59 protein-coding genes and 6 tRNA genes (1 of these 65 running past the window's edge) are annotated in these 57671 nt (G+C 44.4%); 41 read left to right on the forward strand and 24 right to left on the reverse strand.

Annotation, left to right across the window (positions count from 1 at the left end; all coding sequences use genetic code 11):
- The first annotated feature begins 217 nt into the window (after positions 1-217).
- From IM753_RS03075 to IM753_RS03085, 3 genes are all read left to right on the forward strand, one after another.
- A complete protein-coding gene (locus tag IM753_RS03075) occupies positions 218-1504 on the forward strand; it encodes a DUF4102 domain-containing protein (RefSeq protein ID WP_194108622.1) in 1287 nt (428 codons plus the stop codon).
- An 88-nt stretch (positions 1505-1592) separates the two neighbouring features.
- Positions 1593-2981, forward strand: coding sequence for a hypothetical protein (locus IM753_RS03080; protein WP_194108623.1), 1389 nt, complete (start codon positions 1593-1595; stop codon positions 2979-2981).
- Complete coding sequence (locus IM753_RS03085) at positions 2981-17881, forward strand: PLxRFG domain-containing protein (RefSeq protein WP_194108624.1); 14901 nt, start codon at positions 2981-2983, stop codon at positions 17879-17881. Before IM753_RS03080 ends, IM753_RS03085 begins: the two co-directional genes overlap by 1 nt.
- A gap of 8 nt (positions 17882-17889) precedes the next feature.
- Here IM753_RS03085 and IM753_RS03090 read toward each other — a convergent pair whose 3' ends face one another.
- Complete coding sequence (locus IM753_RS03090) at positions 17890-18072, reverse strand: hypothetical protein (protein WP_078275341.1); 183 nt, start codon at positions 18070-18072, stop codon at positions 17890-17892.
- Positions 18073-18295: 223 nt separating this feature from the next.
- On the opposite strand from IM753_RS03090, the gene IM753_RS13210 reads away from it, so the two are divergent.
- The 18 genes from IM753_RS13210 (at position 18296) to IM753_RS03175 (ending at position 36313) form a co-directional block, all read left to right on the forward strand.
- Positions 18296-18427: a hypothetical protein gene (locus IM753_RS13210; protein ID WP_255518627.1), complete on the forward strand. Its 132-nt coding sequence runs from the start codon at positions 18296-18298 to the stop codon at positions 18425-18427.
- A gap of 115 nt (positions 18428-18542) precedes the next feature.
- Positions 18543-19193 carry a hypothetical protein gene (locus IM753_RS03095; RefSeq protein ID WP_194108625.1) on the forward strand — a complete coding sequence of 217 codons (651 nt, stop codon included), beginning with the start codon at positions 18543-18545 and terminating at the stop codon, positions 19191-19193.
- An 11-nt stretch (positions 19194-19204) separates the two neighbouring features.
- Entirely contained in the window at positions 19205-20812 is a 1608-nt protein-coding gene (locus IM753_RS03100; RefSeq protein ID WP_194108626.1) for a terminase, read from the forward strand.
- A gap of 84 nt (positions 20813-20896) precedes the next feature.
- Positions 20897-21304, forward strand: a complete 408-nt coding sequence (locus IM753_RS03105) for a hypothetical protein (RefSeq protein ID WP_194108627.1) — start codon at positions 20897-20899, stop codon at positions 21302-21304.
- A gap of 50 nt (positions 21305-21354) precedes the next feature.
- Positions 21355-21636 (forward strand): hypothetical protein, encoded by a 282-nt coding sequence (locus tag IM753_RS03110; protein WP_194108628.1) that lies wholly within the window; start codon positions 21355-21357, stop codon positions 21634-21636.
- Between the two features lie 20 nt (positions 21637-21656).
- Complete coding sequence (locus IM753_RS03115) at positions 21657-22499, forward strand: hypothetical protein (protein WP_194108629.1); 843 nt, start codon at positions 21657-21659, stop codon at positions 22497-22499.
- A gap of 20 nt (positions 22500-22519) precedes the next feature.
- A complete protein-coding gene (locus tag IM753_RS03120) occupies positions 22520-26962 on the forward strand; it encodes a hypothetical protein (RefSeq protein ID WP_194108630.1) in 4443 nt (1480 codons plus the stop codon).
- The gene (locus IM753_RS03125; RefSeq protein ID WP_194108631.1) at positions 26962-28161 is read left to right on the forward strand and encodes a hypothetical protein; all 1200 of its coding nucleotides are present in this window, start codon (positions 26962-26964) and stop codon (positions 28159-28161) included. Before IM753_RS03120 ends, IM753_RS03125 begins: the two co-directional genes overlap by 1 nt.
- Before the next feature lie 79 nt (positions 28162-28240).
- On the forward strand, positions 28241-29095 hold the full coding sequence (locus IM753_RS03130) for a hypothetical protein (RefSeq protein WP_194108632.1): 855 nt from the start codon (positions 28241-28243) through the stop codon (positions 29093-29095).
- Between the two features lie 22 nt (positions 29096-29117).
- Positions 29118-30410: a N4-gp56 family major capsid protein gene (locus IM753_RS03135; protein WP_194108633.1), complete on the forward strand. Its 1293-nt coding sequence runs from the start codon at positions 29118-29120 to the stop codon at positions 30408-30410.
- A gap of 50 nt (positions 30411-30460) precedes the next feature.
- A complete protein-coding gene (locus IM753_RS03140) occupies positions 30461-30934 on the forward strand; it encodes a hypothetical protein (RefSeq protein WP_194108634.1) in 474 nt (157 codons plus the stop codon).
- Between the two features lie 65 nt (positions 30935-30999).
- Positions 31000-31407, forward strand: a complete 408-nt coding sequence (locus IM753_RS03145; protein ID WP_194108635.1) for a hypothetical protein — start codon at positions 31000-31002, stop codon at positions 31405-31407.
- Positions 31408-31694: 287 nt separating this feature from the next.
- Positions 31695-32138, forward strand: a complete 444-nt coding sequence (locus IM753_RS12935; protein ID WP_227713060.1) for a hypothetical protein — start codon at positions 31695-31697, stop codon at positions 32136-32138.
- A gap of 15 nt (positions 32139-32153) precedes the next feature.
- The gene (locus IM753_RS03155) at positions 32154-32450 is read left to right on the forward strand and encodes a hypothetical protein (protein WP_194108636.1); all 297 of its coding nucleotides are present in this window, start codon (positions 32154-32156) and stop codon (positions 32448-32450) included.
- Positions 32447-32734 (forward strand): hypothetical protein, encoded by a 288-nt coding sequence (locus IM753_RS03160; protein WP_194108637.1) that lies wholly within the window; start codon positions 32447-32449, stop codon positions 32732-32734. The genes IM753_RS03155 and IM753_RS03160 overlap by 4 nt, the downstream gene beginning before the upstream one ends.
- A 9-nt stretch (positions 32735-32743) precedes the next feature.
- Positions 32744-33427 (forward strand): hypothetical protein, encoded by a 684-nt coding sequence (locus IM753_RS03165; protein WP_194108638.1) that lies wholly within the window; start codon positions 32744-32746, stop codon positions 33425-33427.
- 9 nt (positions 33428-33436) lie between these two features.
- The gene (locus tag IM753_RS03170; protein ID WP_194108639.1) at positions 33437-35749 is read left to right on the forward strand and encodes a hypothetical protein; all 2313 of its coding nucleotides are present in this window, start codon (positions 33437-33439) and stop codon (positions 35747-35749) included.
- Between the two features lie 15 nt (positions 35750-35764).
- Entirely contained in the window at positions 35765-36313 is a 549-nt protein-coding gene (locus IM753_RS03175; protein WP_194108640.1) for a D-Ala-D-Ala carboxypeptidase family metallohydrolase, read from the forward strand.
- Between the two features lie 93 nt (positions 36314-36406).
- On the opposite strand, the gene IM753_RS03180 is transcribed toward IM753_RS03175, so the two are convergent.
- The 17 genes from IM753_RS03180 to IM753_RS03260 all read right to left on the reverse strand — a co-directional run bounded on the left by IM753_RS03180 (position 36407) and on the right by IM753_RS03260 (position 43007).
- A complete protein-coding gene (locus IM753_RS03180; protein WP_194108641.1) occupies positions 36407-36847 on the reverse strand; it encodes a hypothetical protein in 441 nt (146 codons plus the stop codon).
- 68 nt (positions 36848-36915) lie between these two features.
- Positions 36916-37368, reverse strand: coding sequence for a hypothetical protein (locus tag IM753_RS03185; protein ID WP_194108642.1), 453 nt, complete (start codon positions 37366-37368; stop codon positions 36916-36918).
- A gap of 3 nt (positions 37369-37371) precedes the next feature.
- A complete protein-coding gene (locus IM753_RS03190) occupies positions 37372-37569 on the reverse strand; it encodes a hypothetical protein (RefSeq protein WP_194108643.1) in 198 nt (65 codons plus the stop codon).
- Positions 37569-38018: a DNA-directed RNA polymerase subunit alpha C-terminal domain-containing protein gene (locus IM753_RS03195; RefSeq protein ID WP_227713061.1), complete on the reverse strand. Its 450-nt coding sequence runs from the start codon at positions 38016-38018 to the stop codon at positions 37569-37571. Before IM753_RS03195 ends, IM753_RS03190 begins: the two co-directional genes overlap by 1 nt.
- 4 nt (positions 38019-38022) lie before the next feature.
- A complete protein-coding gene (locus IM753_RS03200) occupies positions 38023-38289 on the reverse strand; it encodes a DUF3310 domain-containing protein (protein WP_194108645.1) in 267 nt (88 codons plus the stop codon).
- Positions 38290-38291: 2 nt separating this feature from the next.
- Positions 38292-38690 (reverse strand): hypothetical protein, encoded by a 399-nt coding sequence (locus tag IM753_RS03205; RefSeq protein ID WP_194108646.1) that lies wholly within the window; start codon positions 38688-38690, stop codon positions 38292-38294.
- Complete coding sequence (locus tag IM753_RS03210) at positions 38687-38842, reverse strand: hypothetical protein (RefSeq protein WP_194108647.1); 156 nt, start codon at positions 38840-38842, stop codon at positions 38687-38689. Before IM753_RS03210 ends, IM753_RS03205 begins: the two co-directional genes overlap by 4 nt.
- A complete protein-coding gene (locus IM753_RS03215) occupies positions 38839-39135 on the reverse strand; it encodes a hypothetical protein (protein ID WP_194108648.1) in 297 nt (98 codons plus the stop codon). Before IM753_RS03215 ends, IM753_RS03210 begins: the two co-directional genes overlap by 4 nt.
- Complete coding sequence (locus IM753_RS03220; protein WP_194108649.1) at positions 39132-39680, reverse strand: hypothetical protein; 549 nt, start codon at positions 39678-39680, stop codon at positions 39132-39134. The genes IM753_RS03215 and IM753_RS03220 overlap by 4 nt, the downstream gene beginning before the upstream one ends.
- Positions 39677-39967 carry a hypothetical protein gene (locus IM753_RS03225; protein WP_194108650.1) on the reverse strand — a complete coding sequence of 97 codons (291 nt, stop codon included), beginning with the start codon at positions 39965-39967 and terminating at the stop codon, positions 39677-39679. The genes IM753_RS03220 and IM753_RS03225 overlap by 4 nt, the downstream gene beginning before the upstream one ends.
- Positions 39968-39988: 21 nt before the next feature.
- A complete protein-coding gene (locus IM753_RS03230) occupies positions 39989-40267 on the reverse strand; it encodes a hypothetical protein (protein ID WP_194108651.1) in 279 nt (92 codons plus the stop codon).
- On the reverse strand, positions 40264-40656 hold the full coding sequence (locus IM753_RS03235) for a VRR-NUC domain-containing protein (RefSeq protein WP_194108652.1): 393 nt from the start codon (positions 40654-40656) through the stop codon (positions 40264-40266). Before IM753_RS03235 ends, IM753_RS03230 begins: the two co-directional genes overlap by 4 nt.
- Positions 40653-41267 carry a hypothetical protein gene (locus IM753_RS03240; RefSeq protein ID WP_194108653.1) on the reverse strand — a complete coding sequence of 205 codons (615 nt, stop codon included), beginning with the start codon at positions 41265-41267 and terminating at the stop codon, positions 40653-40655. Before IM753_RS03240 ends, IM753_RS03235 begins: the two co-directional genes overlap by 4 nt.
- Positions 41264-42133 carry a helix-turn-helix domain-containing protein gene (locus IM753_RS03245; RefSeq protein ID WP_194108654.1) on the reverse strand — a complete coding sequence of 290 codons (870 nt, stop codon included), beginning with the start codon at positions 42131-42133 and terminating at the stop codon, positions 41264-41266. Before IM753_RS03245 ends, IM753_RS03240 begins: the two co-directional genes overlap by 4 nt.
- Positions 42130-42447, reverse strand: coding sequence for a hypothetical protein (locus IM753_RS03250; RefSeq protein WP_194108655.1), 318 nt, complete (start codon positions 42445-42447; stop codon positions 42130-42132). Before IM753_RS03250 ends, IM753_RS03245 begins: the two co-directional genes overlap by 4 nt.
- A complete protein-coding gene (locus tag IM753_RS03255; protein ID WP_194108656.1) occupies positions 42444-42767 on the reverse strand; it encodes a hypothetical protein in 324 nt (107 codons plus the stop codon). The genes IM753_RS03250 and IM753_RS03255 overlap by 4 nt, the downstream gene beginning before the upstream one ends.
- Before the next feature lie 30 nt (positions 42768-42797).
- On the reverse strand, positions 42798-43007 hold the full coding sequence (locus IM753_RS03260; protein WP_194108657.1) for a hypothetical protein: 210 nt from the start codon (positions 43005-43007) through the stop codon (positions 42798-42800).
- Positions 43008-43158: 151 nt separating this feature from the next.
- Between IM753_RS03260 and IM753_RS03265 the strand changes: the two genes are divergently transcribed.
- The 10 genes from IM753_RS03265 to IM753_RS03310 all read left to right on the forward strand — a co-directional run bounded on the left by IM753_RS03265 (position 43159) and on the right by IM753_RS03310 (position 53167).
- The gene (locus IM753_RS03265) at positions 43159-43854 is read left to right on the forward strand and encodes a S24 family peptidase (RefSeq protein WP_194108658.1); all 696 of its coding nucleotides are present in this window, start codon (positions 43159-43161) and stop codon (positions 43852-43854) included.
- A gap of 10 nt (positions 43855-43864) precedes the next feature.
- On the forward strand, positions 43865-44125 hold the full coding sequence (locus tag IM753_RS03270) for a hypothetical protein (protein ID WP_194108659.1): 261 nt from the start codon (positions 43865-43867) through the stop codon (positions 44123-44125).
- Positions 44126-44141: 16 nt separating this feature from the next.
- Positions 44142-45482 carry a hypothetical protein gene (locus IM753_RS03275; protein WP_194108660.1) on the forward strand — a complete coding sequence of 447 codons (1341 nt, stop codon included), beginning with the start codon at positions 44142-44144 and terminating at the stop codon, positions 45480-45482.
- A gap of 11 nt (positions 45483-45493) precedes the next feature.
- A complete protein-coding gene (locus IM753_RS03280) occupies positions 45494-45850 on the forward strand; it encodes a hypothetical protein (RefSeq protein WP_194108661.1) in 357 nt (118 codons plus the stop codon).
- Positions 45851-46016: 166 nt separating this feature from the next.
- On the forward strand, positions 46017-46517 hold the full coding sequence (locus IM753_RS03285; RefSeq protein ID WP_194108662.1) for a hypothetical protein: 501 nt from the start codon (positions 46017-46019) through the stop codon (positions 46515-46517).
- 1 nt (position 46518) lies between these two features.
- The gene (locus IM753_RS03290) at positions 46519-49116 is read left to right on the forward strand and encodes a hypothetical protein (protein ID WP_194108663.1); all 2598 of its coding nucleotides are present in this window, start codon (positions 46519-46521) and stop codon (positions 49114-49116) included.
- Positions 49109-50320 (forward strand): hypothetical protein, encoded by a 1212-nt coding sequence (locus tag IM753_RS03295; protein ID WP_194108664.1) that lies wholly within the window; start codon positions 49109-49111, stop codon positions 50318-50320. Before IM753_RS03290 ends, IM753_RS03295 begins: the two co-directional genes overlap by 8 nt.
- Positions 50320-52431: a hypothetical protein gene (locus IM753_RS03300; protein WP_194108665.1), complete on the forward strand. Its 2112-nt coding sequence runs from the start codon at positions 50320-50322 to the stop codon at positions 52429-52431. Before IM753_RS03295 ends, IM753_RS03300 begins: the two co-directional genes overlap by 1 nt.
- A gap of 63 nt (positions 52432-52494) precedes the next feature.
- Positions 52495-52872: a hypothetical protein gene (locus tag IM753_RS03305; protein WP_194108666.1), complete on the forward strand. Its 378-nt coding sequence runs from the start codon at positions 52495-52497 to the stop codon at positions 52870-52872.
- On the forward strand, positions 52865-53167 hold the full coding sequence (locus IM753_RS03310; protein WP_194108667.1) for a hypothetical protein: 303 nt from the start codon (positions 52865-52867) through the stop codon (positions 53165-53167). Before IM753_RS03305 ends, IM753_RS03310 begins: the two co-directional genes overlap by 8 nt.
- Before the next feature lie 75 nt (positions 53168-53242).
- Here IM753_RS03310 and IM753_RS03315 read toward each other — a convergent pair.
- From IM753_RS03315 to IM753_RS03340, 6 genes are all read right to left on the reverse strand, one after another.
- Positions 53243-53317 (reverse strand) — tRNA-Cys (locus tag IM753_RS03315).
- A 5-nt stretch (positions 53318-53322) separates the two neighbouring features.
- Positions 53323-53396: transfer RNA gene (locus tag IM753_RS03320), tRNA-Ile, on the reverse strand.
- 1 nt (position 53397) lies between these two features.
- Positions 53398-53473, reverse strand: a tRNA-Thr gene (locus IM753_RS03325).
- Position 53474: 1 nt separating this feature from the next.
- Positions 53475-53561: transfer RNA gene (locus tag IM753_RS03330), tRNA-Tyr, on the reverse strand.
- A 212-nt stretch (positions 53562-53773) separates the two neighbouring features.
- Positions 53774-53857 (reverse strand) — tRNA-OTHER (locus IM753_RS03335).
- Positions 53858-53865: 8 nt separating this feature from the next.
- Positions 53866-53938 (reverse strand) — tRNA-Met (locus tag IM753_RS03340).
- Between the two features lie 291 nt (positions 53939-54229).
- On the opposite strand from IM753_RS03340, the gene IM753_RS03345 reads away from it, so the two are divergent.
- The 10 genes from IM753_RS03345 to IM753_RS03390 form a co-directional block, all read left to right on the forward strand.
- Positions 54230-54550 carry a hypothetical protein gene (locus IM753_RS03345; RefSeq protein ID WP_194108668.1) on the forward strand — a complete coding sequence of 107 codons (321 nt, stop codon included), beginning with the start codon at positions 54230-54232 and terminating at the stop codon, positions 54548-54550.
- Positions 54551-54559: 9 nt separating this feature from the next.
- Positions 54560-54748 carry a hypothetical protein gene (locus IM753_RS03350; protein WP_194108669.1) on the forward strand — a complete coding sequence of 63 codons (189 nt, stop codon included), beginning with the start codon at positions 54560-54562 and terminating at the stop codon, positions 54746-54748.
- Positions 54745-54930: a hypothetical protein gene (locus tag IM753_RS03355; RefSeq protein WP_194108670.1), complete on the forward strand. Its 186-nt coding sequence runs from the start codon at positions 54745-54747 to the stop codon at positions 54928-54930. Before IM753_RS03350 ends, IM753_RS03355 begins: the two co-directional genes overlap by 4 nt.
- Positions 54920-55054 (forward strand): hypothetical protein, encoded by a 135-nt coding sequence (locus tag IM753_RS13215; RefSeq protein WP_255518628.1) that lies wholly within the window; start codon positions 54920-54922, stop codon positions 55052-55054. Before IM753_RS03355 ends, IM753_RS13215 begins: the two co-directional genes overlap by 11 nt.
- 28 nt (positions 55055-55082) lie before the next feature.
- Positions 55083-55589: a siphovirus Gp157 family protein gene (locus tag IM753_RS03360; RefSeq protein ID WP_194108671.1), complete on the forward strand. Its 507-nt coding sequence runs from the start codon at positions 55083-55085 to the stop codon at positions 55587-55589.
- A gap of 10 nt (positions 55590-55599) precedes the next feature.
- Entirely contained in the window at positions 55600-56226 is a 627-nt protein-coding gene (locus tag IM753_RS03365; protein ID WP_227713062.1) for a hypothetical protein, read from the forward strand.
- A gap of 51 nt (positions 56227-56277) precedes the next feature.
- Positions 56278-56670: a zinc-finger-containing protein gene (locus IM753_RS03370; RefSeq protein WP_194108672.1), complete on the forward strand. Its 393-nt coding sequence runs from the start codon at positions 56278-56280 to the stop codon at positions 56668-56670.
- Complete coding sequence (locus IM753_RS03375) at positions 56654-56875, forward strand: hypothetical protein (protein WP_194108673.1); 222 nt, start codon at positions 56654-56656, stop codon at positions 56873-56875. Before IM753_RS03370 ends, IM753_RS03375 begins: the two co-directional genes overlap by 17 nt.
- A gap of 3 nt (positions 56876-56878) precedes the next feature.
- Entirely contained in the window at positions 56879-57166 is a 288-nt protein-coding gene (locus IM753_RS03380) for a hypothetical protein (protein ID WP_062498419.1), read from the forward strand.
- 267 nt (positions 57167-57433) lie between these two features.
- Positions 57434-57671, forward strand: partial view of a single-stranded DNA-binding protein gene (locus tag IM753_RS03390; protein WP_194108675.1) — the start only. It continues 272 nt past the right edge of the window; the window shows 238 of its 510 coding nt (coding positions 1-238); it begins with the start codon at positions 57434-57436; its stop codon lies off the right edge, out of view.

Raw genomic sequence — 57671 nt, forward strand, 5'->3', positions numbered from 1 at the left:
TTTAATATGGTAGGCCCAGCAGGACTTGAACCTGCGACCAAAGGATTATGAGTACCGTAAAAATAATATCATTGGGTTTACCGCAGTATCATTTGATTTATATTTATGTAAACAAAATCAATCATTTAACGATTTATTTACAAAAAAGGTATCATTTAGTTTATGGCAATTTACATCATATTTGGTTATTATATGGTTATTATTTTGGAGAATAACCATGAAAACCAAACTTACCACCGCAAAGATTGATCGCTTAGAACCGTCCGATAAGCAATACCTTGTTTGGGATGAAAAATACACAGGACTTGGCGTGTTGGTATCGCCAAAGGGCAGTAAATCGTTTGTTTATCAAGGGCGTGTTGGTGGCAAGCAAAAACGAGTCACGCTTGGCAAATATCCACTCATGAGCTATCAAGATGCGATTGATAAAGCAAGCGAGATTAGCAAACAGATGACCGCAGGTATTGACCCTAACCGCCAAAAATCCAAACAACTCGCCAAAAACGATGAGTACGAACAAGCCAAAGTCCGCCAAAGTATCACATTTGGGCAAGCCTTTACAGATTATTTTAACACAAAAAAGGACAACTGGTCGGACAACTACATAATAGACCATGTCAAATCTGCCAGTCCGCACCTATCGGACAAACAGGGCAAAGATGGCTGTTTGGCATACATTTGGCACACGCCATTGTCCGACTTAACCCCTGAATTTGTGGAAAGCTGGATAAATCACGAAAACAAAACACGCAAAACACGCATGGCGATTGCTTACCGAATTTATCGAGCCTTTTGTAATTGGGCAAATGAGCGACAAGCCTATACAGGAATTATCCCTGATAAGTCTGCCACTGCCAAAATTGTATCAAGCACCGTGGCAAAAACAGGCAGACACAAGCACAGTCTGCAACGCACCCAATTGCCCCTATGGTTTAAAACGGTCAATACAATTAGTGATGTCCACGCCACCGCCTTAATCTGTATGCTGTTAAATGGTTCACGCCCCAATGAAATGTTATCCTTGATGTGGCGTGATGTGGATTTTGAGTGGAAGACCATTACCATCATTGATAAAGTTGACCAGTGGGAGCGTATCATTCCGCTTACGCCCTACACCGAATATCTCATCAAGCAACTGCCCAGGCATGGCGATTATGTCTTTATGACGAGTAAAACAGACACGCATACCGAGATTGGTAAACCCTATCGCAATGCCATCAGACAGGCAGGACTGCCAAGCCTGCCGCCCAAAGCCATGCGAAAATCGTTTAGCAACTTGTCCGAGTGGGTCAGCGTGCCTTATGGCATTGTTAAGCAAATCATGGGACATAGACCGAGTGCGACAGATGAAAAACACTACAAAGACCGCCCCATTGACCTGCTAAGGCACTGGCATATTATCATTGAGCAGTTTATTTTGTATGAAGCGGGCGTGGATTTGACCGTGGTTTATCCAAAGTTTGATGAGACTGTATTAAAGAGATATGTGGTTGGTGAGCAGTAAAAAAATAGCCGTTAATGACGGCTATTTTTTTTATCTAGTGAATTGACAAACAGCTACCCCCCACAAGGTTTTTGAAAATCATGCAAGCATGGCACAATGGGTTTATTTTAACCGATTGGGGTGTATGATGGACGCTGATGTCATGAATAAAAAGAAATTAGACGAGTTAAGCTATCAAGAGCAAGCAAGACTGTCTAATGAAAATGCCAAAAAGAAAATGGCACAAAATTGGGATAATGCTAGGCAGTCATTTAGCAATACCATGAGAAATTCTTGGCAGAGCTTTCAAGAGGGGGCGAGAACACCCACAGGGGACGCTCAAAATAACTTGCATTTGGTGGGAAAAAGTGCTGATACGCCAACACCCCCTAGTGCCACGCCCCCAGCCACAAATCAAACCCCAACCAACGAACAAATCGATGACGGCTATGAGCTTAAAAAAATAAACCCACCACGCCAAACTTCATATCATTTTGACTATGGCAATAAACCTGCAAGCCAACAACCACAACAGCCCCAAGCAACAATACCAACAGGGGGCATGCCAAGCCATAACCAAAGCTATACCGACCTTGTCAAAAAAGTACAAGAAGCACAGCAACAAGCCCTAGATAAACCCCAAGAAAATCTAGGACTAAGAACCCACGCCCCTGTCAGAAGCTGGGAGAATGAAGCCCAAAGAAAAGAGTTATTGAGACAAGCAACAACCGTTCATAAAGGGGCTCATGGTCTAACCGCCAATCAGTTGCGACTGGCTCATGAACTGACTAACGATGACATCAAAATGGAGCAAGAACGCCATTTACAACAAAACAATCTCAATCATCAACTGCTACAAACACAGCTACAACAAGAAGGGCAAAACGCCCGCACCCTAGCAGGCGAACAAGGAGCAAATGCTCGTGCCGTGATGAATGAGCAGGGGCAAAATAACCGCTTTAATACAAACTTTGGGCTAGATATGGCACGGTTTAATCAAGATACAGCAAATAAACAGCATGAGTTTGGACTGCGTGGCATGGAGCTAAATGCCAAACTCAAATCCCAAAGCTATGATGATGCCGTCAAGCAAGAGCTAAATAGCCTATATCATAACTATGGCTTGGCTCAAACCGATGAAGAAAAACAAGCCCTGTACGACAAACTTGGGTTCTTAACGGGTAAAGGCGGACAAAAAACCAATCCTAAAGACTATCTGATGACTGTTAGTGGTGGCGAGAGTAAGGCGTTTGGCAGTGATAATATTGTCAAAAACCCAGACCGCATTATCGATACTCGCACCATGCAAGTAGTAGATGTCGGACAAGCTGACGCAAGTAAATTTAATATCAATGACCCCAATCACCAAGCTCATGTCATGGAGCTGGTTAAGAAAGAAACCAGTGTTGAGGGTAGAAAAAAATTACTCATGGAGCAAATGGGGCTAAGTGAAGAAGAAGCCCAAATCGCCATTCAAAATGCTATGGGAGCTAAATAATGACCACGAAAAAAGACCAAGAAACCAAAGAGCAAGAAAAGCCAGTAACACAGGCAGACATTGACCGCCAAAACCGCATTAACTTCGCCACGCAAGCCTTATCACAAGACGGCTATAATCGTGGTCTGGGCGGATTTTTAAAAGACACAACCTTATCTGCCCTAAGTGGGGCGGTGTCAGCACCCCAAATGGCGGTTGGTCTGCTAGACATTCCCACAGGTGGACGTGTCGGTAAGTTCCTAGAAAATGAGGACGGTATGATAGGGTTTCGTCCGAGTGAGGCTCGCCAAATCATTGGTGACTGGAAATCTGACGAAAGCAAAATGCAAATGGCACAGTATCGTAATGCTGACGGTATCATGGCAAAAGCAGGAAAGGTGTTATCTAATCCTACTATGCTGACAGATGCAGTAACTGAGAGCTTGCCAACCATGCTTGCAGGGGGTGTTATCGGTCGTGGCGTAGGGTTAGCCCATAAAGGCTTGTCCGCCCTTAGTCGTGGTGCAATTGGCGAAGGTGTGGCAATGGCGGGCTTGTCTGCTTCTGAAAACCGAGCTGAGAGCGAAAATGGGCTACTGACAAATAAGCAAATCTTGGGGTCTATCGGAACGGGTGTCGCTGGCTCGGCTTTTGGCTATGCAGGGGGTAGGCTTGCTCAAAGACTGGGTGTTGATGATATTGATACGGCAATGGTGCGTGGGTCGTTGGCAGATGATACCGCTCGCAAACTAAGTCAGGAGCAAATAGATACCAAGCTTTTGGCAGGAGAAATAGGCAATGGCACAACCAATCGTGCGGTCGGTGGCTTAAAAGGCTTAGTCAAAGGGGCAGTGTTAGAGGGCTTTACCGAAGAGTTGCCACAAACCATGAGTGAAACTGCCATTAATAACTGGGCAAATGACCGTCCGCTCATGAAAGACATGGTAAACAATGCCGTACTTGCCACGTTGTCAGGCATGGCGATGGGTTCACCAACAGGGGCAATATCGGGGGTTAATAACGCCAAGAATAATCAGGCGTTACAACAAAGACTTGAACAGTTGCAACAAGCACAGCAAAACAGCATAGCCCAAGAAGCCCCTGCTAACCTGCCAACGGTGGCAGGCAATGATGGGTATTATGACTTATCTGATATTGACACAGCACCGACTACCCCTATCGGTTTTCATGAAGATGTGGCAACCTCATCAGTTAATGAGTATACCTACTCATTGCCAAGTGATATGGGACAAACGATTGGCACTCGCTCCATGCCAGATGATGTGCCTGATGTGGCAAATGACCCAAATTATCCACTACCTAACGCCCAAAGTGGACAAAATCCCCAAAGTCAGGAAGTGCCAACAAACCTACCTGATGTGGCAAATGATGAACAGCCAACACCACAAAATACACCCCTTGCTGATGTCAATCCCCAAACATTTGCCAATCCCCAAAACTTTGACAGTTGGCTAAATCAAGATGAATTTGTCAATCAGTACAAGGCACAGCAGGAGTTAAAAGCCCAAAAACCGTCCGAACGAATGGGGCTAGACCCCAATCAAGGCTCGCTGACCCGTTCGGCGGTTGTGGCGGTGGACAGTGGGGCAGCACAGGCGATAAACCCACAGGCAGGTGTGGTGGCAGGTGCTACACAAGCCCAAGCCCAAGAAGGTACGCTTGCTCGTGCGTCCATGCAATCAGAACCGCTATCGGCATATCAAACCCAGCTCCAAGAGCGGACAGCACAGCAAGAAGTGCAAGCCCAAGAAGCCAAAGCGGTGTTTGCCAATGCCCCAAAACTCATCGGCAAACAAAACTACATCCAAAACCAAAACGAACGCTTGCCCACACAAATCATGGCGGTAGAAGCAGACAGTCTCATGCCCAGCGTGGATAACACCACAAACCAAGCCCGAGACAGAAGTCGCACCGCCAGTCGTGTGCAGGTGGATAACATCGCTAATAACCTAGACCCCATGCAATTGACCGACAGCACGGTCATGGGGCATGGCTCGCCAACCATTAGCGATGATGGCACAATCATCGCAGGTAATGGGCGGACAATGGCAATCAAACAAGCCTACTTGCAAGGCAAGGCGGACGAATACCGCCAAATGCTCATGGAGCGTGCAGACGAGTACGGACTGGATAAAACTGCCCTAGCAGGTATGAAAAATCCTGTATTGGTCAAAAGTGTGGGTAATGTGGGAGCAGATAAGCTAAGACAGCTCGCCCTAAACTCTAACGAGACAGGCACGATGACCCAATCAGCCTTTGAGAACGCAAGGGCGGACGTGGAGCGTGTGGCAAATATCAATCTAAACCAGCTAAAAGCCGATGAGCGGGGCGATATCAACACGTCAAGCAATCGCCATATCATCAATGAGTTTGTCAGTCAGTTCCCCATTGAGCAACAAAACGCCATGCGAACTTCTAATGGCGTGCTATCCAAGCAAGGGCTTGAACGTTTTGAAAATGCCCTACTGCTATCTGCCTATGGCGACAACCCAACCACGCAAGCAATCTTAGAAAGTACGGATGAAGAAGTTAGAAATGCAGTCAAGGCAATCGTGGCAACCGCCCCAACAGTGGCAAAAACCAAACAGGGTATACAAGACGGCATGACCCCCAATGATGACATTGCCAGCGACATTACCGAAGCCTTGTCTATGCTTGCCAAACTCAGACGAGAAGGGGTCAAACCGTCCGACTATCTGGCACAGACAAATCTGTTTGGCGATGAGTTAAGCCCCGCAGGGCAAAGACTGCTTGCCTTTATGGATGCCAACATCAAAAGCGTGGTAAAAATTCGTCAGCTTTTGTACAAATATTATGATAATCTATCACAAGAGAACCTAAAACAAGATGATATGTTTGGCAAAGAGACCCAAACCAAACAATCACGCCTAAACCAAGCCTTACAGGAGCTAGGACATGACCAATTCGTCCAACCAACCACAGCAACCACAGCAACAGCAGAACAAGCCAGACCCACTAGCCAAGCTAGTCAAGTCAATGAGCGACCCGAAAAAAGCGTCAGCGATGAACAAAGCATTGGACGAGATGATGGGCGAGTAACTGATAGTCAGACCGCCAAAAGCAAAACAAAACAAAAACCTAAAAACGCCCTAGACGCTAACAAAGACAAGCGGGTCAAAAAAGCCCAAGAAAAAGCGGACACCCAGCTGAGACAGGATTGGGGCGTATCGATGATTGGTAATTTCGAAACCACTGATGAGTTTCCTGCTGATTTTTCAAAGGAAAATAGCGACCCAGTCAAAGAAGCTTTTTTAAAAGACAGTGAAGATTACCTAAAAATCGTCCAGTATTTGCTCGAAGGTCAAGGTTATTCTTTATACAACGGCAAAAATGGCAAGCCCGAAAAAATCAACATCAACCATGATGATGTTACGCTCATTATGCATAAAGAGCGTGTGAACATCTATGTAAAAATATCAGCAAGCCCTATATTTACTGGCGAATACGGCGAGAAAAAACACCCGCAAAATGTCCATATTTTATACCGTGTGAGCAAAGGAGATTACAGCAATCGACTCAGTGCAGGTAGCAACAATTTTAATCAAGCCACTTTGACGGCAGGCGAGCTTGCCCAAAAATTGGATGAATTGGTACAAAGAGAGATTTTCCGTGACAAGGTAGATTTCACCAAGTCTATTAATGACAATGCTATCAAAAACTTAACCAATGAACAAGCCCAAGCAGTTTTGGATATGTTTAATGGCAAAGAAGTGGACAAATCGGTGTTTGGCAGCCAAACACAAAATAACACCACTCTTTCCCAAGCCAACAACCAAACAAGCACGCCTGCCACACCACAGAACGCAGAACAGGCACAAGATGACGGTGATGTTGTCTCAAAACTGGGGTTAGACAGAGCATTATTTGAAAAATTAAAAACCCATCGTCAGCAAGGGGGCGATTGGAATGAATTTAATTTGATGAATGATTTGAGAAAATCAGCCAACACAGAAAAAGTCACTGCCGAATACAAAAAGAATTATAACAAAGAGCCTAGAAAAATAGACTTGATGGCATTTTTGACACAGCAAATCAAAAATGCCATTGACAATCCAAGTCAAACGACGGATAATCCAGAAGCATCTAGCCAGCAACAGGAGCAACAAAATGCTATCACAAACCGAGCTCAAAGCCCATCTGACAGAATACTGGCAGACACACCGTCCGACAGCGTGGCAACAGATGACACCAGAGAGACAGCAAGCCTTCATTCAAAGTCTGATGAACCGAGTGCAAGACGAGACACAAATCAATCAACAAATGGCGATGACAGCCAGCGAAGCACAGGCGTACTCTCTGATGGAGCTAAAACAGGCGTTTCCGAGCGAGTAGAAACGCAAAAAAATAACCAGTCATCAGCTGATGTTGATGATGGTATTGCCACGCCTGCAAAACAAGAACAAACCACAACGCAAGCCCTAGACAACGCCCTATCCACCACCAATGCCCCTACCTTCGCCCTATCTGATGAGATGGTACAAACAGGCTCGGTCAAACAAAAGCTAGAAACCAACATTGCCATCATTGAGCTTTTACAAGCCCTAAAAGCCGATAACAGACAGCCCACCAATGATGAAAAGGCACTCATGGCAAAATATACAGGCTTTGGTGGGCTTACTGACGCTTTTCCCGACAGTCAAGGCAACTATAAAAAAGGCTTTGAAACATTGGGGGAAAAACTTAAAAATCTGTTAAGCCGTGATGAGTACGACAACGCCCGTGCCAGCTCTACATCGGCATTCTTTACCCCACCTAATGTTATCAATGCAATGTGGGACATTGCACAAAGACTGGGCTATAATGGTGGTGTGGTGCTTGAACCGTCCGCAGGGATTGGGGCATTCATCGGACACGCCCCCAAAAACCTACCCCAAAACATCATCGGTGCAGAGATTGACCCCACCACCCACGCCATTACAGGCTATCTCTACCCACACGCCAACATCTTTAACCAAGGTTATGAAACCTTGTCTTTGCCTGATAACAGCGTGGATTTGGCAATCGGCAATCCCCCTTATGGCGGTGTTCGCCTAAATTTCAAAGACAAGCCCCACCTATCAGGCAAAACCATTGCCAACAGCTTTATGCAAGGCACACTAGAACAGGTCAAACCGAGTGGCTTATCGGTCATGGTGGTGTCATCGTCCTTTATGGATAGCACAGACGCTAGTACAAGAAAGGCAATGGCACAGCTTGGCGAGCTTGTCGGGGCGGTACGCTTGCCCAACACCACCTTTGATGAAGCAGGGACGGCGGTGGTGGCGGACATTCTTGTCTTTAAAAAGCACGATGAAGCAACCCTGCAAGCCTACAAAGATGGCACAAATAATACCTATCCGTCTTGGGTGCAAAGTGGTAAACGCCAAAATGATGACGGCACAGAAGTCAATTTTAACCCTTATTTTGATGATAAAATTGCAGGCGAGTTTGAATTTGGCACCGGCGAAGGTGGGCGAGCGGTCTATACCGTCAAAGAGACAGGCGGTATTGAAAAAGCCCTAGATAGCTTTGTTAAATCCTTTGAAAAAGTCAAGTCCACACGCACTGTCAAAGAAATCCAAACCGAAATTGACACCGCCAACAAAGCGATGATTGAGAGCCTAACCTTACACTCAAATGGACAATCCGAAGGTTATATCGGTCGTGAAAATGGTGTATTGGTACAAGTCATTGAACGCACAGATGGCAACGCAACAAGCCTAACTAAACGCCCACTACTACCGTCTAGTGTGTGGTCGGACAGCTATTCCCAAGATTTGGACGGTCGCTGGTATCGCCTAGAAGATGTCAAAGACAAAAACGGCAAGGCGATCAAAGAAAAAGACAAAGACGGCAAAACCCTACGCACCAACAAAAAACAAAAAGTCTATTATGACGAAAAAGACATTTCTCCCCAATCCAAACTGGGTGATCGTGGCATGAATGTCATCAGCAGGGCTCTAGAAATTCAAGGCTTGATTGAAAATCAGCTCCGCTTAGAACAAGGTGGGGCAAGTGATACAGACATTGAGAATAACAGGAAAGAGCTAAACCGTGCTTATGATGAGTTTGTCAAAAAATTTGGCTATCTAAACAACGCCAATAACGCCAAGTACATTGACAAACTGCCAAAAGCCAACTTTATCCTAGCCCTAGAAATAGGCTATAAAAAAGAAGTGGCGATTGGTACAGGCAAAAACAAAGAGATTAACGAGCCTGAAAAGGCAGGTAAGGCGGACATCTTATCCAAGCGAGTGCTTGAACCCAAAGCCCAAAAAACCAAAGCTGATAGTCCCCAAGATGCCCTAAGTTTATCGCTGGCTTATCGTGGCTATGTGGATTTGGATTTAATGCAGGATTTGACAGGGCAGACTAAGGAGCAATTAACCAACACCCTAAGCAAGACAGGCGAGCTGTTTTTTGACCCACAAAGTGAAAGTTGGGTCATCAAAGATGAGTACCTAAGCGGTAACATCCGCCAAAAGCTAAACACCGCCAAAGAGCATAACCTTACCCAAAATGTGACGAAGCTTGAAAAAGTCTTGCCAAAGGACGTTGAGATTGAAAATATCTCTATTCGTCTGGGTATGAACTGGTTGCCTGAACAAATTTATGGCGATTTTGCCAAACAGCTATTAGGCAATCCTAATGCGTATGTGGAGTATGAGCCAATCACGCACACTTATAGCGTGGTCGGTAGTGCCAGTCATACTGCCATCAATGAGTTTGGGGCGGGCGGTAAAAATCCTGAATGGATTTTGGATAAAATCCTAAATAACAAGCAAATCCGTGTAACCCGAACTGTTGATAAACAAACCATACTCATGGTAGATGAGACGGCAGAAGCCAATGACATGGCAAAAACAATCAAGGGCGAGTTTGAAAACTTCATCTACTCACACCCTGATATTGCCAACATTGCCAAGCTTTATAATGAGAAGCATAATGCGGTCGTGGGGCGTAAATATGATGGCTCGCACCTAGAATTGTCGGGTAAAGTGCCTGACAACGTCATCAAACTAAGAACGCACCAAAAAAATGCGGTATGGCGTGGTGTTACCACCAATGCGGTGCTATACGACCATGCGGTCGGCTCTGGCAAGACCTTTACGGGCATTGCTCGGGCGATGGAGCGTAAAAGATTAGGGCTATCCAAAAAGCCTGTCTTGGTTGTGCCTAATCACATGGTGGGGCAATTTGCTCAGGACATCTACCGCCTATATCCGTCTGCCAATGTGCTTGCGGCAGGAACAAAAGACTTTGCCAAACGCAACCGAAAGCGTCTATTTGGGCAGATTGCCACAGGCGATTATGACATCATTGTCTTGCCCCATTCGTCTTTTGAGTTCATGAAGTTGTCTGCTGACCGTCAAAAGATTATGCTAGAACAAGAGCGTGATAAAATCATGAATGCCATTCGTGCCATGAAAGCCGAGCAAGGCAAGCGTGAGAGTGTCAAACAGCTAGAACAAGCCAAAAAGAACCTAGATACCAAACTGGAAAAACTTGCCAAAACCAAACGCCATGACAGCGAGTTTAGTTTTGAGCAAATGGGTATTGATGACATCACGGTGGACGAAGCTCATGAGTTCAAAAACCTATTTTTTACCACAAAAATGCAAGGGGTTAAAGGTTTGGGCAATCCTGCTGGCTCAAACAAGGCGATGGATTTGTGGTTAAAAACCCAGTATTTGCACCAAACAAATGGTAGCGTGGCGTTTATGACAGGCACGCCCATATCAAACAGTGCTGCCGAAATGCACGCCATGATGCGATACTTAATGCCCGACACCTTGGCAGAAATGGGGCTAGATAACTTTGACGCCTGGGCGAACACCTATGCGGAGAATGTCGCCAAATTTGAAGCAACCGAATCAGGACAGCTCAAACTTGCCACCCGTTTTGCCCGTGAATGGCAGAACATGGGCAGTCTTATGAACCTATGGCAAACGGCAACAGACAGCGTTACCAATGAAGACATTAAGGCAACCTACAAGGCAGAAACAGGGCAAGAGTTCCCCTTGCCACAGGTGGACGGTGGCACAAGAAAAAGCGTGGTGGTCAAGCCAACCGCCCAACAAGAGCAGATTTTGCAGATGATTTTGGCGGGGTTTGCCAAGATTGAAGCCAAAGAGTTGGATAAAGAAGAAGCGGACAAACTTCGCTTACAGCTTATGGATTTGGCAACCAAAAACGCCCTAGACCCACGCACCATTAACCCAAGCCTTGATGCTGGCGGAAAGATTGGTGCAGTGGTGGATAATGTGGTGGACACTTACCACAAATGGAGCGATGATAAGGGTACGCAAATCATCTTTTTAGACCGCTCAATCCCCAAAAGTCGTGGCGATGACAAGAAAATCGCTGAATATGAAGCTCTACTACAACGCCGTGAAAACGCCATACAAACTGACAATGACGAGGAGTTACTCAAAGCCAATGACTTGTTAGATAAATATGATGAAAACGAAATGGCGGAGCTCATTACCGCCAAAAATGGTGGATTTACGGCTTATGATGAGATTAAAAAGGGCTTGATTGCCCGTGGCATACCTGCCGATGAGATTGCCTTTATCCAAGAAGCTGAAAGCGATGATGATAAAACCGCTTTGTTTGATCAAGTCAATGCAGGGCGTGTGCGTGTCATCATTGGGTCAAGCCAACGCATGGGGGCAGGAACGAACATTCAAAAACGTCTGGTGGCATTGCACCACGTGGACGCACCGTGGAAACCGTCCGACATTGAACAGCGTGAAGGGCGGATTATCAGACAGGGTAATGAGCTGTACGAAAAATACGGTCATGATAACTTTACCGTCTCTATCAATGCCTATGTTACCGAAAAAACGGCAGATGCCAAGCGTTGGGACACGATGAGTGCCAAACTAGGTACGATTAACGCCATTCGTCATTATAATGGCGAACATACCCTAGATTTCCAAGAAGATGATGATAATTCATCATTCCAAGAGATTGCTGCCCTTGCCACAGGCAATCCCCTAATGCGTGAGCGTGTGGAGCTGACCGCCCAAAAAGAACAGCTAGACCGTGCCAAACTCAATCATCAAAAACGAGATGCTGGCAATCGCACCAAACTCACCCAAGCCCAAAAAAATGCCAACGCCCTGCCTAAGCAGATAGAAGCCTATACCAAGGCAAAAGCCCAATATGACGAGCTATTGCCACAGGCACAGGCACAGTTTGACAAAACAGGCATCACGATTGACGACAAGCGGTTTACCGACCGTAAAAGTGCCAATGACTATATCAATGACAAAGCCAAACAAGCCACAGACAACGGTAAAAAGGCAAGCTATGTCATCGATGGCGAGAGCGTTGCCAGTCTATCAGGGGCAACCGAGAAAATCCGCCAATCACAGATAGCCAAAAAAGGCACAACCCCAACACTCATCACAACAGACGGCAAAACGTCTGCTATCGTGAGTGAGGCGGTAACTGACAAGGTCATCAATCAGGTTAATAAGCACAATAACGAGACCGCCATTGCTCAAATCATGGGCTTTAATGTGCTAAGTTATGATACAGGGTCAAACACCCTTTTAACCTTAGAGACCCAAGACGGCTATGAGATAGCCAACACCACCCTAGATCACTTCGCCACTCGTGAGAAAGTGGAGAATGCCTTTGGACGGTTGGTGGGTAGTTTGGGGCAAAATGTCAATAATTCCTTACAAAATGTTCAAAATCAATTAAAAATCGCCAATGACACCATAGAGCAACTGCAAGACAAAACAGGCTTGCCCTTTGATAAAGAGCAGGAACTCAAAGACGTAAGCGACCGCTTAAATGATGTGCAAGCTCAACTGTCCGATGATGACAGCGAAAATCAATTTAAGGACGATGCTAAATTTGCTGACTTAAAAGCCTTGTTAGGCAGTCGCACCCTACAAAATGGACAATCTGCCACGCCATTTGTGCCAACGGCTAATTATGAAACCGGTAATAAGGCAAGTGCAAACCAAGCACTGTCACAAGCGGATTTTGATGAACTAAGAACCATACAAAAGGACATGTTGTCTGTGCTAGACAGCTTGCCAGAGTCTGACCCTAAAAAAGACCAATACACCAATGAAGTCTATGCCCTAGACCGCAGCGATGAACAGCCCGCCAAAGATGCCAGAAATAAACTCATGAAAGACATTGCTACTTATGAGCTGGTGGTAAGAAAAGCAGGCGAGCTATCAGACGGCTTGGGAGCATTGGGTTATACCGTCAAGGCGGATAAGGTCGAGCAGACAGATGACAGCTATACCACGAACATAACCGCCACCAAAGACGATAGGGTGCTAGACATTCGTATCAATAGAATGATCAATGAACACCGAGCCAATGACCCGACAAGAAATGGCGTGTTTGTCAATGACAATGGGTTAAATTATTCATTTAGCATTAATGAACTTGCCATTAGTCAAGGTATTGATAACTATCATGAGTATAAAACCAATGGTAAGCATTTTGGCGATAACCGCCCACAGCTAACCTATGCAAAAGGCACGACATGGCAAGAGCAAATGCGAACCGAGCTGGCACGACTGTTTGACGATGACCCACGCCTGAGCGGGTTTGTGGAAATGGCGAATAATCCAAAGCTGGCAAGCTCCTACAAAAACGAAATCCGCCTAGCCTTAACGCACTATGCAGACAGACAAGCCGAAAAGGGCAATGCCCTATTGCCCCATGAAGTAGAAAGCGGTATCGCCAATAGACGCCATGAGCGTCAAGTCAAGGCAGACCGCCCCTATTTTGGTAAAGACCGACCCAAATTTGACATTGGTGAGAAAGCAAAAGACACCAAACAAGAGATAGCAGGGCAACTGGCACGCTTGTTTGATGATGACCCAAAATTGTCAGAGTTCACCGATGAAGCGAACAAGGCAACCAGTCCTTTGAAACTAGCGATGATACTAAACGCCATTAAAGACCATGTCAGTCGCATGGTCATGGACGGCAAAGCCTTGTTTATGGGCGAAGTGCTACAACGCCAAAATGCAGATTATCACGCAGGTAAGCTCAAATTTAGCAAACAAGGCGGACGTTATGGCACAACCGCCCAAGACGTGCTGGACGTGTTAAATAACCGTTTTGGCAAAGACACCATTAAAAAACTGCTAAATAACGATAGCCTAAAAATCATCAGTCTGGCCGAAGCCAAAGCCCAATTTGGTAATATCCCTGATGATGTGGACGGCTTTTATACCGATGGCACAGCTTATCTTATCCATGACAACATACACACCGATATGATTGTGCCAACGTTCTTGCATGAGCTTGGCGGACATGGCGGACTACAAACGCTGATGAGCGAGCGAGCCTATCAGAGCCTACTAAATGAGTTTCATGACATGGTGGCAAGGGGCGATGAGACTGCCAAACAAGCCAAAGCCCTAGCCGATAGGCACTCACGCACACAGGCAGAAGCCGACAGCGAGTATTTGGCATACATGATTACCCTAGCGGGTCGCAACAACTCATCAAAGGCAAAGAGCCTAATGAACCGTGTCATCATGGCGGTTAAGACGTTCTTAAAAAATACCTTTGGTATCAGTCTTGCCTTAACGCCTAATGACATTCTTGCCTTGTCTGAAAAAATGGTCAGAGACAGGGCAAATGGACAAGTGGGTAATGGGATTGATGATGTTTGGTATAGTAAGCCCACGCCCCAAACTGAAATCGATGACGTTCAAAAAATATATAAAAACACAGACGAGTGGTTAAAAGCACCCAACGGCGAACCAACTCGTTTAACTAAAAAGCAATGGCTACAAGTGCGTACACCGAGCTTTAAAGCATGGTTTGGTGATTGGGAAAATGACCCTGATAATGCCAGTAAGGTGCTTGATGAAAATGGCGAGCCACTTGTGGTTTACCATGGCACGAAACGTACAAATCGTTTTTATGCTTTTGAGAATAATTCACATGGTTTGCATTTTGGGACAAAAGAACAGGCAAAAGCAAGAAACTCAGGCAGACTAATACAGGCATTTCTAAATATTCGTAATATTGAGTGGGTGGAAGACCAAGGTGTGCATTGGAGTTTTGATGTTAAGTATGCTCCGCAGAGAGGTATTGACGGTTTTATTTATGAAAATGAAGTTGAGGGTAGCGGAGATAGTTTTGTGGCATTCTACCCAAATCAAATCAAATCCGCTACTGATAATATCGGTACATTTGACTCAAATGATGATATTAGATTTAGCCGTATGGCGGACATGGCGGATTTTTATGACAAAAATCAAGACAAAGCCAAAGAAGTGCTGGGTAAGTTGGGCGGTGTGGTTAATGACTTTATCAACAATCCCAAGTCATTTGTTAAATCTGCCAAACAAGGCGTGGGCGGTAAAGCTCAAGACCATTTGGGTAAGTTTTTGCAGTTTTTAGGCAGACGGCAACTGGTGGACTTGTTCGCCAAAAAACTAGACGGCTTAAAGGCATATAGCGACCGTGTGGCACAAATGGACGCTGACAGTAACGAAAATGCGTTTAGAGCCGATAAATTGGCGGTCAAATGGGGTAAGCTAAAAGACGAGCAAGCCCTAGCCGAGCTTATGCACGATGTTACCCAAAAAGGCATAGACCCAAGCCGTTCCTACCAAACAGGCGATAAGGCACAATACCAACGCTTAAAACGAGCGTATGACAAGCTCACGGACGATGCCAAAGCGGTGTACGAACAGGCAAGAGATGATTACCAAGACTACTACAAAAACCTGCACGAAGCCATGACAGGGCGGATTAAACGCAATGCCAAATTATCCAATGAACGCAAACAAACGTTACTGGACGAGCTAGATAAGCAATATCAAGCCACGCAAAAGGTGTTTTTCCCGCTCACGCGTTTTGGTGATTATGTGGTGGTGGTCAAAGACACGGACGGTAATGTGGTCAATGTCGCTCGTGCCGAAACCAAAGCAAAAGCAGACGAGATAAGACGTGGGCTTATCCGTGATAATCCTAATCATCAGGTGGGGCAAGTGGTGCTGGGGCGTGATATGGATATTCGTGAGCTGGGCGGTGTGCAGGCATTGGCAAGTGAGTTTTTGACCGATGAGCTGGATTTGGGAGATGAGCTACACCAAGCCTACCTAAACAGCTTACTTGACCGTCAATTTGCCAATAATAACGTGGAGCTAAAAGGGACGAAAGGGTTTAGCACCAATGCCCGCCGTGCCTATGCTCATCACATGAGCCGTGGCGGTTATCATATCGCCAAACTAAGACATACTGACAGACTGCGGACAGAGCTTGACCGTATGCAGAAGCATATTGATGAGAACGTGGATAACCCTGATTATGACCACGTTACCATGCAAAGAGTGGTGGACGAGATGGAAAAACGCCACAGCCTGCTCCTTGATCCACCGTCAAGCCCTGTATCAACCATGGCAACAAGTCTAGGTTTTATGTGGTATATGGGGCTATCTCCTGCCAGTGCGTTGGTAAACATCTCTCAGACATTCTTGGTTGCCCTGCCAATGATGAGTGCAAAATTTGGCAGTGTAAAATCGGCAAAAATGTTGGGTGAGATTTCAAAAATCCTGGCGACCAATAAAAATGACTTGACCGAAGTGCTGACAGGCGATGAGCTAAAAATGTTTAAAAAAGCGGTGAATATGGGTGTGATTGACATGACCCAAGCCCATGATTTGGCAGGGATTGCTAATGGCGAAGATAGTAGGGTGTCACAAGCGATACAGCCTGTGATGAAGGTGGCGAGCTTTATGTTTCATCAAGCCGAAAAATACAACCGCCAAGTAACCTATTTGGCAAGTTATCGGTTGGGTATTGAAAAGGGATTAAGTCCAGAACAGGCAATGGAGCAGGCGATACAGCTCACCTATGATGGTCATTTTGACTATGCCAGCTCCAACCGCCCAAGATTCATGCAGGGTAATTGGCAACGGGTGTTGTTTTTGTTTAAACAGTATAGCCAAAACATGGTTTATACACTCACACGGCAAACCTATCAAGCCGTTAAGGGCGAAACAGCAGAGCAAAAGCGTGAGGCAAGAAAGATTTTGGGCGGTATTTTGGCAGGTCATGCTCTGATGGCAGGGGCATTGGGCTTGCCCTGGGTCATTACCATGCCATTTTTGGCGATGTTTTCGGCTTTGGGTGGCGATGATGACGATGAGCTGACCGACAATGAGACCGAGTTTAGAAACGCCCTAGCCAGTGTTGTCGGTAAAGATTTGGCAGAAGTCATCGCCAAAGGTGTGCCAAGAGCGTTTGGGGCGGATTTATCCACTCGTGTGGCGTTAAATGACCTTATCATTCCACGCACCCAAGACGGACTAGAAGGGCAAAGACAGGGCGAGAATGTGTTAGCGGCAGCAGCAGGACCATTTTTTGCCATTCCTATCTCAATGCTAAAAGGCATGGGGCAAATCGGACAAGGGCAAACCCTGCAAGGCGTGGAGAACATGATACCCAAAGCCCTAAGAGACCCCCTAAAAGCCTATCGCTATGCCACCGAAGGCAACGTGGACAAATCGGGCATTGAGATTGTGGAGCGTGAGAATGTCGGTATATCAGACATCGCCCAGCAAGCGATTGGATTTAGAAGTGGGAAGTTTGCCAAAGCCCAAGAAGTCAAATCAGCGATATATCAAGCGGATAAACAGCTTACTGCCATTCGCTCTGACCTTGTCAGACAATACGCCCTAGCCAAAAGAAATGGCGATGATGAGCAAATGGATAGGATTTGGGAAGAGATTAAACACTTTAATGTCAAACACCCAAGCGTAAAAATTACCAAACCTGCCCTAATGCAGTCTATCCGCCAACGCCAAAGACGGATTGATAATGCCAAAGACGGTATTTATCTGTCCAAAAACCGTGAGTATTTGCGAGAGTATGGGGCGTTTGGGGTGGGTGGATAAGAAATAAGCTAGTTAAGCTCTTTTTCGTATGCCCTGATAGCGTCCATAATCAGCTGATTTTGGGGAATGCCTAGGTGTTCGGCTAGGGATTTGATGAGCTCTACATCGTCTTGATGGAGTTTGTAAGTCTTACTGACAACACCCCGTTTGGCATCTGATTTGGCTTGAATTTCTACTCTTGACTTTGGCATAGATAGACCTTATAATAAAAATCAAGGAATGTGCTAAGCAGGACGGCTATCCTACTTAGCACCCAGTTTGTTAGTTGGTAGCTAACTTACTGGCTTATTGCTTACCAAGCATTTCTGCTTATGAGTAGTAAGACAATAAGGACGATGATTTTGGTTGATGTTCTCATCGTTCTTTTCCTTGTGTTGTCGCTAGTGCTAGTCACTAGCACCTAACTAGCAACCCTTGCTAGATGAGTATATTATAAGTGTACCTACCAAAGAAGTCAAGCATTTGATAGAATACGTTGCAGAGCTACAACTACGTCTTGACATCTCCGAGCGTTGCATTCATGTTTTGCACCAAAGACTTGTTTAAGCCATAATTACCCAAGCACCCTACAAGAAAATTGTGGGGTGTTTTTGTTTGCCCCTACAAGGTTCGCACCCCTTGCCACGACTGGCTATAATACTCAAAAACAAGTGAGTAAGCCATGACAAAAAGACAAATAGACTGGGAAAAGATTGAGCTGGATTATCGGGCTGGCATTAAGACATTAAGACAGATTGCAAGTGAGCATGATGTTGCTCATAGTGCTATTGCTAAGAGAGCAAAGCGAGATGACTGGTCAAGAGACTTATCTGCAAAGATTGAGAAAAAAGCCGAAGAGCTGGTGAACAAGTCGCTAGTGAACACCGAAGTGAACAAAGAAAGGTCGGCAACCGAAAAGCAAGTGATAGACGCCAACGCCCAAGCAATCTTAGAAGTGCGTTTGTCTCATCGTAAAGACATCAACAAAGCCAAAAATCTGATGAATGCCCTGCTTGATGAGCTGGGCAGTCAAACGATAGAGCGTGAACTGTATGAGCGATTGGGCGAGTTTTTGCGAGATGAAGATGAAAAAGGTATAGACAAGCTCAATGACTTATATCAAAAGGTCATCAGCACCCCAAGTCGTGTACAGTCTATGCAAAAATTGGCAGACACAATGAAAACGCTCATCACATTAGAGCGTGAAGCCTTTAATATCGGTAAAGAAGTGGAAAAAACATCTGACCCTCTAACTGAACTCATCACTACCATCGCTAAAACTAACAAATCCACTTTTGGTGTGGTCGCTGATGACCCAGAATATGAGCAATAGGCAGGCGTGCAATGGGAAATCTGATTTATCATAGCGACAACAGACGATACACCATACCTGACAGCCCTGCTGAATTAGAAAGGTGTTTGGCTGACCCGCATTGGCGACTGTTTAGCGGGTGTTTGTACAAGATTATGCTCAAAGGCGATGATGAAACAGATGCTTTTGTCATGCCATTTATCCCCAATGACGCACAGGTTAAGTTTATCAAACGCCTGTGGCACCGAAATATCATCTTAAAGGCTCGTCAATTGGGCTTTACCACGCTGATTGCCATCTTGTATCTTGACCACGCCTTGTTTAATGCCGACCAACGCTGTGGTATCATCGCCCAAGACCGTGAGACCGCAGAATCAATTTTTAGGGACAAAGTCAAATTCGCTTATGACAACTTGCCCCAAATCATCAGGGAGCGAATGCCACTTGCCCGTGATAGTGCCAGCGAGCTACTTTTTGACCACAACAATTCATCAATCCGAGTAGCAACTTCTATGCGTGGTGGTACAATCCACCGCTTGCACGTCTCAGAGTTTGGTAAAATCTGTGCCAAATACCCAGACAAGGCAAAAGAAGTGATGACAGGCTCAATCCCTGCCGTACCGACCAATGGCGTGCTTGTGATTGAAAGCACTGCAGAAGGTCAGCAAGGGGATTTTTACAATCTAACTCAGACCGCCCAAGCCCATTTTGCTCAAAAGAAAATCCTTACCCCCAAAGATTATCGCTTTCATTTTTATGCGTGGTGGCAAGAACCCAAATACCGCCTAGAAGTTGCAGGCGTGAAAATCTCGCCTGCTGACCACGCTTATTTTGATGAAGTGGAAATGATTGTCAAACGGGACATGAACCTTGACATCAAAATCCACCCAGAGCAACGGGCGTGGTATGTAGCAACCAAGAATGCAGACTTTTCAGGTAATCCTGACAGAATGTGGCAAGAATATCCGTCATATCCTGCCGAAGCCTTTCAAGTCTCAACCGATGGCAATTATTATGCCAAAGACATGCTCGAATTGCGTCAGCGTGGCGGTATTACCGATGTAGCCATTCTTGACGTGCCTGTCAATACCTTTTGGGATATTGGCAACTCGGACGGCTGTGCGATATGGTTTCATCAAGAAGTAAACGGTCAAGACCGCTTTATTGATTATTACGAAGCCCACAATGAGACCTTACAACACTATGTTGCACAATTAAAGTCAAAAGGCTATGTGTTTGGCACACACTACCTGCCCCACGATGCTGACCACGAACGCCTATCAGCCAATTACAACAAATCCACCCGACAGCAGTTGCAAGACTTGATGATTGGCGAAAAGTTTGTGACTGTGCCACGCATACAGTATCTGATGGACGGCATTCAGCAGACAAGGGCGTGTATGCGTAATTATTGGTTTGATGAGACACGGTGTAAGCTCGGCATACAACGCATTGACGGCTATAAAAAGAAATTTAGCCAAAAAGACAATCGCTACATAGACCTGCCCGACAAGTCCAACGGTTGCACCGAAGGAGCAGACGCCCTAAGACAGCACGCACAGGCTAAGATGATGGGTTATTTTGACAGTAAGGACGACTATAAATACGAGAACGAAGGCTTGGATTGGCAATTAACTTAACCACGATAAGCACACCCCCACAAGGTTCGCCACGCCTGCCTACATTTGCCATAATTGCTACACCTTTTTAACTTGGAGCAAATTATGGCAAATACCCTTTTTGACCATGCCCGCCAAATGTTTTTGGAGGCACAAATTAATGCGAAAACTGACACACTCAAGTGTTTGCTTGTTGATACTGGTAACTACACCCCACAACCTGCAACACACAAATTTCTCTCTGACATCTCGTCATCTGCTCGTGTGACCGCACCTGTGACATTAACGGGCGTTACGACAGATGGCGGTGCATTGGATGCCAATGATGTGACATTCACTTCTGTGACAGGAGCAAGCATTGAAGCCATTGTCATCTACAAAGACACAGGCACAGAAAGCACAAGCCCCATCATCGCATGGATTGATACGGCAACTGGCTTGCCCATCACCCCGAACGGCGGTGACATCATTGTGACTTGGGATAACGGCACTAACAAAATCTTTAAACTGTGACTTATGTGCTTGGGTTGAATTATCAACCCAAGCTCTTTAAGGGATAAAAAATGACGAAACCTACTCCTATCATCATTGGTGTACAAGGCTTCAATGCCTTTCAAGCCAAGCCTGAACCAGTGCCCGTCAGTAGAATAGACTGGCAAAAAATATCAGGGCTGACCTATTTTGAAAAATATGCCAAAGAACATAATGTCCAAGACATCATTCATTTTATCAATGATGAGATTGAACGCTATGGCGAAGAAATGGCGTATGAGCGTTATACAAACTGGTTTTACAATACAGGGCTGTGGCTCAATGAAACACCCATGGGAGAGTTAATAACATGAATGTGCTTTATGGGGGCTATATGGACCCTGAAACCAAACTCTATCCTTATACCATCATTGACATGGAACAGACGTTTACAAATAAAGATGATGCCTTTGGCTTTATAAAGTCAAAGGTGCGTGGCAATCTCATATATCATAAATCATTATATCAAAGTGATAATTATTATTTATTAGATAACATTCCCAACATTTGGCAAGACATCACAGGTGTTAAACGGTCTGCGGTTAGTATTGTGGCTGATAATGGCATTCATTTTTTGTTAGATAATTCTAAAAAGACAAGTTTGCCGATAAATGGTAACGGTGTTTTTGTGACCAATAGATATACAAGTACTGCCATCTCAGCATTGCCAAGTCTGTATCTTGCTATGAAAAATGACGGCAGTGATGTCTACACACATTACACAATCAATGGTTACGAAAATGGTGTATTGATTGAAAATACTATTTACAATGGTGTAGCAAAAGGCGTATTTTGGTTTGATGAGGACGGCATTATTTACTTTACTGTTGATAGTGCAGAAATGATAAATATCGGTTTATTTTCGGCAAATAGCACCAGCTTTTCGCAAATCGGTAAATTAGAATCCCTAAAAGTCTATGCCATTCGTTCAGTCGCCTCTTATGCTGAAGGCAAAGTCACCGATAAAACTGGCAAGCCTTTTAAAAATGCTCGCATCACCGCCCTAAGACGCCATAACATGATGGTGGCAGGCGAGGCAATCAGCGGTGATGACGGCTCATATAGAATGAACTTATTTGCTCTCAAAGGGAGCGAGCTTGTCATGGTGTGCTTAGATGATGATGGTAAAAGTCCAGATTTTGAAGCTCAGATTTATGACCGTGTTGTGGTGACATGATTGAAAAGGGTCGCATATCCTTGAATTTCACACTAAGCCAAAGCAAAAAAGGGCTTAGCACATCGTTACGCATTGATTTTGGGGTGTATCGCACCCAAGATGTCAAGTCCAATACTATTAGTCCTTTTGGTATTTCACCTTTTGTTGTTAATCCGCACTCTGTCCGCCATCGTTTTGTGCAAGATGGCCATGTCAAACAAGATTTTACCCTCCAAGAAACGGTTAGTGACCCTAAGCTCAACCAGGTTGACTTTGTTTTTGGTGGCAATCAATCAAAAGAAGGTCAGCATATCATTGTTGGTATGGGTGACCAATCATCTATACCAAGCACACATCACATCTATCGTCTGCGTGACTTTATTCAAAATGTGTCTGTTGGCGATGTTCAGGCGTTTGGGCGTGTTAAGATTACTAACAAAAACCAAACACTTTATACTCAAGCATGGATTTCCCATAAAATTGGTAATCCAACACTCATTAATAAAACCCAAGAGATAAAAGTTACAAGCTTTGCAACAGGTTGGTTTGGCTTGCCATCTGTTTCACCAAGATTTATTTATGTTCGTGGTTTTTTATCTGAGAGTGTCGCAAGTCCAAGTATTCTTAATAGTCTTCAATTTGTTAAAGCAATTGGCATTGAAAGTCATCAATTTGGGCAAGCACGCCTTGTTAATCATCGGCGGTTTTTGCCTGTTGTGGGATTTGATGCCCATACTGTCTCACGCCCAACCATCTGGTATGGCAAAAGACCTGTTGTCAATCATGGGTTTGTCAGCAGTCAATTTGGCGCACCAAGCCTACAAGGTGGTGTCCGTTATGTTGCCCCTAAAGGTATTAGCCATAAAATCATCTATCGACTTGATTACCCAGACCCAAATCGCCCCATCTTTGGTATTGCAGATGACATTAATAGCACGCCATACAAAAACACGTCAGCTATCCAATATGGTCGATATCTGTCTGTGTTGTCTTATGGTATGTTCGGAACAACAACAGCAAGTAACAAAAATCAAATCATACGGCCACAAGGAATAAATGGTTTAAATTTTGGCTTAACATTATTTGCTGGACCAATACGTCATCTATACCCAAAATCTTGGCAATCAGATGATTTTGGCTATGTTTCAGAGAGCAAAAACCCTAGAACATGGCAAAATCCAAGTGAAGGAATGCTTGGACTGTACAAAGGTTATGCAAGATGGCAATCTGGCCTGACTGTTTGGTATGGCACAAGACCGATTTTTTCTAAAGGTATCGAGCCTTATAAAAGGGATGTGCTTGGTAACCCACAAAGTTTTGTGTCATCTCCATACGTTGCACATCGCATGCAGTATGTGCAACCACATGGGCTTACAACACAAGCATTTGGTAAACCCACACTGAATCGCCCAGAGACCATCAGTATGCGTGGATGGCTATCTTTGGCGTTTGGCAACACCAAACTGGTTAATACCAAGCAAGTCCATCTAAGTACAGTAGGATTTCAAACCCATAATTTTGGTACAGTTAGTGTATCACCCAGAATTCTTAACCCAAAAGGCTTTGATAGTCAAGTTTTTGGAGAAATAGGCGTTGGTGGCGGCAAATTTCAAGGATTCGACAGCCTGTCTTTTGGGCATCATCGTATCAGTCTTTACCTGCATACCATCAGCACGCAAGGGGTTATTGCCACACAATATGGTGAGCCGTTTGTCCGTCACGCACAAATCTATCCAAAGGGCATATTTCATAATATTTTCGGTGATATTAGGATATACAACCACAATCGCACGATTCACCCACCATCAATTCATGTAAATACAATATCCATCTGGACAAGTATTAAGAATAGCCTATCTATTGTCAGTCCATCAAGCATTGTTGCTCCTGACTTCTATGCCCCCACTATTCTTAATGCTCGTCAGTATTTAAGCCCTTATGGGATTTATCAAGCACGCTTTGGCTATCATCAGGTGTTGTATGATTGGCAATTTTACCGATTCATTCAAGCCATTGGGTTAAGCTCAGCTGATTTTGGTAAAGCGAGCATTGTCAATAAGAATCAGTATGTCAGGACAGGTAATCTTTATCCGCCAGACATGCCTATTCCTAATGTCGAGTTAAAACAAAAGTATGTTCAACCAAAAGGCATTGACAGTCCCATTTTTGGTAAGGCGTATGTGGATTTTTACCATCGTGTGCTTGACACCAAGAGTGTTATCCCATTTTTAAATTTTGGCAATGCATGGGTAAGTTATCGCACTCGCACCATTAAGCCGATTGCTATCAGCAATCCCGTATTACCCAAACCTATTGTGGGTACAAGCCAATATATAGGCCCAATTGGATTTACAGCAACTCTGTGGCTAACCCGCATTATTCCAGAGATTGGGGTTATTTACCCACAAGGGTTTAAAGGTGAATTTGGTTATCACCAAGTGCAAAACCAACTGCAATATGCGCCAATGAGCGGATTTAATGCTCAAATTTTTGGTCAAACCCATCTCTATAACCTTGCACAATATATTCATGTTGTCAATGATGAACAAAGCGAATTATCCCCAAATGGCAAACAAAAAGGATTTGGTCAATGGATTGGTATTGTTAATAGAAATAAGGTCATCCGCACTTTTGGTTTTGCCCATGATGTGTTTGGACGCCATATTTTAAATAATAAGGCTGTGCTTGTCCGTCCTAGTGCTTTTGATGGTCTCCATATCAGCAATCCATGGGTAAGCGATAAGATACGGTATCTTATGCCAGATGGCATCCAATCACCCTACATCAGTCATTGGCATATTGTTTATAATGATGCTAGAGAGATACACCCCAAAGGATTTGTTAATCAAACAGCTTTTGGTAAGCCTACACTTGTCAACACCAGACGCATTTTAACAGGGATTAGTGGTTTTGATAGTAAGGTTTTTGGCTTGGCTATGATAGCCTATAAGGTACGCACCCTTGATGTTGAGTGGCGATACTCCATTGCACCACCCACAATTTCTTTGCCAAATATTCACTTATATACACGTTACATTACCCCAAAAGGTTTTGATGGAGCGACAAAGGGTAAATTTGGTCTTAATGACATTATAGAAAGATTCAACATTATTCAGCCAAGATGGGCACATAAACCATTGTTTGGCATCGCTTACCTCAAGAATCTAACGCCAGAAATCCATATTTTTGGACATGACAGCCAAGAGTTCGGACAGACGAGTATCAGAAATGAGTTTGAGCATATTCATCAACGGGGGCGTGAAAGCCTTGTCATGGGTAAACCAACCATTAAGGACAGACGACAAAAAATATATGTTGTGGGCTTAAGTGGTGTTAAATTCGGCAAACATCAGCTTGTCAAAGAGATACCTCCCTACTACCCACAATGGATTGATTTAAATAAATACAATCATCAATATGAACCCATCGGCGGTGATGGCATTCACAGTCGTTTAGTTTTTGGCACACCAACGCTTAGCGAACGAGCCATTGTTGTCAAAAGTTTTGGTGGTGAAAAATTTGGCACGCCCAGTCTAAGAGACAATAAACTGCAAATGCAATATGGGATTTTTGAGAATGAATTTGGAGTGCCTCTTGTCTGGATTAAAACTCAATATGTCACTGTTAAAGATGGCATAACAGGTCAAATATCGTTTGGCAAGCCAAGACTATCACCACACACCATCTATGCCCCAACAGGTGACAGAGCAACATCACAGGCACGAGCCAATCACCCAAGTGGTTACAACAACCACATAAACAGCATGGCGGTATTTGGAAAAACAACTGTCGCCAATCAACACCGTCATGTCAGAATGTATGGGTATCGCCATGACACGATTAGTGTGCCAATCATCAAAAATCGCCTTATCGTGATTAAGCCTTTTGGATTTAGGTTGTCTCGCTTTGGCATACCAATGATACCCTTTTCTTTGCAACAAATAGCAATGGTACATGGCATTCACCAGACAATCTTTGGGCAAACAAGAATACACCATAAAGAGATTGTTACCACCCAATATATTAAACCCAAAAGTCTTGTCGGCGAAATGGGTCGGCATGCGATTAGCAATTTCCACCGCACCATCCACCCAAAAGCCTTTATCGCCACACAAATGGGGCGGTCAAAACACCCTGACACACCCTTTATGTGGCAAGGCTTACGCATTGGCGAGCGGGTGCTAGGGAGCTATGGCGGATTTGACAGTAGCACTTTTGGCGGTGCGTGGATAAGCAACAAAATCCGTGAAGTGCGTGTGGACGGTTTTGACAGTTTTGTCAGTGAAAGCGACATCAAGAGCTTTAATGGCAGATTGACGGTCAAGCGAGCCATTGACGGCTTGCCAAAACAGCGTAAACCTGCTCAGGCAATCGGAGCGGTTGGCATTGAACCCAACACAATCCACACCCCAAACATCAAAAATAAAGCCCATTATATCCGTCCAGACGGTAACAGCGAGCAGTTTAGAAAAGGAGCATGGTAATGCAATCCAAAAACATTTTCCCGATTTTGGGCATGAATACAGTATCGGACACCGCAAGGCAACACGGCAATTTTGTTCGCCTTGCCAATAACGTAAACATCAATCCCAATGGCACGATTGAACTAAGGGCAGGCGTGAACAAGGTCAGCGACGCACCCATCAAAGACCTTTGGCAAAGCCCTTTGCACAAAGATGTGTTTGGGCGTGTCGGCGATGATTGGGTGCTTGTCAATCCTGTGAATTGGTCGGTTAAGGTGCTTGGACGGATTGGCAATGCACCAATTCATCACGCCCTTGTCAATAACCGTGTGGTAGTCAGTGGCAAAAATGGGCTGTATGAGTATGACGGACAAAGTGCCAAACCCCTAACCATACCCACACCGCCCCCGCCAATGGTAGAAGGACAAAGTCAAGGGCAGGATTTTGGCGAGTGCATAAGCGGACTTGATGAGACCACGCATAAGGCAAGAACAAGAGTCATTGCCATAAGCTATTTGGCAGGGCAAAAAGAAGGTGGGTTATCCAGCACGGTCAAAATAGACGCCGATAGCGTAACAGTTACCTTGCCAATGGTGTTTGACAAGACAGTAACGCACATCAATATCTATACGACAGAACAAGGCGGAGCGGAGTTAAAACTCCTAGCAAGCGTGCCAAAGGACACAGCCGAATACCGTTTTGATACAGGGGCGATACTGGGTAAACCTGCCACAACCGAGCACCTAGACCCCATGATGACGGGCAAATATCTGGCACTATGGCGTGGGCGTTTGGTGGTGGCAAAATCCAATGTCATCTATTTTAGTGAACCACTTAACTATCATCTGACCGATGAACGCCATAACTACATCGCCATGCCCCAAAGAGTTACGTTCTTAGAAGTCGTGGACGGTGGTATTTGGGTGGGGCAGACCACTGGCGTTGCCTTTTTGCAGGGCGTGGACATTGACGAGATGAGTATAAGCCATAAAATCGTACAAGCCCCCATTGCTGACAGTAGCACGCAAATGCCGTCCGAGACGGTGGGCGAGCTATCTAATGGCGGAAGTAGCATGGCGTTATGGTTATCTGCCAATGGCTATTGTATTGGCACATCTGACGGCTCTGTCGTGGAGTATCATGCAGGCGTGATGAATGGCATTACAGGCACAGGTAGCACCGTACAAGTGGGGCAAAGGGTGGTAACGGCAATCACTTGACCGCCCCTTACCCCCCACAAGGTTTTAAATATTTGACAAAGAGCGGTACGCTATGCACATCTTTTTATGGAGATAGCGTATGTACGATGACACCATCACGCCCGAACAAGGGGCAAAGCTTTTGGCACAAGCCGAAAATGGCGAATTTGACTTAGATAACCTAAGCGATGACAGTCAAGAACAAGCCGATGACGTGGACGGTCAAGATGACAAGCAAGACAAGCCACAATCAGACGAAAAACCACAAGAAACACAGCCACAAGAGCAAACACAACCGCCTGTGGATTACATGGCAATCTTGGCACAAGAGCGAGCCGAGAAACTGGCACTACAAGAACAGCTTGCCAAATATCAAACCGAACAAAACCCACAAGAGCAAGAACCGCCTAAGCAAGAAGTAAGCCTTGATGAGTTGTTTGGCGATTTTGACGAAAAGGGCATTAAAAATGCGGTGGACTATCTGGTACAGCAAAAGCTAGAACAAGTCCTAGCCGAAAAACTCACGCCCATTGAACAAAAACAAGCCCAAGATGCCTACCAAGAGCATATCAACGCCATTACCGCCGTACACCCTGATGCAGGGCAAATTGTCAATTCTGATGAATTTGCCAAATGGGTCAAATCCCAACCCAGCTATATTCAGCCGTCTATCGTGAACGTGGTAGAGCAAGGCTCATCAGAGCAGGTCAATGAACTTTTAAACAACTACAAGGCAAGCCTTGCCCCACAAGTCCCCAAAGAAGACATCAAAACCAAAGCCGAGCAGGTCATTAGCGATACCAAACCGCCTGTGCCTAATAGCCTATCAGAGCTTGGCGGTGCTAACCAAACCGACCCCATGCAAGCGTTGGCAAGCATGAATGGGGTGCAAGCTCTTGACACCTTACAAGGCATGAACCAAGAGCAAATTGAAAATTACCTTAACCGACTGTAACAACCGCCAAAAGGAGTAATCTATGGCAGACAAAACCGCCGTCAAACACGGCAATCCAAACAATATGTCGCAATTGGCGGCTGGACTGTTTGCAATTCACAATCAGCGAAACTCACTCATGGGTAAACTGACAGGCAAAATGCCACAAGGCACGGCAGGAGCAGAAGCAACTGTACGCAAACAAACCACTTCGCATATGCCGATTGTGCGTTGCCAAGACCTAACCAAAGGCGATGGCGATGAAGTAACCATTCACTTATTAAACCCTGTAAACGCCAAACCGATTATGGGGTCAGAATATGCCGAAGGGCGTGGTGTTGGCTTGACGTTGTCCAAAGACAAGCTACGGGTTAATCAAGCTCGTTTCCCTGTGGATATGGGCGATGTGATGAGCGAAATTCGCACGCCTTATGATTTGCGTAGAATGGCTCGTCCTGTGGCTCAAAGTCTCATGGATAAGTACATTGACCAAACGCTACTGGTGCATATGGCAGGGGCTAGGGGTTATCATAACAATGTGGAGTGGGTTGTGCCTACCGAACATGACAAAGATTTTAAAAAAATCATGGTAAACCCTGTCAAAGCCCCCACCAAAAACCGCCATTTCCTAGCGGACGGTGCAGGCGTGAAAAGTTTCGCCCAAAGTGGCGGAGCGGTAGAGATTACCACCGCTGACGTGCTAAAAATGGACACTGTGGACAGCATGAAATCGGTGCTGGACCAAATCGCCTTGCCACCGCCAATGGTGCGTTTTGAAGGCGATGTGCTAAGTGAAGACAGTCCGCTTAGAGTGTGGCTACTGTCTCCTGCCCAGTACAATAAATTCGCTGCCGACCCTAATTTTAGAACCTTGCAAGCCAACGCCTTGGCTCGTGCCAATAAAGCCAAACAGCACCCAATTTTCCTAGGCGAAGTGGGTATTTGGAATGGTTTTTTGATGGTCAAAATGAACCGTCCGATTCGCTTTTATGCAGGTGATGACATTCGCTATTGCGACAGCTACACATCAGAAGTTGAAAGCGTGGCAAAAGTGCCTGACAGCTTTGGCTCAAACTTCGCCATTGACCGTTCTATTATCTTAGGCGGACAAGCGGTGGCAGAAGCTTTGGCAGCACACAAACGCTCTGGCATTCCGTTCTTTTGGAGCGAGAAAACCGACCTTGACCATGGCGATAAAGCCGAAGTGCTTATCGGTGCAATTCGTGGCGTGTCTAAAATCCGCTTTGATGTGGACACAGGGGCGGGTCATGAGCTTACCGACTATGGCGTAACCGTGGTTGATACAGCTGTGCCAATCACAGGTATCGGGCAGTAATCCGTTATGGGGCAAATGCCCCATAATCCACAACGATTTGGAGAATAACAATGGCAACACTTACCATTAACCAAAAAAAAGGGCAATTTGGCAATAACCCTTATGGCAACATGACCGCTCTCATCTTTTCGGTGCAAGCGGACAATGGCGGTTTTATTGTCAATACCAATCACAAAGAAGTGCCAAAAGCGGGCGATATTATCCATGTGGGCGTTTTGCCCGAAGGCTTTATCCCATTTGGCTATCGCACGCTTGTGGAAAAAGAATTTACCGCAGGGGCGTTTGATGTGGGATTTAGCTACACGGACGGTGTGGACGATGACAGTTACCCACAAAAAGACACAGGGCTATTTACTCTGCCGACATTGACCGAAAAAGATGGAAGTACGGACGGTAATTTAAAACCAAAAGCCCTGCCAAAATCTGCCTACCTTGACCTAAAAGTAACCACGCCAACCGCCAAAGGCGATAAAGCAGGTCATCTGACCATTATCGTATTTGGTACGTTGCAGGGTCATGCTTGACCCCCACAAGGTGTGATAAATCCCATTGTGTTTGACATAATGGGATTTATTTTTTGGAGTAAATCATGACCAGTATTAACTATATTGGCAAAAAGCCATTTTTTGACCGCCTGTACAATACAGGTCTTAGCTTTGACGTGGGGCAAGTGCGAGACGTGCCTGATGACATGGCACGGCTATTTTTACGTCATAAAGACTTGTTTGCCCTATCAGACACCGCCCCAAAAGCCCCTAAGACAAAAGAGACGGACAACACCCAAGCTCTCATTGACCAAACAGCCAAAGAGACAGCCGAGAAAACCAAAAGCGAAAATAACCTGCAAGAGCTATACACGCAGGTGTCTGTCATGGATAAGGACGCACTAGAACAGTTCGCCCGTGACCATTATCAAATTGACCTAAACAAGCGTAAATCGCTAGAAAACTTGCGTGAAGAAGTGATTGGTTTGATTGACCAGTTTGGGGCGTTGTGATGTCGGATTTTATCCGTAAATGCAATCGCTTGATTGAACAACAATCCGCCAAAGAATTGGCAATTTTAAATCAATATATTTTTAATAAAGGTAAAAAATTGTGAAATCTGTTTCTTGTTTATTGTCTGCTTTTGATGATGATTTTGACATTAAAGCTTTAAAGAATTGCAAAAGAACCATCAAAAAAGACCCAATAGATAAACGAACTTACTTGGGTAGAAAAAAACGCTCATACCCCTACCCAAACAAATCACAAGTTTTTTAATTTATATCAATCGGAGTAATTTATGTCAAAACTAATGACCGCTTGTGCAATGGCTTTATTTATTGCAACTCGCACCGTAAACGCCAAACCAATGAACCGCCAAGAATACAATGATTTGCGGGGTTGGCAAGTACCAGAAAATGAAAATCCTGCCGATGATGGCTATTTGGTAGTCAATAATGGCGTATCAGAACGCAATGTAGAAGGCTTTGACGGCTATGTATCGTGGCTGCCAAAGATTGCGTTTGACGAACAGTATAAAAAATATGATACACCGATTGACCGTATGCAGATTGAGCTTGATGATTTGTATGACAGAATGGATAAATTAGGGACATTCATTGCCAAAGGTCAACCAGCATTCTTAAATGATGACGAATGGGCGTTATTGCAAGAACAAGCCCATCATATGGCAAATTATTATAGTGTCTTAAATATGCGATTGGATATTGCAAAAAGCAAATAATAAGTAGGTGCAGTAATGAAAGAACTTCAACACGCAGATGAAATGAATGTTGTGGCAAGAAATTTCAATAACAATCAAAGCGTAAGTAAAGCAATTGCAACTTTACAAAAAGAGATTTATGAGCGTGCAAGTCAAGGCGAGTTTTACTTAGAAACCAAGTCCTTGTTTAATCTTTCATATAAACAACTAGAAATGGTTGTTGAAAAACTAAAATCGCTGGATTATAGATTTGAAGTCATTGGCGATAATATAAGCGTACGATTTCACAAAATCATCTGGGGTCTTAATAGTGATTTGGAAAAGCGAACATGACTTATACCAAAAGCATAAAGCCCTATGGAAAACTTGTTGCCGAAAACGGTTGGGGTGGTCAATACTTCACTGTTGATAACAAACGCTTTGCATTGCACCAACAAAACTCTGTTTGGATTGACGGGCAAGAAGTTAGGCTTTTTGCAAAAAGGGTTGATGATCATGACCATGACCACGGCAGAGAATACCCAATCAGTTATTGGCAGTATCAGGTGATTTATAAAGATGAGATTAAAGATTTACATGAATTATCAAAAGCAGTTGATGTTTTTGTCTATCCATAAGGTAACACAATGACCCTATCCGAACTTATCGCCCAGTTTCGTACACTTGCCTTTGACAAAGTAGAGCCGTATTTGTTTGACGATGACAGCGTGATTGGTTGGCTCAATGAAGCCGTCAAGGAAGCCTGTATTCGTGGACAACTGCTCCACGAGTGTGATGATGTGGACATTTGCCAAATTGCCATTAAAGCAGGGCAAGTAAAATACCCCACACACCCACAGCTTTATGAAATCACGCACGCAAGCCTAGAATTGACGTCTATCAATGGTGGTAAACGCACGCCTGTTTGCTTGGTGAGCTTTGAAGAAATGGATAAGGCGGATAGGGATTGGCGAGATGATCAGGATAAGCATAGGCTAGACCCTTATTTTTTAATTCAGCACGATACCTATGTTCGCCTGTCTCGCCCAACCGATGAGATAGGCGTATTGCACCTAGAAGTCTATCGTCTGCCCCACAAAATGTCAAATGATGATGATGTGCCAGAGATACACCTAGCTCATCATGAACATCTGATAGATTGGGCATTGCACAAAGCCTTTGGCGTGCCTGATAGTGAAGTATTTGATTTGAACAAATCCGAGATGGCGGAGCAGAGATTTACCAATTATTTTGGCTTTCGTCCTGACAGTGATTTACGCCGTATTACCCGCCATGATGTACCACATACCGTTAAGCCGTTCTGGGTATAAGGACTGATAATGATACGCTACCAATTAACCACACCGCCCGATACCACGCCCACAGATGAGCTGGGTATCAGCATTGATGAATACCACAGTATCTGCCATGAGATTAGCCAAGAACCCACATGGCGAGCATTGGCGGATAAGTGTGCAGACTATGCAGACGGCAATCAGCTAGACGGTGAGTTAATCGTCAAGATGAAAGCGCTTGGCATTCCCCCTGCGGTGGAAAACATCATCGCCCCTGTGATGCGGTCGGTGCAAGGCTATGAAGCCAACACACGCACCGACTGGCGTGTTACCCCTAATGGCGAAGTGGGCGGACAAGATGTGGCGGACGCACTTAATTATAAACTCAATCAAGCCGAACGCCACAGCCGTGCAGATAAAGCGTGTTCGGACGCTTTTGAGAGCCAAATCAAAACAGGCATTGGCTGGATAGAAGTGGCAAAAGAACAAAATCCCTTTGCCTATGAATATCGTTGCCGTGCGGTTCATCGTAATGAAATCCATTGGGACATGGCAAGCCGTGAATACGACCTATCGGACGCACGTTGGCTAAGGCGTACTCGCTGGCTTACCGCCGAGCGTATCGCCCAAGCGTTCCCTGCTCACAAAGAGATGATACTAGGCTTTGGACTGCATGGCAACAGCTACTATGACTTAGCCATGGCAGATAGCCTAGAAGGTGGGGTTAGCACAGGACTACAAAACGCATGGAACATGGGGCGTGCCAGTACCCTAAGCGAACAGCATTGGTATAACCGTGATAATAAGCACCTATGTATTACAGAGCTTTGGTATCGTAAATGGGTGAGCGTGCCTGTCATCAAAACCCCAGACGGACGAGCGGTGGAGTATGACAAAAATAACCCCAATCATCTCATGGCGGTGGCAAGTGGCATGGCAAAACCTGTCATGACAAGCGTGCCAAGAGTCAGGCTGTCATACTGGATAGGCTCATACCTGCTCCATGACGGGGCAAGTCCTTATGCTCACACCCATTTTCCCTATGTGCCGTTTTGGGGCTTTAAAGAAGACATGACAGGCACGCCCTATGGCTATATCAAAGACATGATGTATGCCCAAGATAGCCTAAATAGCGGACTTGCCAAACTGCGTTGGGGTCTGTCGGTCATGCGTGTAGAACGCACCAAAGGCGTGGTGCTAATGTCGGACGCACAGCTTCGCCAACAAGTCGCTCGCCCTGATGCCGATATTGTGCTGGACAAGCAAGAGCTAAGAGACGGTGGTAAGTTTGATGTTATCCGTGATTATCAGCTCACAGGGCAACACTATCAGCTATTGCAAGATAGTCGGGCAACGGTGGAGCGGACGAGCGGTATTAGCCAATCCTTTCAAGGGGCGGGCAATGCGTCTAGTGGCTATCAAGAGCAACAACGCATAGAGCAGTCCAACCAAGCCCTAGCGGACATCATGGATAATTTTCGTGAAAGCCGAAAGCAGGTGGGCGAAATCCTGCTATCGCTCATCATTCACGATTTGGGGCAACAGCCACAGACCATTATCATCGAAGGGGACGCCATTACTGCCGAGCGAGCGGTAACGATTAACAAGCCTGAGATAGACCCCACAACAGGGCAAGCCTATCTATCTAATGACATACAGCGTACACGTCTTATGGTTTCATTAGAGGATGTGCCAAGCTCAACCAGTTATCGTTCACAGCAGTTAAATGCCCTATCAGAAACGGCGAAATCTTTGCCCCCTGAGTATCAAGTGGCAGTATTGCCCTTTATGGTGTCGCTCATGGATATGCCCCATAAGGATAAAATCATTGAAGCGATTAAGGGCGTACAAGAAACGCCAACCCCAGAGCAAATTCAAGCTCAAATTGACCAAGCGGTGGCGGAAGCCCTTGCCAAGTCCGATAAAGAACTCAAAGAGCGTGAACTTGCCCTTAAAGAAAAAACCGCCGAAGTGGATATGCTCTTACGCAAAGCCCAAGCGGTGCAGACGGGTGTTCAAGCCAGCTATTCAGCCATGCAAGCAGGCGTGCAAGTCGCTCAAATGCCAATGATAGCCCCAATCGCCGATGAAGTGATGAAAGGGGCAGGATATACCACGCCTGCCGTAGGCGATGACCCCAATTTCCCAACCGCCGAGCAAGCGGTGGCGATGAACATTCGCTCACCCTACATTCAAGGACAAGGGGCGATGGTAGGCTCTGAGCAGTTGCCACAAGCACAGGCAATGGGCGTACAACAAAACACCAGTCCTGCCTATCCGCCAGTCCCACAACAAGCACCAAGTGCGATGAATGGGATTGAAACCCCGAGCATTAACGACAATTTGACCAAACCATAGATTAAAGGAGAGATAATGAAAGAATGCATCAAATCTATTCAAGCCCAAATCGGCACAACGCCTGATGGCGTGTGGGGCAATCAATCTATTCATGCCCTAAGAGTGGCACTATCAAAGGGCGTGGTTATCCCCATTACCAAAAATATCACGCTCAATGAACTTCTAGCAAGCCAAACCGCCACACGCCATAACATTGACAATATGCCAAACGCACAAGTTTTGGCAAATTTGATTGAAAGTGCGGTGAAGTTATGGCAACCTGCACGAGACATTTTAGGACAGCCAATCATCATCACAAGTGGTTACCGTTGCCCCACACTAAATCGCAAGATTGGCGGAGCAAAAAGCTCTGCTCACATGTTTGGTCGTGCCATTGATTTTAGTTGCCCTGCTTTTGGCAATACAAGGGCGGTCGTCAAACATCTGGCAAATGAATTTAAAAAGCGTGGAATTAAGTTTGACCAATGTATTTTAGAATATCCACAAAGCCCAAACAGTTGGGTGCATTTGGGGTATAAACATGCCGATGATTCACAGCGTGGGCAAGTGTTTCGGATTGGTTAGGCTTATTTGGCGGTGTTGGGATTGTTATTCTACCACCGCCAAAATCAAACAGTTCCCATTCTGTATGGGTAAATTCTCGGTTGAGTTTTTTGTTCAAATACATTTCGTTTTCCGATATTTAATACAGAAATTGTTGGGGTGGTCCACAATGTCCAAACCGACAATTTCACAATCTTGTTCCAACAATTCTCTTTGAACTTCAAGGTAATTCTCGGCATTGGCTCGTTGGATGTGTATTAGCTGGGATTTTATATGATTTTCCAGTTCTTTAACTAAGATAGCTGTCAAATAATCATCATACATAGCACGAAAAAATTTGGTAACAGATTTTGAATCAAAAACTGTCTGATACTGCCTTTCATTGTCTACTATATAAGACAACTCAAACCTATCTTGTACTTGATTATACCGCTGTCGCCCTTTTAAGATAACATGATAGAAGTACTCGTAAGATTTTTTGTCATAATCCTTATACTTTTTGTGCCTTTCTTCTTCTAATTCAGTGATGGTTTTGTTGTGCAATTGAGGTATCATAGCGAATATCCAATTAAATAATACAGATGTTGTATTTTATAATTCATCTTGATAAAAGACAAAAATATTTATAACAACTCCTCCTGTACAGGCTTATTTTGTCTTGCAATCTCTTTTTCTAGTTTTTTTAAGCGATTATGAAAGGCATTTTCTTGCTCTAAGAGACGATGAGATAAAGCAAGCGAGCCAAATTCTACCGCTTCTGCATACATAAGTCCGCCCAAAGTGCGTGCCTCTTTGGGGGTCAAGGTCAGCACATCATCGCCAATATCGAGCTTGACCGTACCGTCTGGCAACATGGTCTTGTAAATGGTGCGTTGGGGTGGGTGCTGTACCACAGGGGCATAAACCCCACTACATAACCGATAAATCAGCTCATCGTCTGCCAATCTTTTTAGGCATTCATCAACGGCGGTCTGTTTAATCCCTGTCAATTTGGCTATGGTGGTGCGACTGGCAGGGGTTTCTTTGTTGTGTAGGTCAATGACCGCTTCTAGGACGGTTTGTTTTTGGGTTTTCATTATTTACTCCTTAATATCGAAAGCAAATTCAAATATTTGTTTAATATAGTCTTTTTCTTTTTCATTGCGACCATATAACAACAAATCAATGATGATTGACATAATAATGATAATGCTAGATAAACTGGCAACCCTATGGTCAATATCGTGCCTATTTACATATTCTTTTGCTGTTGTTTGAATGATTTTGTCTTGTTTCATTATTGCTCCCTTAGCGAAAGATTGCTGGCTGTTAAGAAATCTTGAATTTCTTTGAGTGTTTTTTTACCAATATTTTTATTCAATCTAAGTAAATCAAACTCACTTTTTAAAACCAAATCGCCAATGGTGTGTATATTGCTTTGAATCAATGCGTTTTTGGTTCTCACTGTCAATTCACAATCGGCTATCTTTTTATTTGAAATATAGTTTGGATTTGTTTGCCTGTCTCTGTCCAATAAATCTTGCACCCAATGCTCTTTTTGTGGTGTTTTGCCTGTTTGCACCAATTCATACAGGGTTTTTTTACCCCGTTTTTGCAAAATGTCAGCGTCTTGGTGCAGGCGTGGAATAACCACTTCACGAATATACTCCGCTTCTTGCTTTTTGTGCAAATCATCAAGCAAATTGGCGGTATGTTCAAAGTGTTTTTGTAAGGTTAGCCAGTACATTTTTTTATCTCTCTTTTTGCTTATTTGTTTCTAACCGCTTAATCTCATCATTGATATACCACACCGCCTTTTGCAAGTCTTGTATATCGCTATTGCCGTCTTTAAGTCCTGCTCGCCACAAGTATTTGATGGCGTTGCCAATGTTAAAATTGCGATGGCGGGTAATTTCAATGCACTCTACACCGCTTGGGTCAGAAGTATAATGTTTGGGGTGATGAACATTATCCCATTCATCTTTAATTTGCTTTGCAACACCAGAAAGATTAGCCATTTTTAATCTCCATTCTCGCTATTTTCCAAATACTCATTTTCCAATTCTTTAAGTTTGGCAATCAGCGTTCTTTCGGCTTGCTGTGCAACTTCTGAATTGGCAATGGTATTGACCACTTTATCACCTGCATATAGTCCCGCAATGACATACATATTGCGTTCGCTAGGAATGGCAGTATAAATCACTGCCACAGGAACAATAAAAAACAAAGATTTTTTAAGTTTTTTAAAATAATTGGGAATGGTTAAAAGACTGTTGTTTTTGTTTAAATCATTGTGCATAAAAACAAAGAGTGTAACAAAAGGAACAGATATAAAGTAACCAATAATAACACCCTTTAATGCACTGGATAATTTCAATAAAAAGCCAATAATATAAACTGCAATTGCTAAATCAATCATTTTAATACCCCCATTCTCTTAAATTCGCTAATAAAATCGTCCCACGCCATTGTTACCGCCTTATCATTGATAACCACCGTTACCGTATCTGATTTTCGGTCATAATCAAGCACTTTGGCAACATCGCCTTTGTCGTTTGTATAGTAAGTCATATCAATGTACGCTCCACAATCTTAAAGCACGTCAATGCATTGCCACAATGCCAAGCCCAAAAATCTTCTTCATCATAAGCAATCAAACGCAAAGGGTAATTGTCGGGCATATTAAAATCTTGAAACATCGTATCATCATCTAAATCCTTGTTTAGTTCTGCTTCTGTTGCTCTGTCAAACTCTGCAACCACATCAAGCATTTTTTGCAATTTGTCTTTACCTAGTGATAAAGCTATTGAGTGCTTATTGCCATACCAATAATCATCAAATATCAATTCATAAACTTTTGTCATCTCACCCACTCCAATTCTTGCACCTTTGGTGTTACATCTTTAATTGGTCTTGGTTCGTGCCTGTCATCAATCCACGCCAATTCAGCAGGGATTGGCAAATAAATCTCTTTGGTGTACGCCCACAAATAAATCATATCTAAAAACTCCTTAAATTGTTTGGTGCTTGCCCGTGTCGTGCTAAGCTGTTTAACAATATTGATTGCTAGGTTTTCATAATGTTCTGGCATATTCTCTTTGATGATTTTCATATTGTCGGCAAGGTCGGCATATTCACCAAAATCCCTACAATAAATCTTTGCCAAAAACCGCCTTTTTAAATCAATATGGATGCTGTCTTTATCATCGCCTGTTTGGTTGGCAATCGCTGTTACCCAGCCCCAGTAAATTCGGTTCTGGGCGTTGCTTCTTGCCTTATCGTCATCAATGCCAATCGTTACCACGACATTATGCGGTGTGTCTAGCGTGTCCGCTACAGCTTGCTCTATCGCTTTAAAGCAGTTTTGGGCAATGTCGGCATTGATAAGGCGGTAAGATTGGTTTTTCATAAGAACATTTTGTATAAAATATGAAGTGAAGCAAGGATTAAAATAAGAAGTACTTGAGAAAATCCCAACATTATTTTTTCTGCTTTTGTGAATTGTTTATAGATGTTAAAATCCGCATAGCTAGGATTACATAAAATACATTTAATCATTAACCCAAAGTTTAAGATTAATAACATTTCAATATAATTCAAAATCGGCAAAGCAAATAACACGCTCATATCTTGATAAACCAAATAAATCAAGTAGGCTTTAATTAAATAACAAACAATCCAAAAAATAATCATCATAACAAACACCTTTAAAATAAATTAAAATAGATTCTCAGTTGGGTTATCCTGCTCATTTAACACAGAATTAACAAATGCCCACTTTCTCAAAAACCACGCCTTAGCCTTTTCTCGCTCCATGTCGGCGTATGTGTCAAAATCAAAATGGCAAGCCCGACATAGCGGTATCGTGTACTCATCATCAGACTTAATCCCCATTCCCTTGCCAAATTCTGCCCAGTTGGCATGACAAGGGTCGCTTGGCGGTGAGGCATGGCATTGGACACAGGGTAGGGATTTGAGTCGTTGTAAGCGGTTCATTTGTCCACCCCCAAATAACTCTTAATCTCATCAATCGCCCCAGTTGCCCCATACGCCACCACCGCTTTGTAACCCTGTGCATTTAGGCGGTCAATCATCGCTTGTTGCAAATCTGATACTTTGCCTGCTTGCCGTGTTTTGCCTGTGGCAGTCTTGCCTTTGGGGGTTTTAAGCTCAATAAATAAACCATGATAACCGCCACAAGGGATAAACAAAAATAGGTCAGGAAATCCCGCTTTTGTCCCCATCGCCTTAAAGCGTGTGGCGGTGGTAATGTGGCGTTTGCCACCGTTGGGGCTGTGGTGCAGATAATCGGCAAGTTTGCCGTCTGCCCATTTTTGCCATCTCGCCCACGCTAAGATGGCTTTTTGTTCGTTGTCTTCGCTCATGCCAACACATCCATTTTGTTTAATCCAAACAGGTTATGCACAAACTCATCACTGGCTAATTGCTTGGACGGCTCGCTTGGGGCGTGGGTGATGGCAATGGGGGCGATGTACCGCTCGCATTTGACCTTGTTTACCACCAGTTCATGCACAATCATCTCGTAATGGTCTTTGAAGGCACTGTGGGCGGTGATGGTCATGTTGCCGTTGTAGTCCGCCTGTGAAAACAGGTGTATGGTCTTGTCATAAGCTTGTTTTTCTGCTGTGCTAATCGGCTGTGTGCTATCATCACGCCATGCTAGGATATTTGATAACGCCCCGTTTTTGCCGATGTAGCTGTCAGCGATGGCATCAGAATTATCAAAGCCATTTAACCCCAAACACCAACGGCGAAACAGCGCAGCATTAGGGCAAAATCCCATCTCGATCATTTTGGCAAGCCCTGCGTTGAGCTGTTCTTGGGTTAAGTCTTGGGTTACAAAACCAAACGCCGTGATGACATGATTTAGGTCTTGTGACCCGTATTTTTTAGCAAATGAATCTATGGTTAGATTTTGGATGATTTGCACCAGATGGGCTGGGTTTTGGATTTGTATTTGTGGCAAATTACTCATGAATTTTCTCCGATTTGTTTTGGCTGATGCACTGGCGGTTGGTTGTTGCCGTACCAGCCATTACCCCATTGCTGTTTGGCTTTTTCAAAGTCATTTGGCTTCATTGTCTGACCAAAATGCGACTTTTGGCTGTTCGCGTACCAATCCGCCTTGAATGACTGCCAACCCATTTCACAAGCGAACTCAATCGCTTGGGCTAGTGATACCCCTGCAAGGGTTGCTTGCTTGGCGATGCCGCTAAGGGCTGTTTGGGTGAGCTTGGTTTTTCTGGTGGCTAGGTAATCGTTTGCCACTTGCTCATCAACCCCTAGGCTGACTAGCTCATCTGCCGTGATGAATTTTTTGGCTGATGGAGATTTGCCAGTCGGTTTTGTCTGCGATGAATTTTGCGAATTTTCAAAATTTTGGTGCGTGTTCTCATGCGTGTTTATACTCACAGGTTCTATGATAGGTTTATTAATAGGTTCTATAACAGGATTGGGTGGTAAATTTACTAGGGGGTCAGTGGTAAAATTACCACCCCCTTGCGGTAAATCTACTAGGGGGGTGGTGGTAGATTTACTACCCCCTGTATTTTTACTAGGGGTGGTAGATTTACTAGGGGTATCAAGATTTAATTGATAGATTTTTGCCCCAAAATATGATGATTTTTTGGTATCAGAAATTAATTCCAATTCCAATAATTCTTTTAAACATTTTCTAACCGTCTTTTCAGAAAGGCGGGTTTTTTTAATCATGGTGTTAATTGATGGATAACACTCGCCCATATCATTAGCAAAACTTGCCATGATTAATAATAAATGCGATTGTGGGCTTGTGGTGGTAATTTCTTGTTCGGTTGCCCATGCCATTGCTTTGAAGCTCATTTTTTCTCTCCCATGATTTTAAAACCTGCTTGTAAGGTCTTGCCAAAAGTCCAATTTGTATTTTGGCGTAAGATATCAATCACTTCACGCAAACTCATATTGGCAGGATTTAAGGCGATGTAATCATCAATGCTAATCACGCCTTGTTTTTTTAACAGCTTTTTGACCGCTCGGACGGTCTGCTCTTTGGTCTTTTTTCTTTTGGGCTTTTTGATTTTTGTGATTTCGGATATGCCATGCTCGGCTATCCATTCATCGATGACCGATTGGGGCGTGCCTTTGGGGCGGTAGTAGTCAGAGTATTGCTTAATCATGCCACACCCCCTAAGATAGCCTTTTTGCCAATCTCAACTTGTAGAGCTTGATACAGTCCCATACGGTTTACGGCTTGGATAAAATCACAGGGCAAAAAATACTCAGCAACGTGCGTGCCGTCAGCGAGTTTTATCATGTGTTTCATGATGGGATAGCCGTCATGTTTTAAGTCCAAGATGCGTGGGGCAAGACGGCTTGATTTGCTTACCATGTCGCAAAACTTAGCTTGGGTAATGCTCTCGCCTGCCAATAATCGCCGTGCCACTAGCTCTTTATGGTAGGGCTTGACATTGTGGGGGTTTTTGGGTATGATAGTCATACTTAATACTCCATTAAGTTAATCCGACCCCTAGTTATCGCTAGGGGTTTTTGTTTTGTCTGCTTTTAGCGGTTTTAGTTCATTGATGGGTCTGTGGAATAATTCTGGGTATTCCAGTTTGTATTTGGCTGGAATACCCCGAGTTGTCCAATTATGAACAGTCGTGTATTTTTTGTTCAAAAATCTAGCAACGACAGCTGCACCGCCCAATTTCCTGATAATTTCTTCGTCTTTTTTCATCGTAAGTACTATTTTGAGTTAAAAACATACTCATTATACCCATATTGAGTACAAAAAGCAACAGTTTAATAAAATTACCCTTTTTGTGGATTTTTGCTTTAAAAACTCTTATAATATAAAGGAATATAGTTGCTCTCATTAGGGGTCTACCATGAGTGATTTTTTAGAAAGACTGGTTAAAATTGCTGGCACAACAAACCAATCTGAAATAGCCCGACAACTGGATATTCCAAAGACAACATTGTCAAATTGGATAACTCGTGGTGTGTCCAAAGGCGGTGCGTTAAAAATCTCACAAGTTTATGGTGTGAATGTAGAATACGTTTTAACAGGACAAGGCGAGATGACCGCCCGTCCCACCACCCATGAACTTTGCCAGAGAATCAAAGCCATAGAAAACCGTAAAAGCGAGGTTGAACCAAGCGACTTTTTGTCCGTGGAAAATCCTGTCCCCATCATCAGTTGGGTGGCGGCAGGGTCGTGGAGTTCGTCTGATGCGGTGGAATGGCTAGATGAAGATACCGAGTATCTGCCCAGACCTGCCAATCTGTCAGCAGACGGTTTTTGTCTGCGAGTGCGTGGCGTGTCTATGATGCCTGAATTTAAACCTGATGAAGTGATATTTGTCGAGCCGAACTTTGGGGTGTGGGACTTAAAAAACGGTGACTTGGTCGTGGTGTGTGAAAATGACAATCACGAGGCAACCTTTAAACAGCTTATCATGGGCGAGACATCGGCAGATATGTACCTAAAACCCCTAAACCCTGACTGGCACGAGCAACGCATGACCCCAAAAAGCGAATGGGAGCTTGTGGGGAAAGTGGTGGGGAAATGGGTGAAGTATTAAGGAGTATTAAATGATTTTAGACATACCTACTCATATAGAACAGGCAATCATTGCCAAAGCACAAAGGCAAGGCATGAGTGTCAATGAGATGCTTTATGCGTTCGCCACAGACGAGCCTATGCTAGACAGTGGTCATGCCAAAAATGAGTCTTTGACGGCAAAGCAGGCGGACATACTAGACCGCCTAGACGATAAGCCCACGCCCTTTATGCAGGAGCTGTTGGACATGGGTAAGCGGACAATGGTGTTATCCACTAAGGTGTTGGGATAAAATTTAGTGAGGTCATATGGACGTAATACAAGAAGCAGAGATTTGGTTGATAGATAATGGGATTTTGCCGTCATCGGTACAATATAATATCTACACCCAAAAACAGGTTTTAAAATACCCAAACGCTGTGGCGGTGTTGGGCGTGGGAAAGACAAGACATGGTAATAACATTGGCTTTGCTATTGAAGTGGTGCAGGGTCAAGGGGTAGTGTATGGCGGTATATTAGAGCCTGACGGTGTTGCCATGTGGGGCAAAAAAGGACTTATGCGAACCATTGCCGAGAATAAACTGCTGATTGATGTCATGCAAGAAATGGCACAAGAACATCGCACTGCCCTTGCTTATTATGAACGGATTGCCAATGAAAAAGGCATATCCTTAATGGAAGCCATGCAAAAATATCCATTACCAGAGTACCAACAATCTAACACATCATCAAGAAGCAAGGAGCAAGCACCGCTAGAGCCTACACCCATTCGCCAAACACCGCCAAAACAACAAAGAGTGGTGGTAGATGATGAACTCGATGAACAACAAGGCGAAAGCCATTCTAAGGTTTGGGATTGGTTGGCTTGGGGGCTTTTTGGGTGTGTGGCTATCATTCTTGGTATTCCTGCTTTGGGCGGTTCGGTTTCAAGTACCATGTTAGAAGTAATGATATTTGTCTTGGGACTGATAGCCCTGCCTTTGCTCATTGCTTTGATTTGGTATGTATTTAAATCTATTTATACCATGTTCCAATACAGCAACCTGTGGGGGATATTGGGGGTTGCCACTGCCATTTTTGGGTTTTATCCATTGCTTGCAGGGGTGTTTTATTTTACCTATGAGTTAGAAGATGAGGACAAGACAATATTTAAACGATTGTTTATGTCTTGTTTTATGGTTGTATTTATTGGTATAGGTTCGGCAATCGTATTACCTGCGTTGAGCGATAATAAGCAAGTAGAGAGTGCGTCTAGTTATGAAGGTAGTCATTCTGATATTGAGAATTTAAGGGTTAGTGATGATGAGTTATATGCTGTCTTGGAGAGTGAGATAGCAGAAATAAAACCAACCCTACCCGTAAAGGTAGATAATGAAACATTTATTGTGGATATTCAGCTAGATAAGGCTATGCGTAGGATTAACTATATTTCTAGGTTTAGCCGAAATAAAGATGAGTTGTTATTGAGTGATGAATATTTTCAGAAAAGGAAACAATCTGTATTTGTATCAAATGGCGATAATTTCTGCCAAAACGAAGCAGTTAAACAAACATTGGTAAATGGTATAGAGATGAGATATGTGTATTACTCAAACGATGGTTATCAAATAGGGAAATACAATATTACTCGCCAAGATTGTGGTTACTAACTGGAAATATTATGGGCGACAACAATCGCAATGGGCGATCAAAAACAGATGTTTTGGGTTTTTATGCCCTAATGTTGTCTTTGTTTTTTGTGATTGCGATGGCGTTTTTTCATTTATTTGAAAAAGCACCACTGTTTACAATAAGTTCTGCCATTGCATTATTTCTTTACACAAAACGCCAAAAGGCAATACGCAAAAAACGGTTGGTTTATTACCTTTTTTTGAGTTCTACCGCCATATCATTTACCTGTATTGTGCATGGTGTTGGTACAGCCAATGGCTCATTCAGTTTATTTTTGGGTTATATCTTGGCTTTTGGTTTGTTTTGTGTATTTTGTATGATTATTGATTATTTTAGAGATGAATAACCCCAATAACCCCTTGACAGCAAGGGGTTATTTATTTAGAAAAGTCCGAACAGTGTGTTTATGCTCTGCAACGGGGGCTGATGAACCAATAAACCCCCACAAGGTTCGCACGCCTTAACATTTCCCCTTACAATAATCCTTACATTCTGTATGTAAGGATTTTTTTATGCAAAACACTATCCGAGCCAAAGGCGAGTACTTTGAGCGTATCAATGGCGGTGAGTGGGTCAAGTCGGATAATCTGGTTACCGATGAAGGGCTGACTCATATCCTAAACGTGGCATTTGGCACGACGCCAAAGCCCCAAGCCTACTATGTCGCTCTATATGGTGCGTCTGCCACACCACAAGCGAACTGGACGGCACAGAACTTTGCCAGTACAGCAAGCGAGATTGTGAGCATGAGTGAGGGCTATAACAGTGCCACACGCCCCAAATGGACACCTGAGAACACCAGTAGCAACAGCATTGACAGTATGAAATCGGCGGCGGTGTTTAATATCGTAACCGACAGCACGCTGACGGTACAGGGTGCAGGGCTAATCACGTCTGCCAATAAAGGCAGTACGGACGGTGTGCTGGTGTCTGCCATTAAGTTTAATGCCCCACGCACGTTCCAAAATGGCGATGTGTACGAAATCGGCTATCGGATTAGTCTGACGGTGTGATATGCACGCCCAACGTCCCTATGGTCTTGCCGTGTATGGCGGTGAGCTGAGCGATGATGACCTAGCATTCATTGACAGTATCGCCAAACGGCTAACCAACATCAAACGCACAGGCGAGCTTGATAGCCTAAAACTGGTGTACGACCTGCCTGATGGTGGGGCGGTCATCGTCTATGACATGGGCGGTGTGTTTCGTGCCATTGCCAACAAACCTGCCCCCACGCCCCAAGATGATGAACATGACTACATGGCACACAGTCATATCCCCATGCTGTATAGCGGTGTGGTGGTGCGTAGTATCGTGGGGCGTGATGAAGGCGTGATATTGCACATGACCGAGTGGACAAAGCGTAGGATAGGCGAGTATCGAGATAACTACAAGCCACTGACACAAATGGAGTTTCGGCGGTTTGTCATCGACTATCACAACCGTGTGCGTGAGTTTGAGCCAAACCCGCCACCGCCCAAAAAACATACTCAATACACCCGCCAACGCCCGACATGGTATAGCGGAAGCATGGCAAAGGTCATGCAAATCGTGGGTGGCTATGGACGGCAGGATTTGGAAAACTTGCCTGATAAGTATTGGGAGCGTGCGACCATCAAACTGCCCTACAAGGTCAAACAAGCCATAGATAATGAATTAAAGGACAAACTGCTCCCTGCCTACACAGGCTATCCGCCCAAAGACGGACAATATCAATACGACTATAAACACAGTCTGACACATGGCGTGGGGTTTGATGACGAAAACAAGCCTTGGCTGTTGTCCATCAGTCGCAAGGGGGTATATGCCATGCCCCTACCTATGATACCTGCAACCACAACAACCGCTTATCGTGAATGGATAGAAAGCGTGGGCGATAGCGAGATACTCTCCATACTTGACACCTTTGGCGGACTGCCCAGTGGTGAGAGCTTTCCCACAAAAGAAAGCGATTTTAAGGCGTGGGAGCGAGCAGGTGTGATTATAAAAGTATGCGATACGGCGGATTTTTATGATCATATCGCCTATTCAACCGCCTGTGGCTGGTCGCTTAATTCGCTGGGTACGGAGGGTTATAACACCTGCTATGACTATGATGGGCAAGGCATTCCAATGGGCTACACCTACCATCTTTCTTTAAAGCTTGCACCAAGGCAAACAAACAACAAAAAACCGCAAGATGTATTGAACGCCCATCAAAAAGACAAACTCAATGCTTATTTAAGTGAACTTAACAAATCCCTTAAAAAGGGCAGTGCCAAAACCGCTGCCATTCACTATAAAATCAAGCGACTAAGCGACGTAGAATTATATGAAAAAATTGGCATGAGTGCCGAAGACTGGGAAAATCTCACCCTTGAACCCATTGCCAAGCACACAGGTCAGGTCAGAAAGGTCTATGAGGGGTTATTGTACCACCCTAATAAATTCGAGTTTCAGCCACAGATTAAATTCCCAGAACCCATGCTGCACGGCTGCGTGTCTTTTGATTTTAGTGTGTTAGATGGCTATCCTAAGCCAAGCCCTGCACCAAAATGTGATACGGTGATGTTCGCTTATTATGCCGATGATGATTTAAAGGTGGTTAAGTATTTTTATAATGACGAGAAATTCACCCAAGATAAAGAGAGTACCTTTGAAGACGTGATGATTGTAGGAAATTGGTATGAGATTACCTATGGCAAAACCAGCGGATTGATGGGTAATTTTTACCATAGCGAGATGGATGACCGCCAAGCAGTAAGCGATACCATGACACGCACCGACATCACAGGCAAAGATTTGGGTTATGGCAACCCTGCATTTACCACCCCACCGATTTTGTGGAAATGGGGAAAATTAACCAGGGCAAGATATTATAGCTACAAGACTGAAAAAACTTCGATATCAAATTACAGTCTGTCTGTTGCCATTTGCGTTCCTTATTTTGCCAGAAATGCAGTCATTTATGCTTACGGCGAAGGTAGTGACAGCACTTCCTACTCTGAAAAAATGGAAAGACGGTCGGTACCTGACCCTAGAAGTTATGGCATATGGACTTATGACCCTGCATTTCATTTTAGGGGTAAAAGCGGTATTGGTCGTCCAAGCCCCAAGACAGGCGACAAGGTCTATGTCAATTATGACCCATCAGAAGACTATCATTATGACAAATATTCATGGTTTTCTGATAGCGGGGATTGGTTTGGGGTATCAGAAGGGGGTTACAAAGATGTCAGTTGGCTCGCCATCTATACTGACCGTAAGGCATCACAAAAAAACATTGGCGGAGTGACAGTGGGCGGCGAAGCCCCAGAGATAGAGACCTATGAAAAGCGCTCACGCACTTATGCTGACAGCAAATACCGCATGCACTTATCCATCGGTGACAAGATATGGTTTGTACACAACAACCGCCCTGATTCTTGGTATTTTCAAATCTCGCCCATGATGATGGGTGGTAGCTTGGCGTATTTTTATCGTGATATTGCCAAAAACCTAATGGGCGAGACCGAATACAGCAACGTATCAGAGCAGGTAAACGGCAAACGAAAAGTGTGGGGCAACAGTCAATTTATAAACAGCGTGGGGCATGATACCGCTCATCACTTTATCGGAGTAATCAATGAGTAATTATAGAGATGACCTGGTGGACGTCATCACGGTGCGAGCTGATACCACGTCCAAAATCAAGATAATGATAGATGAGCGTATCGCCACAAGCGACCGTTTGGGCAGTGCCAACAAAGACACCCTAAATGAGAGCATAAATATCACAGACGGCATGGGCGATAGCGTGGGTGTGGCGTTCTTTGATGAGCTGATGATAAGTGCTACTGTCACAGATAAAAAAATCAGGCGTGAACTTATTACCGAGATTATCAAGGCAAGTGATGGCGTACACCGTATCTATCGTGAGAGCCTATCTGATGATGTGGGGATTGATGATGACATTAGGCAAATACTCATCGCCACAGACACGATAAATGACACGGTAGGCGTGCAGGATAATAACACCCACACCATAAAAAACCGTCTGATAGACACCGTTGGCATATCGGCAGGCGTGGACAATAACCGCCAAATCCAAGACCGCCTAACAGACAATATGACCACCCACGACCGCCTGATGTTCGCCATGCGTGAACAGATAAATGACACACTAAGGGCTGATGATAGGACAACTGATAAAAACACCGCCACAAATGAGCTAATTGCACGGATTGTGGTGGGCGATGACGTGAGTGAAGTGTTTATCAAGCGGTCAAGCCTAGACGATACTATCAAGGTGGGCGATGAGATATGGGATAAATTGACGGCTAGGGACAACCTACACGAGCGAGCCATGATAGCCGTCATGGACGAGCTAATCCATGACGATGACGGCATGGCGTGGACGATGAACACCGTCAATCAAGCCATGAGCCAGTACAATCCCTACAACGTGAACCGCCTGGCTGTCATCAATGGTGTACTGTATGGCGAAGGCAAGGACGGTATTTATCGCTTAGATGGGGCAGATGAGAGCATGACCGCCATACTCATCACCGATAAGCTAGACTATGGCGAAAATCTCATCAAGCCGTCCTATGCCTACACCGAATACCGCACCGATGGCACAATGAGACTTACTGTACACACCACGCAAAAGGGTGTGGCACAAGCCTACACTTATGCCCTACCAAAAGAGCGAGCTGATGAGATGACGAACGGGCGGTTTGTCTTTGGGCGTGGGCTATATGGACGGCAGTTCGCCTACACGCTAGCAATCACGGCAAAACAGGCGTTATTGCACGACCTAAACATACATTTTGAACAAACACGTAGGAGATTATAATGTCATTTTATGCTGATGGTAGCGTGATGGGCGAAGCGGTTGATGTTGTTACCACAAAATTAAAAGAGCTAAAAATACTCTCTGACCAATACAATGCCACACTTACCAAATCACTGGCGGACATTGGCAACATCAAAATAGACGATGTGCCAGCACCGACACCGATAGACCTACCGCCGATTGATATCCCCACGGTGGACATCTCGGACGCTCCAAGTTATGTTGAGAAAGTGCTGGCTGTGCCTGACATGCCTGTGTTGTATGACTTAGACGGCATATTACAAGGGCTAGATGACATCGATATTAGCCTAGGCGATATGCCAAACGCACCGCATGACCCCCTGCTTAATATCCCCAATGCTCCAACACTCAAAGAGATAGGCGTACCTGCTAAGCCGTCCTTTGATATGGCGGTCAATCTACCACCAACGCCTGTCATTGACCGCATTAACCTACCGACACGCCCCAATGTCAATACCGACATCGAGCTACCGACACCGCCTGACATGAGCTTGCCCCAGATGGCACAGTTATTTGACATCAGCGTGCCTGAATGGGACGAGCCGATACTGCCCGAATGGGACGAGACGGTGGCAAGGCAACTAGACCCTGCCAAATTCACGTTCAATCACGACTGGTGGGACGAACAAGAATACCAGTCGGAGCTGTACGATAAGCTCCTGACTGCCGCCAAAAATATGCTAGACCCTACCAAAATCGGTCATTTTGGGTTGCCTGATGGGGTGGTTAATGCCTTGTTTAACAAGCCTCGTGAACGACTAGCAAGAGAGACCAAGCGAGCCATGCAAGAGGTAACAACACGGTGGGCGAGTCGTGGGTTTAGTCTGCCGTCTGGCGTGCTAGACAAGCAAATCAGTGCAATCTTAGATGATGAAAATATCAAAGTATCAGAACTCAATGCTGAGATATTTGTCAATGCGACAAAGGAGCAAATGGAACAGCTTAGGTTTGCCATCACGCAGGGCTTAGCACTCGAACAGCACACCTTTAACATCTTTGATAATATGGTCAAAAGAATGTTTGATGTGGCAAGATACAATGCTGAAGCCGAGTTTAAGTTGCTGGACTATCATATCCAAGTGTTTAACGCTAATAACGACAGCTACCACCATACGGTAGATATTTATAAGGCAAAACTAGAAGCAGTGTTATCCAAACTGACCATTTTTAAGGCAAAAATAGACGCTCAAAGTGCCATAGGGCAGTTAAACGGGCAACTGCTAGAAATCTATAAAGCCAAGCTACAAGGCGTGCAGATGAATGCCGAAGTATTCAAAACACTCATGCAAGGGGCAGGGGTCAAAATGGACGCCATTAAAACCCAAATAGAAGCCTACCGCACCGACCTGCAAGCCTATGGCGAAGCATTAAATGGCGAAAAACTCAAATTTGAACTGTACAAAACACGACTAGACGGCGAAAACGTCAAGGCGGACATTGGCAAAACCCACGCCCAAATCTATGCCACCCAAATGGACGCTTATAAAACACAAGTGGAGAGCGAAAACCGCAAGCTAGATGCCTATGACAGTATCGTCAAGGGCGAGCTTGCCAAAGTGCAAATCTATGACACTCAGGTCAAAGCATATGCCGAACGGCTAAGAGCGTATCAGTCGCAGGGGGATTTGGGGCTAAAACAAATCCAAATCAAAACCGACATCGCCAAAGCCTATCTGTCCAAATACGGAGCGGAGCTTGACGGCTATAAAGCCAATCTACAAGCCAATCTGTCTGCCGTGCAAAACCATACCGAGACGTTTAGGGCAAGTGTGGACGCATGGCGAAGCAAAATCCAAATGCAGGTAACAGGGCTAGAAACACAGTCTAAGTGGACGGACATGCAGACACGCACCAACATCGCCCACAGTGAAATGCAGATGAAGCAGTACGAAGCCCTGATGAAAAACGCCCAAACCAAAGCCCAAATCGCCTTAGAGAGTGCCAAAGCGGTGGGCGGTTATGCTGCACAGCTGGCGGCGGGGGCGATGAGTGCAGGGCATATCTCAGCGAGTATCTCGGCAAGTGGCTCAGCAAGTAACAGTGTAAGCAAGAGCGAAAGCACCAGTACCAGTCATAATTATAGCTACTAACCCCTACAAGGTTGGGCATATAAGGGGTGGGGCGATACAATGGGGGCAAAACTAGGAGTTGATATGATTGAATCATTACAGGGGCTACACGCCCCATTTATCCCGTCATGGGCGGGGGTATGGGTCTTTGCCTTTTTGGGCGGTATGGCTACCGCCTTTATTAGAATAGGCGATATAGACGGCAGACTGTCCTACCCCTTTATCTCAAAACCACTCATTGGCACAGTAACGGGTGTGGCGATTGCCATGATAATCAATGGTCAAGCTGAACCACCGCCTGTGAACCTTGCCTTTTGGTCGTTCTTTGGCTCGGTGTGTAGCACGCCCATTATGACGGGTTTTTTGGTGTTTATCTCTGACCAAAAACGGCAAAACGAGCTTTATAAATCCGCCCAAGATAAATTCGTTCCGTGGAGTAAAAAGGGGGAGCGTGATGAGTGATGTGGTGCTATTTAATGCCCTGATGTGCTTAGTGGGCTTTGGGGTGGGAGCTTATACCTTTATCAAACACCTAAACGCCTTTCATAAGGGGGCAAAAACGCCAACGGCAGATGCGTGGCTGGTGGCAGTGGGGACAATGGGGTGGAGCGTGCTGTTGTATGCCAGTATCGATGACCCTGTCATCACAGGCATAGAAATGGTGAGCCGTGTGCTGATATTTGTTTATTGGCTTGGCACGCTACTTAGAGTGCAAAAGCATTGCCTACGGCTTAGACAACGCTTTAAAAAATCCTAAGACAAACCCCCAAACCTAAACGGCTTGGGGGTTTTACTAGGGGGTAGGCATAAGCCAAGAATAGACCCTAGAATGTGGAGTACCGTATAGGATTTGCACCTATCTAAAACAGGTTTGCAATCTGTTGCATAACTACTCTGCCAACGGTACACAGATGGTAGTTCCGACAGGAATTGAACCTATATTGTCGCCTTATCAGGGCGGTGTTCTACCATTGAACTACGGAACTATGGTGCTGTCAGTAAGACTTGCACTTACAACCTACCGCTTACAAGGCGGTTGCTCTGCCTATTGAGCTATGACAGCTTGGTGGGTGCGGTTGGACTTGAACCAACAAGCTATGGTGGGCGTCGGGTTTACAGCCCGATGGGGTTACCAATTTTCCTACACACCCTAAATAAATTGGCGGACAGCAATGGACTTGCACCATACTCGCTATTAACGAGCCAAACACTTAGCAGGTGTCGCCTTACCTTGTAAGGTTTACTATCCGAAATCTGCATTTTTATGTTGGTTTGTTAGTTCGGTAGCTACAACGAACAATCACAATCTCTCTCACTACGAGTCACAACAGGTTGAATGCAGAAACCTACGTCTTTTACAATTTGGCGGAGAGTAAAGGAGTCGAACCCTCAGCGTTTCCGCTGGCACGGTTTTCAAGACCGCTTTGTACCCAGTACGCTACTCTCCAAAATCAGTAGCAAAGGGCGGACTTGAACCGCCGACCTTGTGGTTATGAGCCACACGAGCTACCAACTGCTCTACCCTGCTATGTGCATATTATAGCAGGGCTTGTTTTTCTTTTTTTACCGTTTAACATAAGAAATATACCTTTTATCATAAAAGTACTCATTTAAGTAATAATGAGTAAATTTTTACTTGCTTTATATACTCAAATTGAGTATTATACACCCATCAAGACGAGATGACCACTTGAACACTATTTAACAGTTTGCAGTTAGGAAACCGTGCGATATAACGGAACCAAGCTAATCAGCCATTGGCAACTTGTCAGCATTACTTAACAGTTGCCAATCACGGATTAACTTGTAGGAGAGCATCATGATTGATGAAATCAGCCCAAGCCATGCGGTTGTCGCACTAGACATATTAGATGAATGTATCTGGGCAGAGCTTGCCCTAGAGCATGAATGCGAGCGGATGTGTGATGATGATTACACCCGTGAGTATTTTTGGAACCAGTACCACCCCATCATTACCGACATACAGGGCATAGACGATGACGGGGAGTACTACCCCATGCCATATCATCTGGCAGAGATTATAAAAGAACGCCTTGATTGTGATGAGTTTTATGATGCTTATCAAGGCTGTTTTGATGACAATTTTAAATGGGGCGAGAACACGTCCCGATACTACTAAGGAGCAGGTATGAAATTAAAAGACTTAAAAAATCGCCGATTGGTTCGCTTCATCGGTGGTTTTGAAGTGTTTAAGGTAACACGTAGAGACACCGTAGCTTATGGCAAGATTGTTTATTTGCTAGACATGACAGGCAAACCACGGTATGACTTTCGTACTCACAATCAAGACCGTGAAGTAAATTTGGAGTATGTATGAAAAAATCAGATTTGATTGGTGGGGCGATAGCATATATCGCCCTTGTGGTTATTGTGTATCAGTGTATCTTTGGGTGGGCAGAGCATACGGCAGATGATAACAGCCGTGTGGCACAAGAAACTTATATCAGCCATGCCGATAAGGTCATGATTGAGATGATGGAGAAAAAAGATGAACGATAGAGACTATCAAGACTTTTTGGACAGCTTGCCAGATGACATCCAAGCGGAGATGGAGAGCGACTACTACGAGTATGAACGCTATCTGTATGAGACAGGGCAAGCATTTGATGAATTGCCGTTTTAATACTGGTTAAAATTTTTAGGAATATTTTATGAACCTTTACCAAATCCAAGAAAACATCAGCGAGCGTTTAGAACGCTTGCAAGAACGCTTAGACAATGGCGAGCTACCACCGCCCGATGACAGCGAAGTGCAGGAGCTTTTGGGGCTAATTGAAGGCGATTTGGCGGATAAATTAGAAGCCTACCGCTATGTGGCACTCAACAAAAAAGCCCAAGAAAAATCCTACAAGGATGAAATCGCCAAGCTCCAACAGGGCAGAAAGTCAGTATCAAACAGCCTTGACCGCCTAGAAAATGCCATTCTTATGGCGATAAAAGCAAGCGGACAAAAGAAATTTGAATTTGCCACAGGTTCGGTAGCGATACACAAATCTCCCGAAAGCGTTCGGCTTGACATTGACCCTAAGCACCTACCGCCCGAATTTCAAAAAGTAACGGTAGAAGCAGATACCGCCGCCATTAAGAAGTTTTTAAAAGACGGTGGCGAGATTAAGGGCGTAACACTGGTGCAAGGCGAGCATTTGAGAATTAAATAGGAGCAAGGCAATGTGCGAAAATCTTAAAATTTGGAATAAAGTTAAGCAAGTACCGCCCCAATTTTTAAAACCGATTGGCTTTGGAAAATTAAAGGGCAAATCAGACATTAACCCCCAATGGCGGTTGATGGCGATGACACAAGCCTTTGGGGCGGTTGGTCATGGTTGGAATTACCGCATTGTTAGAACTTGGAGCGAGCCGCACCCCAACGGCTCTGTGATGTGCTTTGCCGAAGTGGCAGTACAAACAAAACTTGATGGCGAATGGGGCAAAGAATTTAGCGGTATTGGTGGCTCGGAAATCATTGAGAGCAACAAAAACGGCTTACAGTCCAATGATGACGGCTACAAAATGGCGGTAACAGACGCCCTAAGTGTAGCATTTAAAGCCGTTGGTGTGGCAGGGGATATTTATTTGGGCAACTTTGACGGATCAAAATATGTCTCTGACTTATCCCAAGCCTTTGATGAGCCGATTAGTCAAGATGACTATGATAGCCTAATGGAAAAAATCAATAGCTTGTCCGAACAAGGCAGGAACACAGTCGCTAATGCCTTAAATCAAAGAAAATTGAAATTGTTAGACTTGCCAAAATCACAGTTAAGTGAGTTTTGGGGGTTTTTGAATAGCGTATGAGCTTAATCATGAAACAACAGCAATTTTTATCAGCGTAGGAGTTACATTGAAATGAATATTTTTTGTACTGCTTGTCAGTCAATAATAAAAGCAAGACTCACTACTGGTGCGGAAGTTTACCTACACCGAAAAGACTTGCATAACCTAAATTTTTGGATTTGCAATGATTGTAAAAATTTTGTCGGTTGTCATAAGTCAGGCGATGGCAAGAAACCACTCGGCAATATTGCAACACCGAAAATTAAAAAGATGAGACAACAAATCCATGCTCGCCTTGACCCGATTTGGCAAAGTGGGCGATACAAAAGAGCCGAAGTTTACAAGATTCTTAGTAATAAAATTGGCAAAGAGTATCACACCGCACTCATTGCAAGTGAAGAAGAAGCTGAGATGGTTTTAAAGTACATTCAAGAATTGGAGCTTAATCATGAAACAAAAATTTAAAGTGGGCGATTTGGTTTATTGTCCTTCCAAGACTAACCATAATCTTAACTTAGACAACAGCTTCATCGAATTAATCAGTAAAGTTAATCAATTTTACTGGGTATTCATGCACGAAGATATTAGTTGGTCATATGCTCAACCTATCAACCTTAAAACACTCAAAAAAATTGTCGATTATATCGATGGCGAGACAGTGACGGAGTGAGTGATGAGCTACCCACTTGATATTGAAAAAGAAACTATTGAATTGCAAAAATACCCCAATATGGAGCATGGTGTTATTAGTGAACCATGTGTTGTCTTAACCAATAAAGGGCGGGTTGCAATAGCTGAATTTACGATACATCAAGATAATAATGGCAAAATTTGGCACTGTTGGCACCAATTAACCAACCCACGCTTGAACGATGATAAAGACGGCGTGGATTTTGATAATGCTGTTGGTATCGATGTTGTCCAATGGCAATTTATTAATTTTTTTGGAGAAAATAAATGAAAAACGAACCTACCACCCTACCACATGACGGCATGAGCCGATTAAGCCAATCGGAGTGAATTATGAAAAAATATATCATCATTGGATATATCGGCATCCTATTGTTAATCATATCTTTTGTATACATGTTCTTATTGTTATTGGGTCAAATTCACCCTACACAAAATCAAAATATGATTTTCGTGGTTATTATTAGCTTATCGTTACCGTTACTTAATATGGCTATTAACGGTATTGACCGCCATAAACGCAAAACAGGAGTAAATCATGGCAAGTATCAATAAAGTCATCATTGTGGGTCGCTTAGGTCAAGACCCCGAAGTCCGTCAATTCCAAAATGGCGGTCAAGTCGCTAATCTGTCCATTGCTACTAGTGAGCGTTGGACAGACAAGCAGACAGGCGAACAAAAAGAAGCCACCGAATGGCATCGTGTCAGTCTGTTTAACCGCCTAGCAGAAATCGCAGGGCAGTATCTGTATAAGGGCAGTTTGGTGTATATCGAAG

Source organism: Moraxella sp. K127 (genome assembly GCF_015223095.1).
Taxonomy (GTDB): Bacteria; Pseudomonadota; Gammaproteobacteria; order Pseudomonadales; family Moraxellaceae; genus Moraxella.

Bases quoted from the DNA above. Each gene is read 5' to 3' on its own strand.
- IM753_RS03075 (WP_194108622.1), top strand. From the start codon at position 218: ATGAAAACCAAACTTACCACCGCAAAGATTGATCGCTTAGAACCGTCC.
- IM753_RS03080 (WP_194108623.1), top strand. From the start codon at position 1,593: ATGGCACAATGGGTTTATTTTAACCGATTGGGGTGTATGATGGACGCT.
- IM753_RS03085 (WP_194108624.1), top strand. From the start codon at position 2,981: ATGACCACGAAAAAAGACCAAGAAACCAAAGAGCAAGAAAAGCCAGTA.
- IM753_RS03090 (WP_078275341.1), bottom strand. From the start codon at position 18,072: ATGCCAAAGTCAAGAGTAGAAATTCAAGCCAAATCAGATGCCAAACGG.
- IM753_RS03095 (WP_194108625.1), top strand. From the start codon at position 18,543: ATGACAAAAAGACAAATAGACTGGGAAAAGATTGAGCTGGATTATCGG.
- IM753_RS03100 (WP_194108626.1), top strand. From the start codon at position 19,205: ATGGGAAATCTGATTTATCATAGCGACAACAGACGATACACCATACCT.
- IM753_RS03105 (WP_194108627.1), top strand. From the start codon at position 20,897: ATGGCAAATACCCTTTTTGACCATGCCCGCCAAATGTTTTTGGAGGCA.
- IM753_RS03110 (WP_194108628.1), top strand. From the start codon at position 21,355: ATGACGAAACCTACTCCTATCATCATTGGTGTACAAGGCTTCAATGCC.
- IM753_RS03115 (WP_194108629.1), top strand. From the start codon at position 21,657: ATGGACCCTGAAACCAAACTCTATCCTTATACCATCATTGACATGGAA.
- IM753_RS03125 (WP_194108631.1), top strand. From the start codon at position 26,962: ATGCAATCCAAAAACATTTTCCCGATTTTGGGCATGAATACAGTATCG.
- IM753_RS03130 (WP_194108632.1), top strand. From the start codon at position 28,241: ATGTACGATGACACCATCACGCCCGAACAAGGGGCAAAGCTTTTGGCA.
- IM753_RS03135 (WP_194108633.1), top strand. From the start codon at position 29,118: ATGGCAGACAAAACCGCCGTCAAACACGGCAATCCAAACAATATGTCG.
- IM753_RS03140 (WP_194108634.1), top strand. From the start codon at position 30,461: ATGGCAACACTTACCATTAACCAAAAAAAAGGGCAATTTGGCAATAAC.
- IM753_RS03145 (WP_194108635.1), top strand. From the start codon at position 31,000: ATGACCAGTATTAACTATATTGGCAAAAAGCCATTTTTTGACCGCCTG.
- IM753_RS12935 (WP_227713060.1), top strand. From the start codon at position 31,695: ATGTCAAAACTAATGACCGCTTGTGCAATGGCTTTATTTATTGCAACT.
- IM753_RS03155 (WP_194108636.1), top strand. From the start codon at position 32,154: ATGAAAGAACTTCAACACGCAGATGAAATGAATGTTGTGGCAAGAAAT.
- IM753_RS03160 (WP_194108637.1), top strand. From the start codon at position 32,447: ATGACTTATACCAAAAGCATAAAGCCCTATGGAAAACTTGTTGCCGAA.
- IM753_RS03165 (WP_194108638.1), top strand. From the start codon at position 32,744: ATGACCCTATCCGAACTTATCGCCCAGTTTCGTACACTTGCCTTTGAC.
- IM753_RS03170 (WP_194108639.1), top strand. From the start codon at position 33,437: ATGATACGCTACCAATTAACCACACCGCCCGATACCACGCCCACAGAT.
- IM753_RS03175 (WP_194108640.1), top strand. From the start codon at position 35,765: ATGAAAGAATGCATCAAATCTATTCAAGCCCAAATCGGCACAACGCCT.
- IM753_RS03180 (WP_194108641.1), bottom strand. From the start codon at position 36,847: ATGATACCTCAATTGCACAACAAAACCATCACTGAATTAGAAGAAGAA.
- IM753_RS03185 (WP_194108642.1), bottom strand. From the start codon at position 37,368: ATGAAAACCCAAAAACAAACCGTCCTAGAAGCGGTCATTGACCTACAC.
- IM753_RS03190 (WP_194108643.1), bottom strand. From the start codon at position 37,569: ATGAAACAAGACAAAATCATTCAAACAACAGCAAAAGAATATGTAAAT.
- IM753_RS03195 (WP_227713061.1), bottom strand. From the start codon at position 38,018: ATGTACTGGCTAACCTTACAAAAACACTTTGAACATACCGCCAATTTG.
- IM753_RS03200 (WP_194108645.1), bottom strand. From the start codon at position 38,289: ATGGCTAATCTTTCTGGTGTTGCAAAGCAAATTAAAGATGAATGGGAT.
- IM753_RS03205 (WP_194108646.1), bottom strand. From the start codon at position 38,690: ATGATTGATTTAGCAATTGCAGTTTATATTATTGGCTTTTTATTGAAA.
- IM753_RS03210 (WP_194108647.1), bottom strand. From the start codon at position 38,842: ATGACTTACTATACAAACGACAAAGGCGATGTTGCCAAAGTGCTTGAT.
- IM753_RS03215 (WP_194108648.1), bottom strand. From the start codon at position 39,135: ATGACAAAAGTTTATGAATTGATATTTGATGATTATTGGTATGGCAAT.
- IM753_RS03220 (WP_194108649.1), bottom strand. From the start codon at position 39,680: ATGAAAAACCAATCTTACCGCCTTATCAATGCCGACATTGCCCAAAAC.
- IM753_RS03225 (WP_194108650.1), bottom strand. From the start codon at position 39,967: ATGATGATTATTTTTTGGATTGTTTGTTATTTAATTAAAGCCTACTTG.
- IM753_RS03230 (WP_194108651.1), bottom strand. From the start codon at position 40,267: ATGAACCGCTTACAACGACTCAAATCCCTACCCTGTGTCCAATGCCAT.
- IM753_RS03235 (WP_194108652.1), bottom strand. From the start codon at position 40,656: ATGAGCGAAGACAACGAACAAAAAGCCATCTTAGCGTGGGCGAGATGG.
- IM753_RS03240 (WP_194108653.1), bottom strand. From the start codon at position 41,267: ATGAGTAATTTGCCACAAATACAAATCCAAAACCCAGCCCATCTGGTG.
- IM753_RS03245 (WP_194108654.1), bottom strand. From the start codon at position 42,133: ATGAGCTTCAAAGCAATGGCATGGGCAACCGAACAAGAAATTACCACC.
- IM753_RS03250 (WP_194108655.1), bottom strand. From the start codon at position 42,447: ATGATTAAGCAATACTCTGACTACTACCGCCCCAAAGGCACGCCCCAA.
- IM753_RS03255 (WP_194108656.1), bottom strand. From the start codon at position 42,767: ATGACTATCATACCCAAAAACCCCCACAATGTCAAGCCCTACCATAAA.
- IM753_RS03260 (WP_194108657.1), bottom strand. From the start codon at position 43,007: ATGAAAAAAGACGAAGAAATTATCAGGAAATTGGGCGGTGCAGCTGTC.
- IM753_RS03265 (WP_194108658.1), top strand. From the start codon at position 43,159: ATGAGTGATTTTTTAGAAAGACTGGTTAAAATTGCTGGCACAACAAAC.
- IM753_RS03270 (WP_194108659.1), top strand. From the start codon at position 43,865: ATGATTTTAGACATACCTACTCATATAGAACAGGCAATCATTGCCAAA.
- IM753_RS03275 (WP_194108660.1), top strand. From the start codon at position 44,142: ATGGACGTAATACAAGAAGCAGAGATTTGGTTGATAGATAATGGGATT.
- IM753_RS03280 (WP_194108661.1), top strand. From the start codon at position 45,494: ATGGGCGACAACAATCGCAATGGGCGATCAAAAACAGATGTTTTGGGT.
- IM753_RS03285 (WP_194108662.1), top strand. From the start codon at position 46,017: ATGCAAAACACTATCCGAGCCAAAGGCGAGTACTTTGAGCGTATCAAT.
- IM753_RS03290 (WP_194108663.1), top strand. From the start codon at position 46,519: ATGCACGCCCAACGTCCCTATGGTCTTGCCGTGTATGGCGGTGAGCTG.
- IM753_RS03295 (WP_194108664.1), top strand. From the start codon at position 49,109: ATGAGTAATTATAGAGATGACCTGGTGGACGTCATCACGGTGCGAGCT.
- IM753_RS03300 (WP_194108665.1), top strand. From the start codon at position 50,320: ATGTCATTTTATGCTGATGGTAGCGTGATGGGCGAAGCGGTTGATGTT.
- IM753_RS03305 (WP_194108666.1), top strand. From the start codon at position 52,495: ATGATTGAATCATTACAGGGGCTACACGCCCCATTTATCCCGTCATGG.
- IM753_RS03310 (WP_194108667.1), top strand. From the start codon at position 52,865: ATGAGTGATGTGGTGCTATTTAATGCCCTGATGTGCTTAGTGGGCTTT.
- IM753_RS03345 (WP_194108668.1), top strand. From the start codon at position 54,230: ATGATTGATGAAATCAGCCCAAGCCATGCGGTTGTCGCACTAGACATA.
- IM753_RS03350 (WP_194108669.1), top strand. From the start codon at position 54,560: ATGAAATTAAAAGACTTAAAAAATCGCCGATTGGTTCGCTTCATCGGT.
- IM753_RS03355 (WP_194108670.1), top strand. From the start codon at position 54,745: ATGAAAAAATCAGATTTGATTGGTGGGGCGATAGCATATATCGCCCTT.
- IM753_RS13215 (WP_255518628.1), top strand. From the start codon at position 54,920: ATGAACGATAGAGACTATCAAGACTTTTTGGACAGCTTGCCAGATGAC.
- IM753_RS03360 (WP_194108671.1), top strand. From the start codon at position 55,083: ATGAACCTTTACCAAATCCAAGAAAACATCAGCGAGCGTTTAGAACGC.
- IM753_RS03365 (WP_227713062.1), top strand. From the start codon at position 55,600: ATGTGCGAAAATCTTAAAATTTGGAATAAAGTTAAGCAAGTACCGCCC.
- IM753_RS03370 (WP_194108672.1), top strand. From the start codon at position 56,278: ATGAATATTTTTTGTACTGCTTGTCAGTCAATAATAAAAGCAAGACTC.
- IM753_RS03375 (WP_194108673.1), top strand. From the start codon at position 56,654: ATGAAACAAAAATTTAAAGTGGGCGATTTGGTTTATTGTCCTTCCAAG.
- IM753_RS03380 (WP_062498419.1), top strand. From the start codon at position 56,879: ATGAGCTACCCACTTGATATTGAAAAAGAAACTATTGAATTGCAAAAA.